This is a genomic window from Bacteroidota bacterium, from assembly GCA_039111535.1.
Classification (GTDB): domain Bacteria; phylum Bacteroidota; class Rhodothermia; order Rhodothermales; family JAHQVL01; genus JBCCIM01.
On record JBCCIM010000011.1, the window covers coordinates 1 to 57,671 of the forward strand.

Sequence of the window (57,671 nt, forward strand, 5' to 3'; positions counted from 1 at the left end):
AATTCGATCTCGTAGCCTTCCGGGGCATCAATGAAAGCAAAGACACTGCCGGAACTGGATTGAGTCGGCCCGTCGCTGAGCGGATATCCCTTCGAGGCAGCGTGTTTTGCGCTGATTCAAGTTTTTCAGGTTTGCAGTCTCACATGGGCGGGCGTGTATTACCTCCCGGCAAGAAAATCGATGCTTACATGGCCCAGGAGCCCCTTGCTTCTGCATTGCAAAACGCCATATCAAGGATTCGCGTTAACTTTTGTTATTGCTCGGTATACAATGAATGCTGGCTATACGAAGAACAATTCAAAGGCCCGGCTGACCGTATCCCGGTAGAAGCTTGTACACCATTTTCAGACGAATTTAAACAATAAGGGGTGATCACATGGCGCGGATTACATCGCTTTTATTTTGCCTGTGGTTTTGCATACCAACTGTTGGTGTCGCGCAGCATGCGGATGTAGCAGCGGGTGAGTTTGCTGCGGGATTCTTTAACCGGTATGAGTATACCGCGATGCGGTACATGCGTCTGGCGGAAGCCTTGCCGGCAGAGGTTTATAGCTGGAGCCCGGGAGAAGGGGCGATGTCAGTCGAAAAGGTATATATGCACATCATTCGCTATAACTACCTGTACCCGGAAATGCTTGGCATCGCTGTGCCGGCTGGAATCGACATGGATCAACTCGAATCGATGACTGGCAAAGATACGGTAGACCAGTATCTGGAGGATTCGCTGGCTTACGTGCGAAAAATGGTGCGTGGGTCGTCTGAGGCGGACTTACAAAAAATGGTCAACCTGTATGGTAACAATACGCAGGCGTACAATGTGTACATACAGCTTCAAACCCACATGAGTGAGCACCTCGGACAGCTGATGGCTTACGCCCGGATGAACGGGATTACGCCGCCCTGGTCGAATTGAAGCAGAGGTGTCGGGTCCTGTCTCTGATTTTGATTTTTGACGCTTAGATTGAGCCTAGGAATAGCAGCTCATGCCGATCTCTGAGTCTTCTCGTGGGCAGATCCTTCGCTTGCTCAGGATACGGCACTGTCCCTGTTTGAATTTAGATTGCCAGTGCCTAGATAAACCGGTAAATCGCAGCTTCTAGCCGGCGGGTATTGTTGGCTTTAGCATGCCACTGGATCATAATTGGACTCTGGTAGGTGCCGCTAACGATGCCTGGTTTCTGCTGGCCCGGTGCTTCAGACACCAGCAGGCTCACTACGCGTTTCATGCGGAGTGCTTTGGCTGCTTTATTAGCCAGCAGGCGCTGGATACCACGGCCAACCATCGATGAACTCATGTTCAGCTTGTCAAGCGTTTTGTTGACAATGTGCACGAGGTCATATTTGGCATAATTGAGCATTTTGATCGGCACAGTCTTCGGGTCGCGCAGCATATTCCAGCTCTTCTGCGCCATAAAACGCATCGGATTGCCTAGAATGTCGGCTACGTCGTACTGCATCAGCAGCGTTTCAAACTCGTTGACCGTCAGTGCTACGTGGTCTTCTTCTGGCGCAAGCACAATTTCGATACGGCCCCGTTCGATGCCGTACTTTTGCACGGTTTCCTGAAGTTGCTCAAAAATGCCAAGCCGAGGGTCACGCAGGTTGACTGAATCAATCCGGTGGCCCGATACGGGTATCGACATCGGGACGATGCTGACCAATTCTTCGCTGTTGTATCCGTAAATAGTGGTTTTACGGGTGCGCGCCCGGCCATCACATACCCCGTCCAGGTCGATAAAATAGACCGGCGTGTTGGGCTTGTTCAGGTAAGTGACGCAGTTCTCCAATCCTGAACTGATGTAGGTGAGGTGGGAGTCACCATTCAGGGGTTCAACCAGTTTCTGTTCTTCCGTCAATTCACTGCGGAGCAGCATGTTGTCATGCCGGTAGTTTGCACGCGGGGGGAAGAGCTCCTGGAAAGGAGAGAGGAAGTTTTTTACTGAGTCTGAGTTGTGATCCAGCTTGTCACACAAACTTTGCTCAAGGTAACCAGCTGTGGTATGGTAAGAGCAATACACCGCCTTGTTGTATTCCGCAAAGAAATTATCATGTTGGGTTTCGATGTGTTTGGTAACATCGATGATATCAAAGCGGGATTTTGGGGTCAGCTCAAGTCGTATCTCTGCCATGAAGGTATAAAAAGTTATCTCCAGCCGCTTGTAAGTACTTTTATACTACACGGACCTCGCCAGAAACAACCAGTTGTTTTGTAAGTGTCTGTTAATCAAGTACTTAACATCGTTTAAATCTGATGTAAATACCCTTTGTGGGGATAATGCAGCTGTATGATACCGCATTATTGGAAGCGATTCCAGTCTTTTGATATTTGAGGACCATGATGTTAATCCTTAATCATCAATGACGGCAGATTTGCTGCCATCGTGAAAGCGTAGTGTTACGACGCTTTCGGGTGTGAGTTGCTTTGCAGAACGGACGAGGGTGGCATCTTGTTCTACGAGCGCGTAACCTTTTTTCAAGGGCAGGCGAGGATCCAGTAGAGACAGCTGCCTTTCTGCCTGGTGCACCTGCTCACGCTTATGTTTCAGATACTGCACGCCGCTCCGCTCCAGGCGGAGTAACATGTCCTGTGTTCGCTGTTTTAGCTGTAAAAGCTGGTCTACAGGCCGGTTAAAAGCATGCCGTTGGGTCAAATGCTGAATGTGCAGTTTGTGTTGTTCAATATGCTGCAAGAGCCGCTGCGCACTTCTGTACAGACTACCTTCGATAAACGCTTTGATTTCCTGTTGGTTGGGGACGGCAATTTCTGCTGCCATGGAAGGGGTTGCTGCCCGAAAATCTGCGACAAAATCAGCAATGGTGAAGTCTGTTTCATGGCCCACAGCGCTAATCACCGGGATTTCAGATGCGTAAATTGCACGTGCAACCGATTCTTCGTTAAAGGACCATAGGTCTTCCAGTGACCCACCACCGCGGCCGACGATGAGTAAATCTGCACGCAAAGGGTCATCTGCTGGTATGCCATTAAACGCCTCGAGTGCTTCGCAAATCGATTTGGCGGAGCCGGCACCCTGAACCTGCACCGGGCACACCAGCGCCTCTGTTAAAGGAAATCGCCGGCCCAATATCGAAAGCACATCCTGGATTGCAGCGCCCGAGCCAGAGGTGATAATACCAATCCGGGTTGGGATATAGGGTTTGGGTTTCTTGTGGGATTCGTCAAACAGGCCTTCAGCGGCGAGTTTGTTTTTCAGCGCTTCAAAGGCCTGCTGTAACGTGCCTTCGCCGGCGTGTTTTAGCGACTGCGCAACAATCTGGAAGTCACCGCGCTTTTCGTAAAAGGATGCCTTCCCAAAGAGCTTGACGTGCATGCCGTCTTGCGGCGTAAAGTAAAGCGCGCGCGCCGTGTTTCGCCACATGACGCAACGTAACTGCGCTTCTGCATCTTTCAACGTAAAATAACAGTGCCCTGAACTATACTGTTTGAAGTTTGAAATTTCGCCTTCAATCCAGACACGGTTAAATTCAGATTCGATAAACTGCCGCGCCCGGCGTGCAAAATCGCCAACAGTAAGCAGGGGAGAAGCAGTGTTGCCAGAGGGCTCCATACAGAAACCGGTGATTCGATGATTGGTACATGAGAAGCGCTTGAGAGCGCAATATACACCAACGCGGGAAAACTTACGGACACAAGGCTGATAAATTGAAACATGGAAGATAAATTGAAACGGGTCATGTTTGTATGTATGGGCAACATCTGCAGGAGCCCGCTTGCTGAAGGGGTTTTTAGGCACCAGGCGCGGGAGGCCGGCGTGCTGGATAATTTCGAAATTGCTTCTTCCGGCACCGGTGGCTGGCATGCCGGACAGGCCCCTGATAGCCGGATGAACGAAGTGGCCATCCGAAATGGCGTATCCATGGAGGGCCAATACGCGCAACAGTTTACGTATGGTGATCTCGACTATTACGACATCATTCTGGCGATGGACAAAGACAACCTTCAGCACATCAAACAAATGGATGGCGGGGATAAACACGCTGCCAAAATCTACCTTTTCCGTGCTTTTGATCCCGAGCCCGGCGATCAACAGGTGCCGGATCCATATTACGGCGGCCCCCGCGGGTTTGATCAGGTTTTTGAGATGGTAGATCGCACGGCACGCGTGCTGCTGGATCGGCTGCGCGATGAATGAGGTGCTTGCGCAGAAACTGGCCCCGTACCTGGGATACATCACATCGATTGTGCCGGTGGGCGGCGGCTGTATTGCAAATGCGTCCCGCATTGAAACGGCACTTGGCCCCTATTTTCTTAAATGGGGGAATGGGGAGGTCGTCCTGACGTTCGAACCCGAAGCAGCCGGCCTGGCTGTTTTAGCCGCTGCGGATACTGCGCTGCGCATCCCACAAGTTGTTGCATCCTCTGGTACCAACCCCGGTTTTCTGTTGATGGAGTGGATAGTGCAGGGTGCAAAGTCACCCGGGTTTGATGTTTCTTTTGGTGAGGCGCTTGCTGCGCTGCATCGGCAATCAGCATCATCGTACGGGTTTACAATAGACAATTTTATCGGCCGCACCCCGCAACAGAATACATGGCATACCGAATGGCCGGCTTTTTTTCAGGCATGCCGGTTGGCCCCGCAGGTTGCGCTGGCTCGCAAGAACCGGCTTTGGCAGCCGGCATGGGACGGTCCACTTGAGTCTCTCTACAAAAAACTCCCCAACCTGCTGCCCAAAGCGCCGCCGGCTTCGCTGCTCCATGGCGATTTATGGGGTGGTAACTACATGGTTTCAGACGCGGGAGCACCGGTCCTCTTTGACCCAGCCTGCTACTACGGCGACCGTGAGACCGACCTTGCCATGACCACTTTGTTTGGCGGATTCAGCAACACCTTTTATGATGCTTATGCCGCCGCCTGGCCGATGGAGGCTGGATTTATGGAGCGCCGGCCTGTGTACAACCTCTACCATCAAATCAACCACCTGAATCTTTTTGGAGGTGGATATGCAGGCGGCATTTCCGCTGTGCTTCGCAGCTATGCATGAGTTGAGGGCAAGTTGTACCTTGAAGTCCCACCTGTTTGTTTATCTGCCTAAAATCCCACGCCCATGATCTATAAACATCCCCACACCGCAGTGGGTACCGGCTGCTTTTTGCTGTATGTCTTGCTCTTGCTGCCCGGCTGTACCACACCCGAAGATCGTACCGGACTCCAGTTTGAAGTGACGCTGGCTGACGAAGCCTTTGCGGATATCGCGGCATTAGGACTTGAAACACCTATTAACGGCCGGCTCTTTGTCGTCATTTCTCGCGACGACGAAAGCGAACCTCGCCGGCAGGTTGGGGTGAGTGGTGTGCCGTTTTGGGGTGTTGATGTGGAGAACCTGACGGCCGGCGACAAAGTTATCGTCAAACCCGGAGCCAACGGATTTCGTGGTTTTCCACTGGATGACTTCGCCAAACTCCCTGCTGACACCTACAACGTACAGGCCCTGCTCAGCGTGTACACCACCTTTTCGCGGGCTGATGGCCACACCGTGTCACTGCACCTGAACTCTGGTGCCGGCCAGAATCAATGGCGCGCACCTGGCAATGCGCACAGCACCGTTGCGCAGCACGCACTGGATCCTGCAAAACGATCAACAGTGCAGTTGACGGTTGATGCGGTGATTCAGCCCGAGCGGCCGCTGGCGGCAGGTGAGGTGTTGCAGCAGGGCAATCCGGAAGAAAGCGAGCACGTAAAATTTGTCAAAATTAAAAGCGAGAAGCTCTCCGCATTTTGGGGGCACCCGATGTATATCGGGGCAAATGTGCTGTTGCCGGCAGATTACAACAGCATTCCGAACAAACAGTATCCCGTCCTCTACATGCAGGGCCATTTCCCAGGTGGCCGGGCGCCTTTCAGCTTTGTCAAAGGATCAGCTGGCCGTGGCCGAAGCGCTGGTTTTGCTGACTACTGGATGTCTGATGCAGCACCAGACCTGATTGTGGTGTCGATTCGGGATGCAAATCCCTATTACGACACCTCATACTCTGTGAACTCTGCCAACCTGGGGCCTTACGGCGATGCTATTATGGAAGAACTGATTCCAGCGTTGGAATCCAGGTTCAGGATGATTCCGGATGGAGATGCACGCTTGCTGGCAGGCGGCTCTACGGGGGGATGGGAGGCACTGGCGATGCAAATTTACTACCCGGATGATTTTGGCGGCGCGTGGGGCTGGTGCCCGGATGCGGTGGATTTCAATTACCACCAGATCGTCAACATCTATGAAGATGACAACGCCTACTACACAGATAGCGAGTGGCACCGCGTCGAGCGTCCGAACGCGCGCAGCTTTGATGGTAATATTCGTTCAACTGTCAGGCAAGAGAACCACATGGAGTTGGCGACTGGCTCAAACAGCCGGTCCGGCGGCCAATGGGCTGTTTGGGAAGCCGTGTACGGACCCGTAGGAGATAATGGGTACCCGCGCCCAATCTGGGATGCTGAGACTGGCAAAATCGACAAAGAAACGGCGCAATACTGGAAAGAAAATTATGACCTTCACGAACAATTGCGGTCGCGTTGGGAAACGCTGGGGCCAAAGCTAACCGGTAAGCTTCATATTGCAACGGGTGACATGGATTCCTATTACCTCGACAATGCTGTATATCTGATGGAGGAATTTCTGAACGAAGCTTCAAATCCGCGTGCGCAGGCACGGGTTACCTATGGCCGGCGCAAACCACACTGCTGGATTGGCGAGAGCCCCGTACGGCCCGGCGAAAACTTGAATTATATCGAGTTTGTACAGGATGTAGAAGACTATTTACGGCGAAGATAGCATCGGAAATATTGACTAAAATGCCGAGGTGGTTTGATGGCATCCTGTATTTTTTGTGAGATTGTTGCCGGTCGTGCGCCTTCCTGGAAAGTGCTTGAGACGGCTGATGCGTATGCATTTCTGGATATCAATCCTGTGAATCCTTACCACACACTGGTTATTCCGCGCCAGCATTATGTTAACGTGATGGACGTAGCACCAGCTGCGTGGCAGGGTGTCATGCAAGCGGTGAAAAAGGTTGTTGATTTATATACAGAGAAGCTGGGCATGGAACACGCCCAAATTGTCCACAGCGCCGGCGCTGCGGGGCAACAAGATGTATTTCATCTGCATGCGCACGTAGTGCCCCGGCATGCGGGTGACGGACAAAATATCAAATGGAAAACCCATCCTGAAATGCGGTCGCAATATGATCAAATGATCGCACGGCTGCAGTAAACAAGAATTGGGACCAGTAGCTGATCCCAATTCCGTTCCTTGCACAAACCGCAGTAAAGTTGGCCGGTCGCACATTGATAATGCCAGTTGCTTTACCGCGGATTTCAGGTCACTGCAAGAGCATCGACCGGACCTCGGTCTTGCCTGCCGCCTCCAATCTGTAAAAGTAGAGGCCTTTTGCCCTGTCTTCAGCATGCCAGGCAACCTCGTGGGTCCCGGCAGCCTGTTGGCTGTCCACCAGGGTTTTGATTTCGCGTCCGAGCACGTCGTACACACTCAGTTTTACGTGTGCCGGCGTATCCATCGTGTAGCGAATGTGGGTGCTATTCTGGAAAGGGTTGGGGTAGTTCTGCAGCAAGGCACCCGTCTCCAGGCTTGCGTCTTCCTCTATGTTTGTCGCGGTTGATAGCAGCACAAGTCGAATTTTGGCGGTTGCACCCAGGCCTTGGGCAACGTATAGCGTGTCGCCGCTCGGAGAGGCTGCGAGGCCATTCGGACTTGTGAAGGTTGCGTTGCTGGCTGGTCCGTCATTGAGGCCGGCTGTGCCGGTGCCGGCAACTACGCTTGAGGTACCCGTTGAATCAAAAGCAATGACACTCGACTGACCAACGTAGGTCCCATATAACTTGTCTTTGGCCCACACAAGATGGCCGATAGCAAACGGTTGTGCAGCCGCTACTTCACCGAATAAAGACGCCGTACCATCCGGGGTGATTTTGGTGACGCGACCATCGAAGAGGTTGGCTGTATATATGTTGCCGGCCGGATCGATGGCGATCCCAACGGGTGCCCGCAAAGTGCCGCCCATGGCAAAGGTGCTAACGGTACCATCGGGAGCGATTTTGGATACGCTGTTTCCCGTACCATTGCCTGTTCCGTAGTGAGAAACGTAGAGGTTGCCGTCAGCATCAGACACAATGCCGCTTGGGCCATCCAGCACTGAGGCAAAGGTGCTAACCATCCCGTCCTGGTTTACCTGGCTTACTGATGCACTGTTGAAATTGGTCACATAGAGGTTGCCATCTGTAGACCGTGTCATGTGGATCGGGCCGCTGAAGCCGTTTGCTGCGTTTGATACGTCGCCATTCCCCTCAATCTTGAAAACGGAAAAGCCACGAAAGGTGCCGGCGGCATACAGGGTGCCGGTGTTGTCAACATACAAACCGTCGATGTCGCGCTGTGCGGAGAGCTCAAGCGAACTCACCTGTTGAGCTTGAACTGTGTGGGTAAAAAGAAAAACAGTAAACAGTAGCAGTAGAAATCTTATGCACATCATCCTGATAACGTTTAAGGTGGAAGCACGCGTGGTGCCAGAAACGCTATCAACCTACCAGGAGCCGCTGTCCGAAGACGGGGTTATGGTATAAGGTGGAGGATCCTGGTATAACCTGCTTTGGACTGGTTATGAATTGCTGATGTGGGTCGACAGGGGGAAGGAAGACCGTTGTGATTTCGATGTGGGCAGCTCTCATCAACTGCTTTGGATGTGTGTCAAATGCTAAGGCAAGGAAAGACTTGCTGTATTGTTTAGAAAGAATTTCATGGGTGATGAAGGGTGCGTTTTTGCAACGAAATACGTCATTTGTGAAACACCCGTTGGGTCTTCAAGACCCGACGGGTGTTTTAGATTGCCATAACCTCGGGCATTTGCTGACTTCAATTTTTACGATAGAACCGTCCCTGAATTGACTCAACATCGCACCCTTACAAACCAAGCTGAAGCGAATCGCGCAACTTGTTTTTGTAGGTGCGACTCATGGCGAGTTCGGTCCCGTTTTGTAAAATAACGGTATAGTCGCCATGAGAGGCCGGATAAAAAGCTTCCACGCGATCCAGGTTGATGATGGTTGATCGGTGGATCCGCGGGAATTGCTCCGGGTTCAGGCTGGCTTCAACTTTGCCAATGTTGTCGCGGATGAGGTGCTGTGATTTGCCAGCGTGCAGCATCACATAGTTGCCTTCTGCAGCAATCCAATCGACAGCTTCTACTTTTATCAATTGGACCGCATCCTGTCGCTTTACGGTGAAATGCTTGAGGAAAGACTGTTTGGGCTGATGTAGCGTAGTAAGCAACTGAGAGAGCTGTTGCTGCATCATCTGTACGTCCAGTTGGGCCATGCTGTTTTTTACACGCACCAAGGTGTCGAGGAAACGCGGGTGGTCGTATGGTTTCAGGAGATAATCGATGGCATGCAGCTTAAAGGCATCAACCGCATATTGGTCGTACGCCGTAGAAAAAACAACGAGTGGCCGGCGGTTGGCTGGCAGTTGCTCTACCACGTCAAAGCCGCTGAGTTGAGGCATCTGGATGTCAAGAAACATAACATCAACCTCTTCGGCTTGTAGCGTAGCCAGGGCTTCATGGCCATTGGCACAGGTTGTCACAACGGTGATGTCTTCGTCATCAGAGAGCCAGGAGACCAGTTTCCTGCGCGCCGGCGGCTCATCATCAACAACGATTACGCGAATTGCTTGGCTCATGGTCGGTTAAACGGCCTGATATGCAGTAGCTTTACGGTCGGCTTTAGCGTCTGTGGTTTCCTGGAATGCAAGCGGCAGGTTGATGCGGGCGCACACGCCGCCTGAAGATACATTTTCGAGTTTGAAGGAGGCATCGTCGCCGTAGTATAGCGCAAGGCGATCCATTGTGTTTTTCAACCCGATGCCCGTTGCAGGTGTGTTGCCATTTTGATGGACAGGTGGACCTGAATTAAAAACTTCCAACACAAGCCACTCCGCTTCCTGCCGGGCAGATAAGACAATGCGTCCGGGCTCTAGTTGCTGTGCAACGCCGTGGCGTACTGCATTTTCTACAATCGGCTGTAAAATCAGGTAAGGGACACGGGCGTCGTTGACTGCCGGCGCTACATCTATTTCAATCTGCAGGCGGTCTTCAAACCGGTGGTGTTCGATCTGCAGGTATTGCTCTGAAAACGCAATTTCTTCGGACAGGGTAACAAACGTTCGTTCCGCGTGCTCAAGTGTATTGCGTAAAAAATCGCCCAGTTTTGAGAGCATGCTGTCAGCAGCAGCTTTGTCTGTTTGCAGGGTTGCAGATATAGTGTTTAGCGAGTTATAAAGAAAATGGGGATGTAACTGCATTTGGAGGGCTTCCCGCCGAGCCCGCACAAGCTGGTTTTGCAGTGCATGGGTATGGTCTTTCTCCTTCCTGAGTCGCTCGTAATAGGTCTGTACTTGCGAGAGCACGACGAGCATAACATAGATAATGCTGCCTAGCGGCAGGGCGATGCTGTAAATCGCGCGTATTCTCATCTGGATTTCAGTAGCCAGGCTTTCATTCAACTGAAACCCTAGGGACTCACTGATTACAAAATGGATGCTGAAAAGGCCAATGTATAGGGCAAAGTTGATCGATGTAGCCAGTAGTGCAAGAGGGAGATGGATGGCCCATTTCCATGAAAAGGGTGAAACCGAAAAAGAGAAGCGACTTGAAAACCAGAAAATGACCGGAGCTGTTAGCACCCACACATTCCAGAACAGAATCTCTGGAATCAGAATACGCGTAACACTCACGATATCAAGCGTCCGGCCGGTGGTGTAAATCCAAACCAGCGACGTAAGCACCGCCATCAGCGTAAAACACGCGATGAGCAGTGCCCAGTATCGAGATGTTTTTTGTAGATTCATAGCGCGTTCAGTGAGCAGTATTTGCCGGCCCAGGTTTATTGGTGATTTCTGCACCAGGACTGAAACCCAACAGCCTGTACGATACGTATTTCTGTAGCACGAAGCCAACTCCATCCGCCGACCATTGCCCCGCTGCAGCGCTTCGCGAGATGCTTTTATTTCATCCCTAAATTTGCACTATTCCGGATAAACGATTGAAAATACTTTGCAGGCTTGTCGTGTTGCTTTTGCTCCTGGTTGTTGGAAATGGTTGTGCGCGTACGCAGGATGCAACGCTAATAGGACAGCCACCTGACGCACTTACGGGTACTTTTGTTGATGATTATGGCGTAACGTACACGATCAGTCCAACGGTGTGGCAGCAGCATCCTGATAACAAGTATCGTGTAGTAGCATGGCATCCTGAAGCCGGCTACCTGGTAGCGCAGAACGACGAGCAGAATGTGAGCGACGCCGGCTTGTGGACACGGATCGACTGGATTCCGCTTGAAGGCATGCCGCCTTATACGTGGGCCTATTGTTTGAGCGCATACAACGCACCTACCCGCGACGCTGCAGCACAAACGCAACTTGCCAACAAAGATACACCGCGGACGGGCTGCAATGGTTTTCCGTTTTCCAGAATGAAGCAGGCACCCGAAAATGAGTAAACCAACATACGTTCGGGTTGCGCACTGGATAGCCACTTGCCTCCTTTACTTGATCACAGTGTCTGATGTCGCAGCGCATCCGTGGGGTGGACTTGTTGTGGATCGTGAAGGAAACATTTATTTCACCTTTGTCTGCCCTTTTTCGAGTGATGACCACTACGCCTGTGTATGGAAAATGCGCGGGGAGGAGGTTGCGCCATCGCTTACGTCTACACGTTCGCCAAGCGATCTGATACTCGCCCGAAGTCCATCGCGTGAACTCTTTGCCGGCGAGCGATACGGATCGTCAAATGCGTTTGTATCAAGCCTCTGGCAACTGGGGACTGCAGATTGGGAGCTTGTTGTAGGGCCTTCAAGGGATGATGCCACCTTCCATGTGCAGGCTTTTACCATTGATGATGCCGGCAATGTGATTTATGCGGTAGAGAACCAGTTGTACAAGCGTACCGCTGGAGGCAATGTCAGCGCATTATCCGTGCAAGCTTCTTTTGGCCGTATCGATGTGCTGGCCTATGGAGACGACGGTCTCTTGTATGTAATGGACCGCAGCACGCTCTACGTGGTGGACATAGCGTCTGGCGCAACGGAAGTTAGAGCAGCCAAACTGAAAGCGGACAATCCCTCCAACCTTCCATTTTCTGGTGCCAACATCTTGTTTGATATGGCCGTTGATGCAACGGGTAACGTGTATCTGGCCTATTTTGGTAACAGGGAAGTGCTCAAAGTTGATCGCTCGGGTGTTGTCACCCAATTCCTTGAATCGGAGGGGCCGTGGTCGCCCCATGGGATAGACCTGTACCAGGGGGAAGTCTACGTGCTGGAATCAACCGTTGGCGGCCAGCCGTGGTGGAAATTCTGGGCAAAGACGCCTCTGTGGCCCCGTGTGCGCAAGGTGCTGCCCGCTGGAGATGTGGTTACTTTGTTTACCTACAACGGAGGATAAACCACGTTGCCTGGCTGCTGAAAACGATGTGTGTAGCAAACATGAGAATTAACAGGACAACATTGCGGTTTTGCCTGATAAAATACGCAGGTTGAGATATCAGATTTTCTAACCATAAACTGAATGCGGATGTCTATCTCTAAGCGTCACGATCCATATCCTGTAAATGCGCCTTACCACGGTATCTATGCCCACGGTGTAGAATCGCCGGCCGGCAGCAGAATTCTGCACGTGTCCGGACAGGTAGGTGTATCTCCAGAAGGCCATTTGCCTGAAGATTTTGAAGGGCAATGCCGGCAGGCCATCGAGAACCTGGCTTCCGTATTGGAAGCTGCAAACATGGAACTGACGGACATCGTGAAAATGTCGTTTTTTCTGGTTCGCCGGGAGGATATGGACGGGCTGGTGGCTGTTAGAAAAGATATGCTTGATGGTGTGCGTCCGGCAATTACAACGGTATTTGTTGCCGGACTGGTGTCGCCTGATTGGCTGGTTGAAGTGGAAGCTGTGGCGTGTGCGGCATGAGGGATTGGTGTCTTCATAAATGTTTATGATTGACTAATCCAAAATTCGCCAGACTGGGATAAAAGTAGCGGGATTCCTTGTTGCTGCCGATAGAGGGAGGCGATATATTTAAGCAGGTCCTTAGTCATGTAAGGGGCCTGGTTGGATATCGCAATTTTTTGCACATACCCCAGATGTCGTCATGGAAATCGTCCCAATCTTTTCAAGCCTCTATTTTTTGGTTGCCATAGCTTTCTGGATTGGCGTTTTATATGCGGCTTATACGCTGTTTCAGTACATCAAACAGTTGGTTGTCAGCCAGGAAGCTATAGAACGCAAGCTGGTACGCATCGTAGAGCTCCTGGAAGAGCAACGCGCCGGCTAGTTGGCGCGCCTTGTTGGTTGCATGTTTAGCCAGCTGTTATTTTATTGGTTGATAACACACTTCTGTATCTTCTTTCGCTGCCCTTCAATAGATATCCTGTTGTCATGAATCGTTTTGCGATCCCTGTTCTGTTTTTCTGCTCGCTGCTTTGCTTTGCTGTGTCACCAAATGCCAGCGCGGATGACCTCTTTGCTTTTGGTGATAACCTCGATAAACTGGCCGTTGGGTTGACACCGGAAGAGGTTGTTGCATTGTTGGGGGAGCCAAGTACACTCAACCATACCGATTCAGGTTTGAGCTTCGTTTACCTTTCGGGTGACTACGCAGGAGTGGACATAGGTTTCAAGAAACGCGCCACGGGTCCAGGGTTATCTAACATTGTATTTACCGATGCATTTGCCCGTAAAACCGCATCTGGTATTGGTTTGGGGATGCATCGCGTACAGGTGCAGGCCCGCATTGGTGCGCCTGCGTTTGAGGTCGATATCAAAACGAAGTTCTGGGAGAGCTACGTTGAACGCGGCTTTGTTGTGCACGTGGAGTACGACCTGGATGGTATGGTTACCAATCTGATCAAGGTTGATCGGGCGTCTGTTGATGTGCCGGCGCTCAAGCTGGCACAGGGACCAATGCTTCAGGTTGAAGTTACCTCTTCAGATGAAAACGAGGTGTTAACCTTTGAGGGAACGTACTTTGAGAATAGCGCGATGGCCAGTGAACAAGATTTCATCGAAAGCCGTCAAACACCCTACCGTTTCGAAATTGCGCCCCAGGATGTTGTCTTACTTTTTCACCAACTCACTGGCGATGCTGAGCTCTCCGTGAAAGTGCTGAATCTTGCTGCTGATGGTCAAATGATCAATGGCGGGAGAAGCATCGGCGCCGTGGCACTGATGATTTTTGATAGCGAAGCAAATGTCTTACGCGTAACCGGGTTTTAACAAATGACAAAATTCTTAGTAGTATTCCTTCTCTTTTTTGGAGCCGCAGATGTGCAAACTGCGCCTGCAGATGATGAACTGCAAGAGATCATCGTCGAACTGGATTTGACACTGGATTACTTTTTTGAATTGCTCGATGGCCAGGACCTGGAGACGTACATCGCCGGCGTCCGCCACGCAGCACGCGCGCGGTTGCTGCTTGAACAGTATCTGGGGGAATACATCGACAACTATGCGTACAATGAACCCGATCGACAAACATACAGGCTGCGGTTGATGGCGAGTCGTGCACAAGCGTTGTCCGATGAAGCGGGGCGGGAGCTTTGGCGAAATCCAAGACACACGGAATCTTTGCTACGGCTGTCAGAACTCGAAGTCATGGTCAAAAGCCTCAAATCAACACACAACACCAAATCGCGCAACGTTCGTTAGCCTACAAGAGCCACAAACTCGTTGGTGTTCGATAGGTCATCCAGGAGCACATCAGGGTTGTGGATGTGTAGATCTTCTGCGTTGTAGTGCCCGGTGCTTACGGCAATAGACATCACATTGATTGAGCGGCCACACAGGATGTCGTGCTTGGTATCGCCAATAATAACCACGTTTTTGCCTTCATATTGATGGCCGGTATGGTCAAGTGCTCGTTGTACAGCGATAGGCGGAAGCTGGTACCGGTCCGCATGGTCGCTAGCAAACGCGCCAAAAGGGAAATAACTTTCCAGGCCAATACCTTTTAACTTGAGGTATGCCGTTTTTTCGAGGTTGCCAGTGAGGATAGCAAGTTGCACGTTGGGCTGCGCGTGTAACTGCTCGATTAAGGCGTGAACGCCCGGGAGAGAGATAAATTGGTCGGGGGAGAATGCTTCGGTAAACGCTTCAACGTAAGACTCCAGCGCCTCAGCAATCCAGGACTCCCAATCGTCTGCTTCAAATCCGTTGGTTACAAATACATCTTTGATGATCTGTGGATCGGTCCGCCCTGAGAAGTCAACGCCTTCGATGGACACATCCGTTTTGTTTGTCATTTTGCGGACGGCAGCCTGCATGGCTTTGCGGCCTGCGCCTTTAGATACGAGGAGGGTGCCATCAATATCAAACAGAAGTAATTTCATTAGCCGAGGTGCCGTTATTCCATGATGAAAGGTGAGTTTTCCAGCTCTTCGTGTCGGATTTCGTCCACGGGTTCTTTTTTGCCTTCGCCGGCGTAAAGCTTGTTGGGGCAATTAACCACCAGCGCATCTGTTTCGCCAACATTCCAGTAAGCATGGACAACGCCTGGCGGGACAATCGCGATGGTTGGATTTTTTTCGCCCACTTCTACCACCTGTCGATTACCGTACGTAGGTGAGTTTTCGCGCGCATCCCACAGGTAAAGCTTGAACGTCCCACTGAAAAACAGAAACAGGTCTGTTTGTGCCTCGTGTTCGTGGGGGCCACGCGAAATGCCTGCTTTGGTTAGGGACAGGTAGCCCATGGTGGGGTGAAGGTTGGCCGGCAATTCATCACGACGAAAGAACTCGCCAAGCCAACCGCGCTCATCGCTGTACTGCTTCAACGGCTCAACGGTACAAGACGCAATCGCGTCGTCATTCCAATTCATATAACTTGTTGTTTTCTACCGGTGCTCGTACTGTTTTGCGTAGTATTCGCGATAAGACTGGTTGGCTACAGCTTCCAACCATTCCCGGTTATTCAGGTACCAATCAACTGTATCCCGCAGACCTTCTGCCAGGGTAAAGGAGGGTGACCAGTTTAATTCTTTGTTGAGCCGACCAAAGTCCATCGCGTACCAAAAATCGTGCCCGGCCCGGTCTTTTACAAACGTAATCAACGCTTTCGACGTACCTTCATCCTGCCCAACGGCCTGATCCAACTGATCAAGCAGCAGGTGCACGAGCTCCAGGTTGGTACATTCGTTGTCACCGCCGATGTTGAACGTCCGCCCATTGGGGCCAAAATGCAAGATTAGATCGATCGCCTTGCAATGATCTACCACGTGCAGCCAGTCCCGGACGTTGTCACCTTTGCCGTAAATCGGAATGGGCTTTTTATTTAGCGCATTCATGATGACGAGCGGGATGAGTTTTTCCGGGAATTGGTACGGTCCGTAATTGTTTGAGCAGTTGGAGATTACGATTGGTAAGCCGTATGTATGTCCGTATGCGCGTACAAAATGATCGCTCGAAGCCTTCGACGCCGAGTATGGTGAGCGGGGATCGTATGGCGTTGTCTCAGTAAAAAACCCTTCATCGCCAAGCGATCCGAAGACCTCATCCGTGGAAACATGAAAGAACCTGCGATCTTCATCACCCTGCCAATGTTTGCGGGCGGCATCAAGCAGGTTGACGGTGCCGAGGACATTGGTTTTAACAAACGTTAACGGGTCGAGGATGGACCGGTCGACGTGTGATTCTGCTGCAAAGTTGACGACGGTGGTAAAGTTGTGGGCGTCAAAAAGGCTGCGGACCAATTCGGGGTCAGCAATGTCACCCTCTACAAAATTGTAGTTGTCGTGTGCTTCAAGCGAAGCAAGGTTGTGCAGGTTGCCGGCATACGTGAGCGCATCCAGATTCCAGAAAGAGATTTCGGGATATTTGGGCACAACGTGCAGCAAGAAATTGGAGCCAATAAAGCCGGCGCCACCGGTAACAAGAACGCGTTTAGGGAAGTGCTGTTGATTATCTGGTCGAGACATGTCGTAAGGGGATATGAGGTTGCCGGTTATAGACGGGTTTCGGCTCCGAGTTCCGCGCTGCTTGCATTCCGTTTTGCGGCTTGATTGATTGGAATCAAGTTTTTTGCTATGCTGATTAAATAAGACAATTTTAGCCCGAATACTGCTAAATTATCAGGGTATCCATGATGCCAAGATATCTGCTCTCAAAGAGAATACGCGGCTTGTCAGCGCCCGCCTACATGGTGATTTGCTGCTTTTTGGTCGGTTGCTCACAAGAGCCTGCCGCAGAGCAAGCTGAGTTATTGTTTGTGCATGAAGTCTATCCTCTGATTCAGGAGAAGTGCACGGCTTGTCATGGCGGTGACCCCGACGACATTGAAGGTGACTTTGATGTGCGTTCACGCGAGGGTATGTTGTCTGGTGGAGCTTCTGGTAAGCCGGCATTGATCCCGGGCAACCCGGCCAATAGTCTCCTCTATGAAGCGGTGACCTGGGCAAACGCTGATCTTGAAATGCCGCCGAAAGAAAATGATCGACTTTCTGAGGCGCAAGTCGATTTAATCCATCGTTGGATTGCAAGTGGTGCCCCCTGGCCCAATACAATCGCGATGGACTCGCTCCGGCATCTACCGTGGGATTACTCGGATGGCATTAAAGTAGCTACAAGCGGTGGTTTGTCTCCAGCATGGACCCACCGGCGTTATCAGCCGGAGGACCTGTGGGCCTTTGCCCCTGTGAAGGATGTTGAAGTACCCTGGAAGGCAATCAAACAGCGCGAAAAAGGTAATCCTGTAGATGCATTTGTCGCGCGTTCACTCTCAGCCCATAAAGTGAAGCCGGCGCAACGAGCAGATCGCCTCACGTTGATCCGCCGTGCTACCTTCAATTTAACCGGATTACCGCCTACGCCAGCAGAAGTAGAGGCTTTTCTTCAAGATACACAGCCTAATGCGTTTGACAGGCTTGTTGAACGTTTGCTCGATAGCCCACGCTATGGTGAACACTGGGGACGCCATTGGCTTGACGTCGTCCGCTACGCCGATTCAAATGGATTTGCAAATGACTACGAGCGGCCCAATGCCTGGCGATACCGGGATTATGTAATCCGTGCATTTAACGAAGACAAACCTTACAACCAGTTTGTGCTGGAGCAACTGGCCGGGGATGAAATAGACCCGTCAAACCCTGAATTCCTCATTGCCACTGGCTTTCTTCGGATGGGCCCCTGGGAGCATACAGGGATGAGCGTGGAAGCTGAGACACGACAATTTTTCCTGGATGATGTGACAAACAGCGTCGGGGAGACCTTTCTTTCTTTACCGCTCAGATGTGCCAGCTGCCACGATCACAAGTTTGACCCGATTCCTACACGCGACTATTACCGGGTGCAGGCTGTCTTTGCACCTGTACAATTTGCTGAAAGAAAGACGCCCTATCTTCCGCAAGAAAACATTGAAGGATTTGAGGAGGGCCTTTTTACGCATAAAAATAGGGTGTCTGATGCCCAAATAGCACTGCAGCGATTGGTAGATAAAGAGGTAGCTGCTGCTAAGAGATGGTTTGCAGCGCGTGGTTTGCCTTATGCAACATCGAAGCGGTGGGATAAGGTAGCTGAAGCCAAACTGCCGCCTCGTAATATAGGCTTGTCGGATGAAGAGTTGGGGTACAAGAAACTGTTGCAAAAACGCTTGCAGGTATTAAGTCGGGAAGGCGATCGTTACGAGCCGTTGTCGTTTTCTGTTTTTAACGGTACGCCTATCACAAATCGAAACAGCAGCAAGCGCATGCTTATGCCGACAGATCCTGGCAGTGAAGTACAACCTGTGTACATTCTTGCTGGAGGATCGGTTCATGCGCCAACAGACAGTGTTGCACCAGGCGTATTGAGTGCCGTTGGCATTCAAGAACAGATTCCGGCTCCTCTGGATGTTGCCGTGGCGCAAGACAGTGTTGTATCCGTAGATAACACGCTGATTCACGAGCATCGCGATGGCCGGCGGCTGGCTTTTGCAGAATGGCTGGTCGATGCAAAGCATCCAATTACGGCGCGTTCCATCGTAAACAGAATCTGGCAATACCACTTCGGCAACGGACTGGCCGGTAACGCAAACAATTTTGGCGTAATGGGTAAGAAACCCACCCATCCCGATTTGCTTGATTGGTTGGCTACGTACTTTGTAGAAAATGGCTGGTCGATTAAAGCCATGCATCAACTGATCATGTCTTCGGAGACGTATCAGCGAGCAAGCGAGCATCGTAGAATCGATAATCTGAGGTCTGAAGATCCGGATAACAAACTCCTCGCATACTTCAATCCCCGAAGGTTGACTGCGGAAGAATTAAGGGACGCGATGTTGTTTGTGTCTGGAGAGTTGAATACCACAATGGGTGGGTTGCCTGTAAAGCCGGAAATCAATATCGAAGTCGCGTTGCAACCCCGTCATATTATGGGATCTGTGGCGCCTGCTTATCAGCCTTCTCGCACGCCGGCTCAGCGTAACCGGCGGACAATCTATGCTTACCGATACCGTGGCTTACCAGACCCCTTGTTAGAAGTTTTTAATAAGCCGTCTGCGGACATTTCTTGTGAGCAGCGTACGGAATCAAGCGTGACACCTCAGGTTTTTACATTAATGAACAGCCAAAACACCCAGGATCGCGCATTGGCTATGGCGATGCGTCTGAGGCGCGAAACAGGGGTCCGGTCGGCCCAGGTGCAGCGCTCGATTCAGCTCACCTGGGGCAGAGCTGCAACGGATGCTGAAATCGAGGTTTCGACTACGTACGTCGATAAAATGATTGTCTATCATAGAGCGAATGTGCCGGCGAAATCATCCTATCCGAAAGAAGTGGAAAGGAATATGTTTGAGGAAATGACCGGCAAGCCGTTTAAATATACCGAGCGTTTAGACGTGTATGAGAACTACGTCGCAGACGTAAAGTCATGGGAAGTAGATGAAGAAATACGGGCTTTGGCTGACCTGGCCAAAGTACTGTTCAATGCCAACGAATTTGTCTACATCTATTAGGGCTGAGCTGTGAAAAAACATTTGCATCGACTCGATAATTTACACGCGGCGCGGAAACTGAACCGGCGTGATTTTCTGTATGGTCTTGGTTCAAGTATTGGCGCTGTTGCCTTTTCCAGTATGCTTGACCCTGCGGGCGCAACCGGTACCCTGCCCAGTCCACCTATGGTGCCGGCGAAAGCTAAAGCCTGCATTTTTCTGATGATGGAAGGGGGCCCTAGTCACATTGACACCTTTGATCCTAAACCCAAATTGAAAGATTTGCACATGAAGGCATTCGAACGCCAGGGAGACCAGTTCTCTGCAATGTCTTCTGGCGATCGCTATTACGTACAGAGTCCATTTGGGTCGCGGCGCGTAGGTGAATCAGGAGCTGATTTGTGTGATGCCTATGTACACCTTGCTGATGTAGCTGACGAGATTTGTTTTTACCGTGGATGCCAGGGGGAATCTGTGAATCACCCAACGGCAATGTATCATTTGAACACCGGAAATCCATTTGGTGGTGAACCAGCAATGGGGGCATGGGTGACGTATGGGTTGGGGTCGCTAAACAACAATTTACCCTCTTTTATCGTGTTGCCAGAGCTTGCTTATCCTCAGGGCGGGGCGGCTAACTGGTCAAATGGATTTCTTGGTGCCGGGTATCAAGGCACGCCGTTAAGATCTGCCGGCTCCCCTATACTGGATATCAACCCGCCGCCTGGTGTGAGTCGGTATCATCAACGGGAAAGCCTGGATTTATTGGCAACCTTCAACGAGGCACATCAGGCAGAACATCCTCAACATGAAGAATTGTCAGCGCGGATGGAAAATTATGAGTTGGCCTTTCGCATGCAAATGGAAGTCCCTGAATTGATCGACATTGAACGCGAGGACGAGAAGACGAAGGCGTTATATGGCATTGGAGAAAGCGCGACGGATGCTTTTGGACGGAAATGTTTGTTGGCGCGCCGGCTTGTAGAGCAAGGTGTGCGCTTTGTACAGATTTATTCTGGCGGTTGGGATTCTCACGACTTCCTTGCCCGCGCTCATGGCGCATTGATCAAAAGTACAGACAAACCAATTGCAGCACTGATCAAAGATTTGAAGCGGCGAGGCATGCTGGAAGAAACGCTCATTGTATGGTGTGGCGAATTTGGCAGGACACCGGACAATGGCGTTCGGAATGGTACCATTGCCTATGGGCGGGATCATAACCCCGATGCCATGGCTGTTTGGATGGCCGGCGGTGGGGTAAAGGCTGGACACACATTTGGGGCTACAGACGAGACGGGCCTGCAAGCTGTCGACGTTGTGCATCCCTTGAAAGATTTACACGTTACCCTGCTTCATTTGCTTGGCTTGGATGACAACAAGCTAACCTATTTTCATGGCGGGAGATACAAACAGCTTTCCCAAACTGGGGGGCAAGTGATCAGAGAATTACTTGGTTAGTGGTTGCTGGTTGATATCTAACGCAAAGCCTGTCTCTGGAGAAGAGTCTTTTGTTGGAATGTCTTACCAGAATATCTTGCATTCGGCATTCGGCATTCGGCATTCGAAACTCAGCCGTCGCGTTTGTCGTTGACTGATTCTGCTGTATTCTCGCCCTCCTAACCCGGCAACCGACGCTCATCTTGGAAGAACCCAAACGCCTGTTTCTACTCGACGCCATGGCCCTGGCGTACCGTTCCCATTTTATCTTCATTAGCCGGCCGCTGATCAACTCAAAAGGACAGAATACGTCTGCCACGTACGGGTTCACCTCTGCGTTGCTAAAGCTGATTGAAGACAACAACATTGAACACATCGCAGTTGTATTCGATGTGATGGGCGCCGGCGGCACGTTTCGCGATGAAATGTACCCGGAGTATAAAGCCCATCGCGACCCGCCACCGGAAGATTTACTGGCGAACCTGCCCATTATCAAAGATATGGTGCAGGCGCTGGATATCCCGGTCATTGAGCGCGAAGGGGTTGAAGCCGATGACGTGATTGGTACCTTGGCCCGGCAGGCGGAAGCTGATGGGGCAGAAGTGGTTATCGTCTCTCCGGATAAAGATTTCCAACAATTGATCACCGACCGGATTACCATGCTGCGGCCGGCGTACCGCGGGGAAGAGTTTGATCCGATCACCATTACGAAGTTCAAGGAAAAGTACGACCTGGACCCCATCCAGTTTATCGATATCCTTGCGCTCATGGGCGACAAAGCGGACAATGTGCCCGGTGTACACGGGATTGGAGAGAAAGGCGCCATGAAGCTCATTCAAACTTATGGTACCGTTGAAAATCTGCTGGAGCACGTCGACGAAGTGAAGGGCAAGCGTGCAAAAGAAGGCCTGACAAACCAGCGCAAAGAAGCCCTCCTCAGCAAGGCCCTCGTTACGATCAAAACTGATGTTGAAGTAGATCTTGATTGGCACGCGCTTAAACAGAGCCGGCCGGATACCGCACGCATCGATATGCTTGCCACGGAACTGGAATTTGGCAACCTGCGCGATCGGTTGTTGCGTAAAGCTGCCCAGTTAACCGGTGAAGCGCCGGCGGCAGTAGAAGCCCCCGCGGCAGAACCCGCATCACCGAAAGCTGATGCATCAGGTGCGCTTTCCTTCGATTTTGGCGACTATGCACCGCTTAAACAAATCGAAACAGCGGGGGCCGACTATACCATTGTCAGGAATGCTTCCATGCTGGAAGAACTGGCAAACACCATGAAAGACGCGGTAACTATTGCGTTTGACACGGAGACCACGTCTGTTAACCAGATGATGGCTTCGCTGGTTGGGTTGTCTTTTTCCTGGGAAGCTGGCCAGGGTGTTTACATTCCAACACCGCTGCCTGATGGCACCAGCACCGAAAGCGTACTCGAGAAACTTGGTCCGCACCTCGTTGATGACCGGTTGAAAGTTGGGCATAACCTAAAGTATGACATCACCGTGCTTGCACGCCATGGGGTTCGCGTGAAAGGGCCTTTGTTTGATACCATGGTCGCCCACTACCTGATTGCGCCCGACGATCAGCACAGCCTGGACGGCGTAGCGCGCAAGTACCTGAACTATAAAATGGTCCCGATTTCAGACCTGATTGGGACGGGCAAAGATCAGCTTTCTATGCGCGATGTGCCCATCGACAAAGCCGGCCCCTACGCGGCGGAAGATGCAGATATCTCGTATCAATTGTACCGCTTGTTCGAAGAAGAACTGGCAAAAGAAGGACTCGACAAAATTGCGCAGGAGATTGAGTTTCCGTTGATTGATGTACTTGTTGATGTTGAAATGACTGGCGTGCGCGTTGATGCGGACACACTGGCTGCGCAGTCGGAAAAAATTACAGCCGACCTGGATCGGTATGAGAAAGAGATTTACGAGGCGGCCGGCGAAGAATTTAAAATAGGTTCAACCCAACAACTCGGGCGCATCCTGTTTGAAAAGCTGGAGTTGCCTGTGATCGCAAAAACGCCCAAAGGCAAACCCTCAACGCGTGAGAATGTGTTGTCGGAGCTTGCGATTGAGCATCCATTGCCGGCGTTGATCCTCGATTGGCGGCAGCTAGCCAAGCTCAAAAGCACGTATGTAGACAGCCTTGGCGAACTGATCCATCCGGAGACTGGGCGCATCCATACAAACTTTAGCCAGACGGTTGCCGCTACTGGCCGGCTTTCTTCAAACTCACCGAATCTGCAAAACATTCCGATCCGTACCCCGCAAGGCCGCGAAGTACGCCGGGCGTTTGTGCCGACACCCGGTAACCTGCTGATGGCTGCTGATTATGTGCAGATCGAACTACGGATTCTCGCCCACATGAGTGGCGACAAAAACCTCATCAAAGCTTTTGAAGAGAAGCAGGATGTACACACCACTACGGCTGCGCTGGTATTCAAGGTGCCGATTGAAGAAGTGACGCGCGACCAGCGGCGGAAAGCTAAAGAAGTGAATTACGGCATTCCTTATGGCATCTCGAGCTTTGGATTGGCCCAGCGGCTTCGTTGTCCGTTTAATGAAGCGAAGGAGTTGATTGAGCAGTATCAGAAAACCTATCCTTCGGTATCCCAATTTTTGGCCCGGCAAGTAGAGGACGCCCGTGAAAAGGGATATGCGGAGACATTGCTTGGCCGCCGGCGCTATGTGCCGGCCATCAATGCCCGTAACCGCAATGAACGCTCTGCAGCAGAGCGCATTTCTGTGAACATGCCTATTCAAGGCACACAGGCAGACATGATCAAAATTGCGATGGTTCGAATCCAGCGCCGGCTGCAAACAGAAGGCCTTGAGAGCAAAATGATTTTGCAGGTACACGATGAGCTTGTTTTCTCAGTACCAGAGGCAGAAGTTGATCGTTTAAAGCCCCTGGTGTTGGAGGAAATGATCCAGGCGCTTCCGCTTGATGTGCCCATTGAGGTAGACTTGAACGTCGCAGACAACTGGCTAGATGCGCACTAAGCATTTGTAGGTGCCTGTATGATGCTGGTTATATTTATCAAACCCTGTGTATAACAGGGAAATCAGGCACTAAAGGAGTACGTTGCGTTGGAACGGGATCGAAAGGCAGAACACATTGCACTGGCGCTGGAGCAGAAGCAGGCGTCCGGCCGCAATTATTTTGATGATTACGTCATCGATCATTGTGCATTGCCCGAGATCGATATGGATGCCGTCAACCTGTCCACTGCGTTTCTCGGCAAACAGCTCAAATCGCCTTTATTGATTTCTTGTATGACGGGTGGCACCGATTCTGCGCGCAAAATCAACGAAAATCTCGCCATCGCTGCCGAGCAGATGGGTATTGCATTGGGCGTGGGCTCTCAAAGGAAGGCGCTGGAATCTCCTGAGCAAGCTTATACCTTTGAGATCCGTTCACTTGCGCCAACCGTTCCCATTCTGGCAAACCTTGGTGCAGTACAATTGAACTACGGGTTTGGACTTGAAGCGTGTGAGGAAGCTGTTGCGATGGTAAACGCAGACGCCCTCGTGTTTCACCTTAATCCACTTCAGGAAGCGATTCAACCTGAAGGGCAGCGCAATTTTACGGGTTTGCTGGATAAAATGGGGGAGATAGCTGGAAAGTTGTCGGTCCCGGTGATTGTAAAAGAAGTTGGAAGCGGCATTTCGGGTGCGCTGGCAGCAAAGTTGGTGGCTGCCGGGATCAAAATTATTGACACTGCCGGCGTGGGGGGGACGAGTTGGGCCCGTATCGAAGCGGCTCGGGCAAAGGCACCTGACCTTGACGCGCAATTTGTTCACTGGGGTATTCCAACGCCTGATTCGATCCGGCAATGCAAAGCCACACCCGGGGCATCCGTTATTGCAAGTGGTGGTGTGCGTACAGGCCTTGATGTTGCGAAGGCGATTGTAATGGGCGCAGACCTTGCCGGCATGGCCTCACCCTTTCTTGCACCCGCTATGGATTCAGTTGAAGCTGTGGTAGACACCATCCAGCGCACCAACAAGGCGCTTCGGATTGCCATGTTCTGCGCCGGCGCGGATACCATTTCAGCTTTGCAACACGTAGGGATCAGAAAGGCTGGATGAAGGGCAGTATCTAACCTGCATATGCCATCGTGGGATTATGCGTTTTTGAGGTGTTTTGCTGCTTGCCGCCATTCTCAAGCTTGCAGATGAAGGGAAATTTCAGTTATCAGATCAGTTTAGCACGTTTTTCCCCAAGGTGCCGGCAGACAAAGCCATCATCACGGTGGCGCACCTCCTGACAGGGCAATCGGGGCTCCCCAATTTTCACCACCGGGCGGATGTGGATGAAAATTTTGACTTAAGCTGGATCGACCGTGAAGAAGCCTTGCGACGCCTTTTTGAGCAACCTCTGCTGTTTGAGCCCGGGGCTTCACGCACGCACTCGCATGCTGCTTTTGTGTTGCTCGCGGCGGTTGTAGAAAAGGTCACCGGGCAATCGTACGCCGCGTACCTGGATACTACCTTTTTCACTCCGCTTGGGATGCAGCATACAGGGTTTTATGGTGACGACAGTGGCATTGCAGCGTCCGCTATGGCGGTTGGGTATGGCAGTAGCCGTGTTGGTATAAAAAATACGCCGCACCACTGGGGCTCCACATCCTGGTTGATTATGGATAGTGGGGGAATGGTGTCTACCATAGACGATTTGCATACCTGGATCGAGGCCACCCATGCCGGCTCGTTTTTTTCTGAAGAGGCGATGGCTTATTACGGCAAAACCCTGAAAGGCGGTGGTATCAGCGACCGAGGATTTCTGGTACTCCTGTACCATGATGCAGGCGATACGCTCATCTATATGACCAATACGCATGAAGAAGAAGGCGATCGATCTATGGTGCTCGGAGATGCGTTAATGGCTTTGGTGGAGGATGCTCAGGAATAATGATAAGGGGGGAATTCCCATCTAACTGCATAAGCGTATTGGATTATGTCTCTTTTTGTCAATCGATCCAACCCTATCGACTGACGCGGATGAGCGTATCCTGATTATGTGCGCGCAAAAGCGCATGCATTACACTGTCTGAGACGCCCTGTGGAAACCGCGTCAACAAGTTAATTTGGCCACCTGCAAGGCCGGTAATTCTAGATCGAACGGTTTCAGGCTGGTACTTTTTTCGGAAGATGAGCTTCTTCCCGCTGAAGGAGTAAGACAGCAGCGCGTTGTAATCAATAAGCGCAATCTTGTCGCGCACCAAAACGAGGACACCATCTTCCTGTAAAGCGAGAAGTTCGTGGGTAAGCCGCTGGTTTCTGATTTTGCCTAAAGCTTTACTCTTGATCCCCATTTTTAACTTCAATTCAGCACTTGGTCCGCGCGCGCTGAGATAGGGTGATTCAGGCGTGCCAATTGTGCAAGCTGTACACAGGAGCATGAGCCCCAGAAAGCCATATCTCGGAAATGTTACCTGCATCAATCGCCGTCGGGTGTGCCGTCAAAAGAAGAAAATGCACTCGCTACCGCAATTACTTTAAGTGTGGCTGCAACTGCTACACCAATCAATGTGAAACTGAGTGCAGTCATTGTAGCGCTCTCAGTCTTACTGACAGTTGAAGTGGTGTAGGATATAGTATTCAGTTGATTGCGAGGGTAACCGGCTACAGGCAAACTGCCCTTTTCTAGGTTGAGGCCGTAAAGCTGGCCATTGCCTATCAACGAGTCTGGAGAAAGGTAGGCGCCTTCTGGAAAAAGCAATACCTTTCCATCTTTTGTATGGGCACGCAGTCCATGTTGTATTTCCCTGGTACTGGTGTCTTCAAGCTGCGCAATTTCCGCATTGTACACGCGACATCCACTCGAAAACAGCAGCATGCTGAACAGCATCAGGAAGGTGATTGGTCGCTTTAAGGCATCGTGCATGCGTTGTCGAAATGCTGAGGTGTGAACTTTATTTATCTTGCATAGCCCCTCATCATGTAGAATGATCCAGCCAGTCAATGAATGTGTTCGATGATGATCATTTTTGAGGATTCTCCCCACAATGTGCATGTTTTTTTGACGCGAGCCAGGCCGGCAAACAAGTAGAACAACTTCCTGCCTGGTATCCGGAAATGACGTATGTGTCCTCGTTTTTTGTAGCCAAAGCGCTGTTGTTGGGTCCAATTGAAGCGTTATCTTATTTACCTAAGTATTGGCTTATCTCCCTTTTGACCCACATGTAAGCTGTTTACATCTGTTGGCCGCCCATTTGCCATATTTGTCTGGAGGGATTCCCGTGTATCCATCTCGTTTCTTGTCGCTACCACGCACCGTGGTGCAGTACCTCAGCATGCTTTTTTTGCTGCTGGCGCCAATCAAAATTCTGTCAGCACAATCCACAAATGTACCAGCAGATTCTCTCTTGTTATGGACTTTTGATGGTTGTGATACCGCACAAGATCCATCAACCATGACACCCGATTTACTTGCTGACGGAGGGTGTCTGGCTGTCTCTGGAACGCATCCGTACAACGGGTTAGATGAATTTTCCTGTGACGAAAGAAATGGCGGTCAGGTTGTGTGTTTCCCCGGGCGAACAGACCCGTTTCCACGCGATGAAGTGTTCTTCGAGGGAGACGAAGAAACGATTGCTTTTTCCGTAACCATGACGCCAGCAGCGGGCAAGACGGGCTATTTATCTGCGCTGGAATTGGACATAACCAGCAACTACAACGACATCGGTTCTACCTCTGAGGGATGGGCCATCCGGGTCCTGGTAGGAGAGCAGGAGATTTACCGCGCAATTGATTTGAGCGTGGAACGCGATTTTTGGGAATTGAATGCCGTCGATTTTTCAAGCCTCGAAGCCTTTCAGTTTACAGAGACCACAACCTTCCGGTTTGAAATTCTCGGCTACGGCTTCATCGAAAACAACAACCTGCATTTCGACAATATGGTTGTCCGAGGGGGATGTATTGATTCGACGATTATTTTTCCTGAGGGTGATCTTGCGCTAAAACATTTGCTGGATAACCGGGGCAAAACGGTGTTTGAATCTGGCGAATTGGTTCGTTTCCTCGTGCGTGCACACAACCAGGGCGAGGCGCCTGTAACAGACGTTACCCTGATTAACTACCTGCCTGCCGGCTGGACGCCTGCACAACGCAGCTATGACTATGGATGGGTTGATACCACCGACTTGAATGGTGACCCGGCGCTCAGCCTGACTTCCGATTATGTGATTCAACCAGGCGCTACAAAAACGCACCCGCTATTCCTTGTTGCACCTACACCTGACTTGTCACTCACCTATACCATCCCCGCTGAAATTGTGCAGGCCTTTGATCTCGAAGAAAGAGAAATCCAGGATTTAGATTCAACGCCGGACATCAATCCTGGCAATGACTTTAGCGTTGACAATGTGATTGACAACGCTAGTGGGGACGAGGATGACTACGATTTTACACGGTTGCTGGTCCTTGTTTCAGAAAACCTGAATCAGGACCTTGCGGCGGATGTGCTGCACACGGGGCAAGAGACGCCGGAAGTTTATGCGCTTCACGAAGGATATCCAAATCCTTTTAATCCAGTTACAACATTGTCGTACCAGGTGCCGGAAGAGGTACATGTACAACTGGCTGTGTACGATCTACAGGGCAGGATGGTAGACTTGCTGGTAGATAAAACCGTGGCTGCCGGCAGGTATGAAGTCACGTTTGAGGCCAATCACCTGGCAAGTGGTGTCTATTTCTACACGATGCAGGCGGGTACACAACAATTTACGCGTACACTCTTGTTGACGAAGTAAAAGAGTGGCGGCTTAGATACTGGTTGGCGATCAAGAAACCATGTTGAGTGGTGTGGTTGCCTGTTGTATTGTGCTGTTGATTGGCAGGGTAAACCAGAACGATGCACCCTGACCCGGTACACTGTCGACACCTACTTCACCGCCATGCAATTCAACAAGTGATTTGACGATGAAAAGGCCAAGGCCGGTGGAGTGTTCGCCGGCAGTTGGTTTGGCGCTCAACCGCTGCATTTTACCAAAAACCTTTTCTCTGTCAGTTGCCGTAAGTCCGGGGCCTTCATCGCGTACCGATATTTTAATCATGCGAGATGCGATGTCGTAGGGCGGGATGACGGTTGTTTTTTCTACCCAGATATTGGTCCCTTCAGGACTGTACTTGATGGCATTTGATAGATAATTGTCAATTACGCGCTGAATTGACACCACGTCTACATCTCCATAAGCTGCTTCTGATGTGTCGAAGTGGAGGGTGATCTGCTTTTCGTTTGCCTGGACGTCGTTCCATCGCAGCACCGTGGTAATGAGATCATTCAGCGACGCAGATTCTTTTGTTAACTCAATCTCTTCGCCTTGCCTGTGCTTGTCGAGCAATTCCTTGACGATGTGCAGCATGCGCTCAGCTTCATCGCGCAGCAAGGGCAGATTCTCCGTTACACTTGCGTGTGCTGCTTGCGCGCCGGCTTTGCTGTCGTAAAGGACCATCTCAGCCAATCCTATGATACCCCCAAGCGGATTCTTCAGGTCGTGTGCCGTGATGCCCAAAATTTCTGTATTCGCCTCCAGGGCCTTGCGTAAGCGATCAGATCGGTTTTCGAGCTTGTTATTGAGTGCTTCAAGTTGCTGGTACGCTTTCTTTACCTTCTTCAGTGTAGTCTGATTGAGGTTGTAGAATGCCATCACGCAGGAGGTCAAGAACAACAACGCGCCAACAAGGATGCCGTAGCGTGTGCCGGAGAGTGGCGTAGGAGGTGTTTGATAAAAAAGGACTGTCAACGCGCAAAGGGTTGCGCCGGTAAGGATAAGGCCTCCGCGTCGCCTGGCCATGATGAACCCAATAGATGGAATAGCGAGCAATATGGGGATATACAGGGAGTTGAGGCCATAACCCTGCAATGCTGCGCGGGTGAGTGTAAATACTGGAATCAGAGTAAAAGCAATGGCAACCCGCTGATGGTGGCCGGTGCGTTTGATGAGCCAAAGGCAAAGGATACAAAAGCAGCTAAACGTAAACGTGATGGCTGCGTATTCGTAGGCTCCCCGGAGGAAATCCAATGCCAGCAAGATGAGGTTGAGAGGAATGGCAATGAGCAGTATTGCTGTAACGAGCCGCGCCTGAAAGCGATTGACTGAAGGGCCATGGACGATCCATGCCGGAAGGAATCGGTCGAGCCAGGGGAGTGCTGCTTTGGGGAAACGGGGCATAGGTATGCAGAAAACGCGTCGATACAGTCATCAAAAGTATCGACGCGTTGCAGGATTAATTTAAGCTTGTCCTGTTTCTGTAGCGCTGTAAGCGTTATACCTTACTTTCCCGGGACCGGGCCGCGAACTTCTTGCGGCATAATGCCCGTGACGCCACATCCGGCCTCAGCAGGGAAACACGTAATAATATTTACCACGTATTGAAGGATCAGGGCTGCATCATAGGCTGAGACCTCGCCATTGCCAGAGACATCGCCGAGGCCCAATGCGTTGGCATCCAATGGAATTTGGCCTACAGCGTGACTAAGTACTTGAGATGCATCCAGCGCGGATACGGTGCCATTAAGCGAGACGTCGCCCCAAATGATGCCGTCGCCTGTCTCTGAGCCACCGTGGAAGAAGGCGCTGGCCGGAATAGGTGCTTTGCTGATATTGGGGCCGGCCCAACTGGCTGTCATGGCATGATCGCCGGACCGTTCAAAATAGGTGACAGTAATCGCATGTTTGCCGGCTTTTAGTCCGATGCTGCCACTCCGTTCTTGCACCGATTGAATGCTGTCGTTGTCTACCACCATTACGTCTCCGATAAAGAGCTGACTGCCATCGTCTGAAGCGGTGTAGAACGTGTAGGTCCCATCGGTTGGCGCATCAACAAAGCCCTGGTAGCGGAATAGAAACTCGTCTTCACGCTGGTTCATGGAGATGTCTACGACGGGGGTTGTGCCGGTTGTGATCGGTGTCAGGGCATTAAAGTCTGGTAAGAAGTTGTGAAAGCCTTCATAGTACTCGTACAACAGGCCAGGCGCGGCACCTAACGGATTTTCGGGTTCGCGCAGGGCAGAGGAGCGGTACGTAGCAGTTACAGACGCGTCAAAGGAAGGGACCGTAAATGTGGTTTGTGGCGAAAATGCATTATCGATGTATTGTGTACTGCCGGTCCACTGGTCAAACACTTCGTCTTCACCGGCTGAATTAGCTGCGATATTTACGATGGTGCCAGTTGGATAAATACCGCCCCCTGTGCCGTTGTTGATAGTGACCGTATACACGCCACCGCCACCGCCGCCATCACCTCCGTCGCCGCCATCACCTCCGTCGCCACCATCACCTCCGTCACCGCCTTCCCGGGCGGATTCTGGAGAGTTACGGTTCTCCGGGTCAGGGGTGCCTTCTTTGTAAATATGGATACGGTCAACCCGCAGGTTGTATGAACGACCAGACAGGTAGAGGGTGTTCTCGCCGGCTGGGATATCGTAGAGTGGCGGTTCAAATACGCCGCCGCTGGGCTCCAGTGTGGTATGATAGGTAAATCCGTCTGCGATATAGGTGCTCGGATGCACCGCTTTTACGAACGTACCATTTTCGTTCATTTTCATCCAGCAGTCATTCCACTGGTCACCTGCTGGTGCACCGAGGTGTGACATGCGGAGCTTCACGTAATACCGGCCGGCTGTGTTTACCTTGAACGGAATTGCGATGGTACCATTGCCCGGGGTTCCGAAGAAGTCTGGGCCGTCCCAGCGCATGTAGCCCGCGCCGGTGAAGTCAGCGTCACTACTCTCAACAACCCAGTCACCGGTCAAGTCGATATTCTCGGCCTCGACAACAACAAGGCCGTTGTTTTCCAACCAGGCGCCGCCTTGTGCAAAGACTTGTTGATTAAACAGGATCTGCTGCGTAAAAAAGAAGAAGGTTACAAAAGCCAGTCTATAAATGAGCCTCAGGCTGAGTACTGGGCGGGCTGCGGGGATGCGGGAGCTAATCATAAGTGCGAGAGGGGTTCCTATTAGAGTAAAATGCTCGTTTAAAGTGCGATACAGGTACTATGGGTCGGGATTTGCGGGGTGCTTTGGCGTATGGCTGTGCGCCATGCGTTTGGAGCTGAAAAGTGCTGTTATACCCGCATTTTGTCGAATAAGTAGTTTCTTTATTGCTTATTTTAGCTCGCTATTCAAGGATAGTGCCAGTGACTTTGGCCTGCGCAAATATGCGCCAAAAGCGCATGCCCCGGTGCGCCGCAATGGATCGCGAGCTACTGATGTTTGGGCACCAGGCGGGCAAGAAAAAAGAGCAGGCCAACCGGGAAACTGGGATCCCTACGTGCGGTTAGAACCTTTGACCCAGCAACAATTCAGCGTGAGCATGAGCACAATACCAGCGGTATACCCAGACACATTTACATTCAATGAGGTTTTGGGGGGGATAGAGCACTACGAGCACAAGAAGAATGGCCTGCAGGTCTTGTTGTTGCAGCAGACAGCTGCACCCGTTGTGACCTTTATGGTTACTTATCATGTAGGAAGCCGGCACGAAGCCACGGGCCTCACGGGGGCAACGCATTTCCTCGAGCATTTAATGTTTAAAGGAACCGAGAAGTACAACAAACAGGCGAAAACTTCGGTTTTTAATGTGTTGCAACGGGTGGGTGCGCAAATGAATGCAACAACCTGGGTTGATCGGACCAACTACTATGCGTTGCTGCCCAGGGAGCACCTCGCGCTCGCAATCGACATTGAAGCAGATCGCATGCGAGGAGCCCGTATTGCGGAAGATGACCTGGAAAGCGAACGGACCGTGATTCTCAATGAGTTTGATCGGGGTGAAAACGAGCCGATCAGAAAACTGTACCAGGATGTGTGGAGTGCTGCTTATGTGGCCCATCCTTACCATCACCCGACGATTGGCTGGCGATCAGATATCGAATTTGCCACATCCAAAGGCCTGCGACACTTTTACGATACCTACTATTGGCCGGATAACGCCACCGTTTCTATTATTGGTGATTTTGAGCGTGATGATGCGTTGAAGCTCGTTGAGCAACACTTTGGCGCCATTTCCCGCGCGCCACATCCGATCCCTGATGTAAAGGTTGCTGAGCCTGCGCAACTGGGAGAGCGCCGTATTTCAGTAAACCGTGCAGGAGAATTGGGGGCTTTGATGCTGGCATACAAAGCGCCGGCCGGCCTCAATAAGGATGCTGATGCGCTCGATGTGCTGTCGATCATCCTTGCTACTGGCAAGAGCAGCCGGTTCTACCGGGCCCTTACTGACACTGGGCTTACCACGAGCACGTTTGCTTCTGCTTCCCGCTTCCGCGACCCGGGACTGTTTACCATTTATGGTTTTCTGGCGCCTGAAGTGGCACACCAGACTGTCGAAGACGCTATAAAAGCCGTTTTGCAAGAATTACAAGACGATGGAGTCACAACACAGGAGCTGAATCGCGCAAAAAATCTCCTTAAAGCGCAAGAAGCCTTTGGGCGTGATGGGTCGTATGCCATTGCCTCACAACTGAATGAAGCCATAGCGGCAGGGGATTGGCGCCTCTATGCCCGCTACCTCTCGCGTATAGAAGCCGTCACAACAGATGACGTCCAGCGCGTGGCCCAATCTTATCTAAAGCAAACCCAGTCTACAGTCGGCTGGTATATACCTTCCTGATCACAGCATCCTCCCTAATTTTCCATTTAAGACCCTGATCCATGCAGACTACGGTAGAGCAAAAAACATTTGAGCAGCGCATCAGAGAAGTGCAGATAGGCCAGTGCCGGTTGTTGATGCTGCGGAGTGAAGTTGAAAATGTAGTTTCCTGGCAGGGCTCGTTTTTTACTTACCCGGATTTTGCTGCCGGCGAAGAGTTAATGCAAAGCCTTGTTGTTTCGTTGCTCGACAAAGGCACCGTCCATCGCGACAAGTTTGCCATTGCTGATGTGCTTGAGAATAAAGGCGCGGAAGTGCGGTTCCAGCAACGGGGTATCCGCGTTGGTTTTTCGGGACAGGCGTTGTGGCAGGATTTTGAGTCGGTTTTTGAGGTGTTTGCTGAACAACTCTTTGCTCCCAAAATGGCAAGCGACGAGTTTGAGAAGTCGCGTATGCGCATTACCGCAGCAATCCAGCGTAATCGAGACCGTACGGGCGTACGGGCCAGCGAATCTTTGCGCGATATGTTTTACGATGACGCCCATCCCAACTATTCATTTCCTGCTGATGACGAAATGCAGGCATTGCAAAACATCAGCGTTGACGACCTGAAATCGTACCATGCAAACCATTTTGGTTCTAACGGTTGCGTGCTGGTGGTTGTAGGCGATATCGACATGGATGTGGTAGAGCAAACGGTAACCCGGCATTTTTCTGACTGGCAGAAACACAGCGTTGCGCCAGCATTTGCAACCGGCGCGCGTGCAGGCACCCCACAAGCAGTGCATGTGCCGATGGCCGACAAGTTTAATCTTGATGTGAAAATGGGGCACCCTATTGCGTTGCGTAGGGGAGATGCAGACTTTACGGCGCTCTATTTGGGGAATTTTATGCTAGGCGGGAATTTCTCGTCGCGCCTGATGGACATCATTCGGGATGAAATGGGACTGACCTATGGCGTGGGATCAAGTTTGCCGGGGGTAAGCAAGTACTACGACGGACACTGGCAAATCAGCATCACACTGAGCCAGGACAAACTGGAGGAAGGTATTGCAGCAACACAAAAGTTGGTTGCGCAATTTGTTGAGGAAGGGGTGTCAGCTGAAGAGGTCGAAGAGAAAAAGACCACCATCACAGGCACATACAAAGTGCAAATGGGCACTACACGTGGGCTGGCGAGCACAATATTGCGGAGCCTGGAACGCGGGTTTGATAAAAAGCGACTCGACAATTTCCCTGACGAAGTGCATGCATTAACGACAGATGATATCAACCGCGTGCTTCGCAAACATTTGAAGCCGGCCAACCTCTGTGTCGTTTCTGCCGGCACCAGGTCAGAAGATGGTGCCTGATTCAAACAGTTGGAGACGCTGCTAGGCGTCAGGCATAACGACAGACAAGACGAAATACAGGATAACGCTCGGGACCACACCTGTCATGAACCCAAGGATGACGTATCCTACGCGGGCAAGGGTAGGGTCGATATCAAAATGGTCCGCGATGCCACCACATACACCGGCGATCATACGGTTGTAAGACGATTTAGTCAGTTTGCTCATGTATCCTAGCTATCTCTAATGATCGTAATGCGTTCTTCTTTGGAAGAAGACGATGTAGCGTCTTCTTTCGGCATGATCATTCCGAGGATAATGTAAGAAAGGAAGAAGGGGCCACCTGATGCGATGGTGCCAACAACAAAGGCAATGCGCACCAGAGTAGGGTCGATGTTGAAATACTCAGCAATCCCAGAAGCAACGCCGCTGACTTTTTTGTCGCGCGATTTGCGCAGTTTGCGTTTGGGACCGTTATAGGCCTTTTTCTCAACTTTAACTTTTGCTTTCTTCGCTTTCAGATCAACCTTTACTTTCCGGGTTGTTTTCTTCTTCGGGCGCCAGGAAAGGGCGCCGAAGCCCAGAAGAATGATCAAAATGCCGGCTACAACAGGCATTGCAGCAGCAATGTCAGCAACACTTGGCAGGCCGAGGCCGAGGCCCATTTCCTGTAGGATGTAGACAATACCAACTAGAATCATGGAAAGGCCAGCCATAGTTGGCAGATTCCATATCCCACTTTCCTTGGATTGCTCATCCTCAAAAAGAATACTTTCCAACTCTTCATCAGAAAGTGATTCCAGGTCCAGGTTCAGGTTGTCATCTTCAAATTCAAATGAAGACAACTCCTCCTCAACTCGTTTTCGTGTGCGTGTTCTCATGTTGCTTGTTTCCGGTAGCTTGAGAAGCGTACGGGGTTTGTGGCGTCAGGTTACAATACAGCAGTTACAGTAAAGCGTATGATGCAGCAGTTGTCGACCGGCCAAAACGGTAAAGGCACCCAGCAGAGTACTACTAAGGGGTGATGCTAAAAAGCGTTCAGGCAGTCAGGCCACGTTGGGCATCTGGGGGAGGCAAGCGCATTACCTCCTTCTCTGTAACAATGATATCGACCGGGATATCATGAGGCAAAGCCGGCACGGCTTCAAGGAGGCCGTAACTGGGCAGGGGGCATATAAATGGGCAATTACACTTGGCCAGGAACGCGTCATAAAAGCCTTTGCCGTAACCCAGGCGATGTCCGTGTAGGTCTACGCCGAGTGCAGGGACGATGACAGCGTCCAATTGCGCCGGGTCAACAGAGGCCCCATATACAGGTTCCTTTATTCCCCAACGATTTGTTTTCAGGTTGGTTTCTGTGTCATAGCTGCGGTGCGCCATCTGTGGCGGGTCCTCAAAAGAAATGACAACGGGCAACACAACCTGTTTCCCTTCTTGCTTCAAGAATTTAATCAAATTTATGGTATCCAATTCCCTTTTTTCGAGGATGGGCCAGAAACAGTGCACTGTGCCGGCATCTTTCAGTTCAGGCAGCACAGCCATTTGTGCCATAATGGCTTCATTTATGCGATTAAAAGTTGCAACTGACAATGCTTTCCGGTGCGCGATCAATTGCTTTCTAATGGGTTTTTTAGGATCCACGGATATATATGTGTGAAAAAACCGCCAGATCTTCATCTTTATATAGAACGAAGTTGGGGGTAGGGCGTTTGAGGATAAATTTTTTTCGGGGTAAATTAGCTATTCTGCCCCAGAAAATACGAATTGAGGAATTGCAGGGGTTTGAACCCTGTTTCGCGAAAGGTTGAACCGTGGGATCCTATGTTTGAGAATCTGACAGACAAGCTTGAAGGTGCGCTTAAGTCCATTAGCGGGCAGGCGCGCATAAACGAACTCAACATCGCTGAGACGATGCGTGAGATTCGGCGCGCATTGCTGGATGCAGATGTCAACTACCAGGTGGCCAAGGAGTTCACTGACAACGTGAAGAACAAGGTGCTGGGCGGCGAAGTGCTCAACGCGGTTTCTCCGGGGCAGCAGCTTGTGAAAATTGTGTACGATGAACTGGTGCATTTCCTCGGGGAAGAGCAGGTTGATGTACAAATGGCGGCCAAGCCGCCTACCATTATTCTTGTTGCCGGGTTGCAAGGTTCAGGTAAAACAACCTTTTGTGGAAAGCTTGCGCTGTACTTCAAGGGTAAAGGCTTGTCACCTATGCTTGCAGCAGCTGATGTATATCGGCCGGCGGCAGTAGACCAGCTCAAAACACTCGCCAACTCCATCGACGTGCCCGTACACGCGGTTGTGGAGAATGGCACGGTAGTACAAGATGCTGTGCGTGTGGCCCGTGAAGCGGTTGCCGAAGCCCGGAAGAACGCTAGGAACGTACTGATTATTGACACCGCCGGTCGAATGCACGTCGATGACGCGATGATGGCCGAGGTGGAGAACATAAAGAAAGCGGTTGACCCGACAGAGATCCTGTTTGTTGTGGATAGCATGACAGGGCAGGACGCGGTCAATACAGCGCTTGAGTTTAATAAACGGCTCAACTACGACGGGGTTATCCTGACAAAGCTGGATGGTGATACGCGTGGTGGAGCTGCGCTATCGATCCGCTCGGTAGTTAACAAGCCTATCAAATTTGCTTCAACTGGTGAAAAGCTCGATGCCCTCACCCCATTTTATCCTGCGCGTATGGCGCAGCGAATTTTGGGGATGGGGGATGTGGTTTCTTTTGTAGAGAAAGCACAAGAGCAGTTTGATCAAAAGCAGGCTGAAAAGCTGCAAAGCAAAATTCGCTCGGAAGACTTCGACCTGGAAGACTTTTATGAGCAGTTGCAGCGCATCAAAAGCATGGGGTCACTCAAAGATCTTTTGGGCATGATTCCAGGTGTCGGCCGGCAGATTCGCGACCTTGATATCGACGATGATGCCTTCAAGCATATTGAAGCTATGATTAGTTCTATGACAGCTGAGGAACGAAAGCGTCCTGAGTTGTTAAATGGCAGTCGACGTCGCCGCATCGCCAAGGGCAGTGGGGTAGAGGTTCGCGATGTAAACCAGCTGATCAAGCAGTTTCGCGAAATGAAGAAAATGATGAAGACGATGTCAAAGCTGATGGGGAAAGGACGATCGGTTGATATGTCCAGCCTCATGGGTGGAAGAATGTAGAGGAGTAAGCAGAAACGTAGCAATAACAATTAGACCAACACACTTAGGTAAAAAGTGGCAGTTAAACTCAGATTACGCCGAATGGGGCGCAAAAAACGTCCAGTTTACGCTGTAGTAGCAGCAGACACACGTAGCCCTCGCGACGGCCGGTACATTGAAGACCTTGGCCGTTATTACGCAGTTGAAGAACCTGCACGGATTGTCCTCCAGGAAGATCGCGTGTTGTATTGGTTGCAGCAGGGTGCACAGCCGTCTGATACGGTAAGAAGCCTGCTGAAAGACCGCGGACTTATGCTTGCGCTGCATTTGCATCGTAAAGGCAAAGACGAAGAAGAAATTAAGGCTCAGGTAGCATCTTTCCTCGAAAACAGGACAGATCGCAAGCCGAAGAAGAGCACCGCGGCTGATCGCCAGCGTGCTTTGTTGGAAGCTGAAGCCGTTGCTGCTAAGAAAGCAGAAGCAGATGATGCTAAAGCGAAAGCTGAAGCAGAAGCACAGGCTAAAGCAGACGCAGAAGCTGCCAAAGCCAAAGCTGAAGAAGCGCGCGAAAAAGAGCAGGAAGCCGCAGCTGAAGTAGCCAAAGAAGCGCAGGCTGAAGCCAATGAAGCGCAGGCTGCCAAAGACGCTGAAGCACCTGCTGCTGAAGAAGCACCTGCTGCAGAAGCCGAAGCTGCACCAGAAGCTGCTGCTGAAGAAGCACCAGCCGAAGAAGCACCTGCTGCTGAAGCTGAAGCCGCACCGGAAGCTGCTGCTGAAGAAGCGCCAGCCGAAGAAGCGCCTGCTGCAGATGACGCTGCTGAGAAAAAAGAAGACGCATAACCCAGCATAACAATCCTGTCCATTTGTAGATATCAGCGATATGGCTGCAGCAGATGAACAGGATTTGTTGATGATAGGGCGCGTGATTCGCAGTCACGGTGTTATTGGTGAAGTAAAAGTGCTGCCCGAGTCAGATGACCCGGAACGCTTGCTTGACCTGTCCGAAGTGTTCATTGGTAAAGATGAAACAGCCGCGTTGCCTTTTGAGGTGACGCAGGCCCGTTTTCAGCAAACAAAGAAGGGCCTCGTGATCCTTATGTCGTTCGCCGGCGTAAAGGGCCGCGACGCAGCGGATGCATTACGGCATCAATTTGTTTTTGCTACAAAAAACGAATTGCCGCCCCTTGAGGACGGCGAGTTCTATCTGCATGAACTCATCGGTAGTCATGTAGAGACGAATGAAGGAGAAGCAGTTGGCACCCTCAAAGAAATTCTTGAGTTGCCGGCTTACAATCTGTACGTCGTACAGCGACCTGGACAGAAGGACGCAATGATTCCTGCTGTGCCAGCGTTCATTGAAACCATTGATGTTGAAGCCCAACGCATTGTCATTCAGCCCATTGAAGGGCTGCTTGATATATAATCACAGGTAGATCCCCGTGCGCATTGACGTTGTAACGGCGTTGCCAGGTATAGTAGAAGGGCCGCTTGCACACAGTATTATTCTGCGTGCACAGAAGGCCGGACTGGTAGAAATTAACGTCTACGACATTCGTGCTTACGCAACAGGGAAACACCGGCAAATAGACGACTACCCGTACGGTGGTGGTGCCGGCATGGTGATGAAGCCTGAGCCGATTTTTGCCTGCATTGAAGAAATTCAGGATGCAGCAATCGAACGCGGCCACCCGGTCGATGAGGTGATTTTCCTCACGCCCGACGGCGAGACCTTCACCCAGCCTATTGCCAACGAATTGTCGCTAAAAAAGCATGTGGTACTGCTCGCGGGCCATTATAAAGGCATCGATCAGCGGGTGCGTGATGTGCTGGTGACGAGAGAGATCTCAGTTGGCGATTATGTGCTCAGTGGGGGGGAACTCCCTGCGCTTGTGCTGGTAGATGCGCTGGTTCGGCTTGTCCCAGGTGTACTGGGGGATGCAGCTTCGGCGCTTTCTGATTCTTTTCAGGATAACCTGTTAGGTGCCCCCGTCTATACGCGGCCTGCTTCATTCAGAGAAATGGAGGTGCCGCGCGTTTTATTGTCGGGAAATCACACCGCCATCAGTACCTGGCGTGAAACGCAGCGCGAAGAAAAAACGCGCATCCGCCGGCCGGATATGCTTGACGATAAAAAAGCTTGACATCAATAGATGCTGGTTCCAGTTTGCCCTAAAGGCAAGCTGTTACGATCACCTTGAAACTTGAAACATATTTTATAAAGAGGTAGCCATGGCCAACGACATTATGGGAATTATTGAAGCAACGCAGCTGCGTGACGATATCCCTGAATTCGATCCTGGCGATACAGTTAACGTACACGTTCGCGTAGTCGAAGGGGAGAAGGAGCGCATCCAGCAGTTCCAGGGTGTCGTAATCGGCGTCCAGGGTGAAGGATCACGCAAAACGTTCACCGTCCGTAAAATCTCAAACGGTGTTGGCGTAGAACGTGTTTTTCCTCTTCACTCGCCAAAGGTTGCTAAAATTGAGCGCGTACGCCGTGGCATCGTTCGCCGCGCCAAGCTCTATTATCTCCGCAACCTCCGTGGTAAAGCCGCCCGTATTAAAGAAAACATGGCCCGCCGGTAACATCCGGCAGGGGTAATCCCATACCAGAATCATGCGTATTGCTGTTTGGGATGAACCGGCCCTTGATTTCTTCGCCAGAGCTGCAGAAGAGCTGGCAGGCCACCATGACCTGACCATTCAGCGCACATCCCGACGTCAGCTTCGGGATTTGCTGATTGGGGGATCGGTTGACATCGCGTTGCTTCCCACCTTGTCCGTATTTCTGGACCGCGAGCTTGTTGATGTATTGCCGGCCGTTGCCATATCGTCCTGGAATTATCCTTTCCTCAAATTGAACCTGCAACAGGGTATGGGGGAGGCTGTTCAGGAAATCTGGATTGATCCCAACCTTGCACAGGAAGCCCTTGTCACCAAAGTTGTCCTGAAGGAGCATTACAATATGTCGCCTTCTTTCAGGCCTTTTGAAGGTGACCTGTTTTCTGCTGCCCAAAGCCGTGATCTCGGCGCAACCCTCTTGCAGACCCCACTGGTAGATGCCTCGTTTAAAGGTACCACCATCGATTTGGGGCAAGACTGGTACGAGCTCACCCATTACCCAATGGTTTGGGGCCTCTTTGCCATGCGCAATGGGGAGGCAACAGGGCAGGCTGTAAATGTCATCCGTGATATTGCCAGCTATACGGAGCTAAAACGCGAGGAATGGCTGGCATCAATGGACGTCCCCGAAATCTTCCATAAATTCTATCTGGAAGGCCTCCGGTATCGTCTGGATGACCTTGCAACCGCAAGCGTAACGTCGTTTCAAGATTATCTGTATTACAACGACGCGGTTGAAGATATGGCACCGCTGCCCTTTTACGAAGTACCCGACGGCGAAACCGATATGGAAGAAGGACCCCTTCTCTAATCGCATACCGGGATCGTCCGAATATCAGTCCTGATTCCATGAGTGATGGCATCAAAATTATAACATCCAACCGCAAGGCGCGCCATGAGTATCACATCAGCGATACCCTGGAAGTGGGCATTGTTCTGTTGGGAACTGAGGTGAAGTCGTTGCGTGAAGGCAAAGCCAACCTCCAAGAGGCTTATTGCACGTTCACTGAAGGCGAACTCATGCTGATGCAGTGCCACATCGCACCGTTTAAACATGGCGGGCACTATAACCATGATCCGCTTCGCCCCCGGAAACTCCTTTTGCACCGCCGCGAGCTGAAAAAGTGGGATGCTACCGCCCACCAGAAAGGCTTTACGATTGTCCCGCTAAAAATGTATTTCAAAACAGGGCGCGTAAAACTGGAAATTGGCCTCGCCAAAGGTAAAAAACTGTACGACAAACGCTCAGATATTGCCGACCGGGAATCTAAACGTAAACTGGATCGCGTGATGAAAGAAGGACTCCAGTAGCCTGCCCTGCGGTCTTGAAATAGAAGTTCAATCCTCAAACAGTATAAGTTACATGTCAGCTTTCTTACCCGTTGAAGAGCAACTGGCGCATATCAAGCGCGGCGTTGAAGAAATTTTGCCGGAGGCTGCGCTTGTCGACAAGCTCAAAAAGTCGTTTGATTCGGGCAAGCCATTAATTGTTAAGCTGGGATGTGATCCAAGCCGGCCCGACCTGCACCTGGGGCACTCTGTTGTGCTCCGCAAGCTGCGCCAGTTCCAGGATCTCGGCCACCAGGCCATCCTGATTGTTGGCGACTTCACGGGGATGATTGGTGATCCTAGCGGCCGGTCTAAAACCCGTCCGCCGCTCACGCTTGAAGATACGCGTGCGAACGGCCAATCTTATTTTGAGCAGGCCACTAAAATTCTCGATCCTGATAACACGCGTATTGTGTACAACTCGGAGTGGCTGGGCGAAATGAGCTTCCGGGATGTAATCCAATTGGCCGGCAAATACACCGTTGCCCGCATGCTCGAGCGGGATGACTTCGAACGCCGCTACAAAAATGGCGAAGCGATTGGTGTCCATGAGTTTTTGTACCCGCTCGCGCAGGCGCAGGACTCCGTCGCCATTGAATCTGACATTGAGCTCGGTGGTACAGACCAGAAATTCAATTTGCTCGTAGGCCGTTCCATTCAGGAGGCAGCAGGCCTCGATCCGCAAGTCTGCATCACGTTACCGATCCTCGAAGGCACGGATGGCGTAGAGAAAATGTCAAAGTCGCTGGATAATTATATCGGCATTTCTGAGGATCCTGAGCAGATGTACGGTAAAACGCTGTCCATCTCTGATGCCCTCATTTATCGGTATTACGAACTGGCGACCAACGTGCCAACCGCTGAGTTGCCGGCACTAAAAACGTATGCTGAGGGCGATCCGCGAAACGCAAAACACGACCTTGCCTACAAAATTGTAGAAATGTATTACGACAAGGCGACCGCAGATAAAGCGCGTGCCCACTTCGAGAATACTGTGATCAATCGTGGCATTCCAGAAGACATCGATGAGTTTGCCCCTTCACTGGCTGATGGCAACAAGCTGCCGCTGTTTAAATTGCTTTCTGAGGCCGGCCTGGCAAAGTCCAATGGCGAAGCCCGCCGTCTGATTCAACAAAACGCTGTATCCATTGACGGCGAAAAAGTGAGTGACGCCTCAACTGAAATCGATGTGCCGGCGCGCGCGCCGTTTATCATCAAAGTAGGCAAGCGGCGCTTTGCACGTATTGTAAGCAAATAAGGATTTACAGCTACCTTCCCTCACCGACTAACCAACGCAGGAGATGACGACAAAAGCAGGATTAGCTACCACGATAAAACTGAGCAACAGTGTAGAGATTCCACGTTTCGGACTGGGCGTGTTCAAAATGGAAGAGGGGAGCGAAGTTAAAGAGGCTATTCGCTGGGCCATTGAAGCTGGATACAAAAGCATTGATACGGCAAAAGTGTATGCCAATGAAGCCGGTGTTGGACAGGCGATCCGCGAATCTGGCGTTGCGCGTGAAGATGTGTTTGTGACCACCAAAGTCTGGAATTCAGACCAGGGATACGACCAGACCATGCGCGCTTACGAGAAAAGCCTCGAAGAACTGGGCCTCTCTTATGTTGATTTGTATCTGGTACATTGGCCAGTGAAAGGCAAATATGTGGATAGCTGGCGCGCGTTAGAGACGTTGTACAACGAAGGCCGTGTGCGGGCAATTGGCGTGAGTAACTTTCTCGTGCACCATTTGAAGGATGTGATGGACGCCGGCACCATTGTGCCTATGGTAAACCAGGTCGAATTCCACCCCCGCTTGCAGCAGCCTGAATTACAATCCTTTTGCAAAGACAACGGTGTACAGTTGGAAGCCTGGAGCCCGATCATGAAAGGCCGTGTGCTCGACATTCCGGAGCTTGTTGCTTTAGGAGAGAAGTATGGCAAAAATGCCGTACAGGTGACGCTGCGTTGGATGTATCAGAAAGACATTGTCTCAATACCCAAGTCGGTGAAGCAGGCGCGTATTGTGTCGAATGCTGATATTTTTGATTTTGAGTTGTCTTCAGAAGACATGCAGCAGGTAGATCTGCTTGACCAGGGCATTCGTGTTGGGCCCGATCCGGATAATTTTGATTTTTAGTGGGGAGTTTGGAGTGTAGCTTTATTGGTGGGTTTCGCCGTGTTTTTGAACCCGTGTATCCATGTCTTCTACAAGTGAAATCAGGTCTTTTTTGTAGGCCATAATCTTGTGCATCATCTCCGGATTGCCTGTAGCCAGGATCTGAAGGGCCAGCAGGCCGGCGTTTTTTGCACCACCAATGGCAACCGTGGCAACGGGCACACCGCCCGGCATCTGGACAATCGACAACAAAGAATCCATTCCTTTCAAATTGCGCGTAGGTACAGGCACACCAATGACAGGCAGCGGTGTGCTTGCTGCAATCATACCGGGCAGATGGGCTGCGCCTCCTGCGCCGGCAATAATGACTTTGAGGCCTCGGGTATGCGCAGCCTCCGCGTACGTTTGCATGGCTTGCGGCGTCCGGTGCGCAGACAAAACCCGCATCTCAAAAGGCACGCCAAATGCAGCCAGTACTTTTGCTGCTTCGTCCATTACGGGCAAGTCTGATTCACTGCCCATGGCAATACCGATTACCGGGTCAGTCTCTGGGGTGCGCATAACAGGTTATTGTGTTTATAGTTGGATTAAAGCAGCAGCTTTCTCAGCCAATTCCCGCACCGTTCTGGCATCTTTACCTGTGGCGGTAACATGCCCCATTTTTCGTTTCGGGCGGACACTGGTTTTGCCATAAATATGTATAGCCATGCCTGGCATTGCCAGTGCTTCTGGAAAGCCTGCTGTCGCCGGATCTGCCTCGCGGTGCCCAAGCACATTGATCATCACGGCTACAGGCTGGCGTAGCGCAGGACTGCCCAGTGGCAGGTCCAGTACGGCGCGCACATGGTTTTCAAACTGTGAAGCATAACAGCCTTCAATGGAGTAGTGGCCGGTGTTGTGCGGTCGCGGGGCAAGTTCATTAATGAGGACGGTCCCGTCTGCAAGCTCAAACAGCTCTACCGCGGTAATGCCAACGCCTTGCACTGCTTCAACAGCTTGCAGGCCAATGGCCGTTGCCCGGGCTGCCGTTGCATCTGATATGGATGCAGGGACCACAACCGCGTGACACCGGTGATCTTTCTGTTCTGTGAACGCAACGGGGTAGACCACGTGTTCTCCACCCGGCCGGCGGGCAATCAGCACAGACAGCTCACGCACAAAAGGTACCCACGCTTCGACCATCAGGCCGGTTTCATCAGCAAGCTCGGGCCACGCCGCTTCCAGTTCTTCAGGATTTTTGACTGTTGCATTGCCGTACCCGTCGTACGAGCCAAGATACCGTTTGAGCAAGACGGGGTAACCAAAATCAGCTGCTTCTCGTTTGGCTTCTTCCAGGGTGCTGCAGCAAGAAAAGGCAGGGACGGGCAGGCCTGCTGCCTGCAAGGTCTTTTTCTGGGTGCCTTTGTTTCTGATGAGTTTCAGGGTGTCGGGGTGCGGCCAGAGTCCGGTTTCCTGCGGCAATACATTGAGCAAATGCTCTGCCGGCGCCCATTCACTTTCTACAGTGATAGCCGTGCAGCCGGCAGCGAAGGCTTTTAAAACGCCGGGGTCTTTCCAGTCACCTACAACGTGTTCACCCAGGCCTTGCATGGGGCCGTCGGCTGTTGGGGAGAGGAAACGTACCTTAATGCCCATAGGAATGGCTGCTATAGCCAGCATGCGCCCCAGTTGGCCGCCGCCCATGATGCCAAGGCAAGGAAAAGATTGGTCAACAGGCATCGTCATCAACGTGTACAACAAACACTCATTTAGACTTTCATCCCATTCAGGATTTCCAGTAGATCAGCTTCTGTAGGTACGAGTACCTGGCGGGCTTTTGAGCCTTCAAACGGGCCTACGATACCCACGCGCTCTAACTGGTCGACGATCCGCGCAGAGCGGGTATATCCAATCGAAAGCTTGCGCTGCAGCAGTGATACAGAGCCTTGCTGGGTCTGTACGATAATGCGGGCAGCCTGTGCAAACAATTCGTCGAGTTCACTCTGTCGCTGGCCGTCGAGTTTGAGCTCGGGAGAATCTTCGATTGACGGCAGGAAGTAGGGGCCTGTACCCGCTTGATCGGAGATATACTCGGTTACGCAATCAACTTCATCCACAGAGATGAAAGGACCTTGCAGACGAATGAGGTTACTGCCTTTCATGTAAAGCATGTCGCCATTGCCCACAAGGCCTTGTGCTCCGTTCTGGTCGAGAATGGTACGCGAGTCAATTTTAGAAGCAACCTGGAATGCAATACGCGCAGGGAAGTTGGCTTTGATAAGTCCGGTGATAACATCCACTGAAGGACGCTGGGTAGCAAGAATCAGGTGGATGCCAACAGCACGGGCCATCTGTGCAAGTCGTGCAATCGGACCTTCAATTTCTTTGCCCGCGGTTAGCATAAGGTCAGCAAGCTCATCCACCACCACAACGAGGTAGGGGAGGTGACGATGGCCGGCCTCGGTTGGCAAATCGCCATTTCTGAATTTCAGGTTGTAGTCGTGCAGGCTTCGCACCATGGCTTTCTGCAGCAGTGTATACCTGAACTCCATTTCCCGCTCACAACTCTTCAATACGCCAAGTGCCTGAGAAACATCCGTAACGATCGGGGCCTCAGCTTCTTCAGGGATGGCGAGGTAGTGATCAACAATCCGCCCGTATTGCTGCAATTCGATCTTCTTCGGATCGATCATTACAAACTTCAGGTTGGAAGGATGGCAGGCGTAAACAAGGCCTGTAATCAGGGTATTCAAACATACCGACTTACCTGCACCTGTAGCCCCTGCAATGAGGAGGTGGGGCATACTGGTGATATCCTGAATAAATACGTGCCCTTCAATGGTTTTACCCATAGGGAAGGGGAGCCGCATTTTGTTGTCGCGGAAACGCTTGGTAGCAATGAGATCTCGTAAACGAACGAGTTCTCTTTGTCGGTTAGGAATTTCAATACCTACGGCTGTTTTGCCTGGGATAGGCGCAACCATGCGAATGCCGCGCGCAGCCATGGCCATGGCAAGGTCGTCTTCCAGCGCTTTGATGCGGCTGATTTTGATACCTGGCGCCGGCGTCAACTCATACATCGTAATGGTTGGGCCTACAATCGCATTGATATCCGTGATCTGGATATTGTACGTTGCCAGTTTGTCGAGCAGAATTTGTTTGTTCTCTTCCAGCTCTGCGTAGTCGATCGTCATCTGATCTTCCGACGTAGCAAGGAGCTCGACAGACGGGTAGCGGAATCTGACTTCGCGCAGCGGCACGTTGGCGGCAGAGTTGGTTACCTTCTCAGCCCGCTCTTCCTGTACCTGTTCCTGCACTTTCATCGATACTTGTCCAGGCGCTTCTTCTTGTTGAATGACCTGTTTGATCGCGCTTGGGTTCAGGCTGCTTCGCTGCGCCGGCGGCACTTGTGTACCTTCGGATGTGCCACCAGCGGCCTTGGTTTTGTTTTGGGCGATGTAGTCGTTTAGCGATGCTGCATAGTTATCTGGCAGCTGTTCGGTAAACATGTCTGAGGACTTGGGGCCTGATGCTACAGGGGCAGCTGGCTGCGCCGGCGCGGCAGGCGGTGGACCCGATTTGACAGAGCCAACCGTGGAAGTTGCTGTGTTTAGCGCCTGTTGGGCGACATTGGCAATCCGGGTGGCCGCAGATTTTGCAGCGCTTGGTTTGGCGCTTTTCTTGGCGTCACCCTGTTGTGGTGGCAACTCCTCAAGATATTCTCCGGTCCGTTGGCGCGCCCTTTCTTCGTCGAGCAGTTTGCGGCGCTCTTTCCTGTTACCAAATACTTCGCGGCCAATAATGGTGCCCCAATCAGTAAACAGATCGCGTACGTTCAACGCAGCGTCTTCGAGCCGGTCCATCGATTTCTGGAAATCGCGGTCGATAACCAGCAGGGCGGTAATCAGGATAAGGACACTGATAATGAAGAAGCTCCCGATTTCACCCAGGGCACGAATGGCGAAGTCAGCCATGGCCAGGCCGGCATTGCCACTCAGAATTGTGGTATTGAGGTCGAACGATGTCCCAAACCATCCAAAGAAGCAGGCCAGTTCAAACGAGCCAACCAGGCCAAAGGTGGTGTACATGGGGAGGTAGAGCGAATGGCGATTCCTGAGAAACAGGTAGCCCCATGCCATCATCAGCAAAGGCCAGATCAAAATAGACAGGCCCAGGAAATTGGGGATCAGGTAGTACGCTATGGTGGCCCCAACAAGCCCCAGCGCGTTTTCTGCGCGGTTGTTTTCAAGGGCAAAGGCTTCCCCGAAGGTATAGCTTTGCACCAGGGTATCGTCAATCGGCTTGTAGCTGAAGAGGGCAAGCATAACACAAAATGCTATGGCCATCATAAAGAGGCCCAGCAGTTCGCTTTTGCGCTCATAGCTGATAACCGGGGCGTTGGCTCCCCGCGTGGATGATACTTTTGCTAGTCTTTTGGCCATTCCCTAAATCAGGATTTATGGAAAGGGGGCTTTGTAACGATCGCTTCGCGGGTCTTTCCACGCGAGCTAATACCGATGATGCTGCCGGGTGTAGTATACTGCTTGTCGTTGGGTACATACCCCATACCGATGCCTTTGCTCAGGATGGGAGATTGAGTACCGCTGGTAACAACACCAATTTCTTCTTTTGCTGCATTTACGATGGCATTGCCGTGACGCGGAATTCCGCGCTCGGCCATGACAAAGCCAACCAGCTTGCGATCTGGTACGTCCGCCTTGATTTTTTCAAGTGCCGTTTTTCCTACAAAATCGCCTTTGCCGAGTTTCGTAATCCAGCCCAGGCCGGCTTCGTAGGTGGAAGTTTCTTCTGTGATATCGTTGCCATACAGGCAGAAGCCCGATTCGAGACGGAGGGTATCACGCGCGCCGAGGCCTACAGGTTTGAGTCCGTGCGATGTGCCGGCTTCCAGGAGCGCCTGCCATATGGTGACCGCGTCTTCAGCGTTACAATAGATTTCGAGCCCTTTTTCGCCGGTGTATCCTGTGTAGGAAAGGATAACATTGTTGAGTCCGAGAAATTTACCGGCAGCCGGCTCGATAAAGTGGTAGAATTTCAGGTCAGCAATCGAGGTGTCGAGCAGCGTTTGGACAATGTCGAATGCTTTGGGACCCTGGATTGCCAGGAGGGCCATATCGTCGGACACATTGGTGAGCGTCGTGCCTTCAAGGACGTGTTGGCTTACCCAATCCCAATCTTTCTGAATATTGGATGCGTTGACAACAAGCATGTACGACGATTCGCTGCGGCGGTACACAAGCAAGTCGTCAACGATGCCCCCATGAGGCATACACATTGCTGTGTACATGGCTTTGCCGTCGTATAGCTTTTCAGCGTCGTTGCTTACAATGCGCTGGATAGACGCAAGGGCAGTAGGACCTTCCACAAGAAACTCGCCCATGTGACTGACATCAAACAGGCCTGCTGCCTGCCGGACCGCCATGTGCTCATCTATGATGCCACTGTATTGTACGGGCATATCAAAGCCGCCGAAGGGCATCATGCGTGCCCCCAGCTGGATGTGTTGCGCGTGCAATGGGGTGGTCTTGATCGTTTGGGGGTCCATACAAGGTCTTATGCTAAATCTGGGTTACGCGTGGCAGGCGACTGCGGGACAGGGTTTAGCGCAGTGCGCGTTAACCATCCACAGCCGCCAGTAAATTATTGCTAAAACTGTTATTTCTTACGGATAATACACCCGGCAAATCCCAGAATCAATCGGTTCTTACGGATAATCTAACGTTTTGTATTCAAAGAGGATAAAGAGAATGCAAATCCGTATGAAATATACTAAATAATAACGTTAAATCCGTTATTGACCAATTCGTCTCACGGAATATTCTTGCGGACTGCGTGCGTTTCCCGGAGTAGCATTTTAAACGTACTGAATCGTACTGAAAATTGCACCTGTTCTGCGCGCAGTTTCTGAATGTTGCAGTGACGTTACAGGGCAAAACCGTTGTTTTACATCTGAAATGCGGTATATCCAGCATTTTCAAGCGCTGAAATGGCTTGTGCTGAGGTTCTACGGTCTGTGAAGCCAATTCTGAAAACGCCTTCGAGGCCTTCCCTGATTTTAAGGAGTTCGAGGTCTTTGATGTCAATTTCAGCTTCATGCAGTACTCCGATCAGCCTGTAGAGAAAACCGGGTTTATCTTCGGCATAGACGTATACGTCTGCAAGCGGATGTAGAAATCCCTTGGAATGTTTGGGGATCAGGTCGCGGCCAATGCGGGCCTGTTGAAAGTTTTGCTGCAGGTCTTCGAGGTCATTGCCAAATACGCGGTTGCGCATTTTCTGGAGGTCGGTAGCAAAGCCGGCAAGCATATCGAGAATGGGGCCTTCGTTGGCAACCAGGATATCCCGCCACATTTCGAAAGACGATGAGGCAATGCGCGTCATGTCGCGGAAGCCGCCGGCTGCAAGTTGCAAAAACGCGTCGTCGCTTTCATGATGTCGGGAGACGTAATTCATGAGGGTGACAGCGAGCAACTGGGGGAGATGGGAAACTGCTGCTGCAATTTTGTCGTGTCGTGCGGCGGGCAAAACAAAGATGCGTGCACCAATCGAACTGAAAATATCGACGAGCTCAGCGTGTGTGCCGGCAAAATCGGTTTCAGACATGCCTTCTGGCGGGCAAAATACGTAAGTGGCATTCTCAAACAGAAAGGGGTCTGCGTGGTGTACACCGCTCTTTTCAGAGCCAGCCATGGGATGCCCGCCAATGAAGGTCACTGTGTCGGGCAACACCTCATGGGCATGGGAGACAACGGGTTTCTTTACCGAGCCCACATCGGTGACAATTGCGCCGGCTTTAAGAAATGGTGCAATTTCGGTGGTAAGATGCAGGATACGCGCAATTGGGACAGCCAGAATGACGAGGTCTGCGTCAGCTACCGCTGCTTCCAGGGACGCGGCGGGAATATCAATCGCTTGCCGCTTGAGGGCTTTGTCGAGTACTTCAGGAAGATCAAAACCGGTGATTTCGAGGTCGTTTCTGTGTTTGTTGAGCGCCAATCCAAGCGATCCACCAATCAATCCAACGCCTACTATGGCTATTTTTTGAATCATGCCCGTTTTTTTGAACCAAGCCCGTTGTAACTTGGCAGGTATATCGAATTTAAAAGAGATTTGTGTGGCGGCAGAAGTTACTAAAAAGTATACTATGCCACGGCTGGATCTGGTTTTTTCACCAGCTATTTGTACACCGAGTTTATTTAGCGGCCCACACAACAGGTAAAAAAAGACTTTATGCTGTTTCCGATCAGTGATGATGACAAAGACCTGAAGGGCTTTGCGCCGGTCACAATTGGGCTCATTGTGCTCAATCTTGCTGTGTTTTTCTTGTTACAGCAAGCCGGCGAGAATCCGGTTTTTACGTATGGCTGGAGCGTTATTCCCTATGAAATTGCCAATGGCATCGACCTGGTGGCGCCCGAGTCGATCATCATTAATGGAGAGCGCCAGGCCATTCCCCAGGCACCGGGCCCATCACCCATATACCTGACGATTTTGTCGGCCATGTTTATGCACGGCGGCTATATGCACCTTTTTGGTAACCTGCTGTATCTCTGGATATTTGGTGATAATGTAGAAGTGCGCTTTGGCGCGATACCTTTTCTCGGCTTTTACCTCTTCAGCGGTGTAGTTGCGACCTTTGCACAGATCTATCTGGATCCTTCTGGTGTGATACCCAACCTCGGCGCTTCGGGGGCCATTTCAGGTGTGTTGGGGGCTTACATGGTGCTTTTTCCGCGTAATCGCGTGCACGCCATTTTTCTGTGGACGATGGTGTCGATTCCGGCAATCATTGCCATTGGGGCGTGGATTGTCATGCAGTTTGTTAGTGGGTGGGGTTCACTCGTTGCGCCCGGGGAAGTAGCCGGCGGCGTTGCGTATGCTGCACATATTGGCGGTTTCTTTGCCGGCGTTGCTATTGCATTGTTTATGCGATTCATGATCAAGGAAGAGCCCAAAGATCCGTTCAGTAAACATCCACGGTATCAGAAATCACGGCGAATCTGGTAAGCGAGGCGCCTCATCCTTTACATGAGCAATCCAATGAAGAGACTGGCAGGGAAGGTTGCGCTTGTTACTGGCGGTGCAAAAGGCATTGGTGCTGCAACAGCCAAACGGTTGCTTGCAGAAGGGGCCTGCGTTGCGATACTGGACGTTGATTCCGCTGGCGAAACCCTGTTGGAAAGCGCAGATGCGCGGTTCTTGTTGTGTGATGTGACAAAGCCGGCTGCCGTTGAGGCTGCTGTGTCAGAAATTATAGAGGCGTTTGGCGAGCTAGATATCCTGGTTAACAATGCCGGCATTCAGCACTATGGCACCGTGCTCACCACCACGCTTGAGGAATGGGACCGCGTGATGAACGTGAACCTCAAAAGCGCGTTTGTGTGTGCCCGCAGCGTCATTCCTTCGATGCAACGTAAGGGGCGGGGGATAGTGGTGAACGTGGCGAGTGTACAGAGCCTTCATTCTCAGCAAAATGTCGCGCCCTACACCACAAGTAAAACAGCGATGCTTGGTTTGACGCGGAGCATTGCCGTCGACTTTGCGCCGGCGATCCGGTCGGTAGCTGTTTGTCCGGGTACTGTGGATACGCCGATGGTGCAATGGACGGCGGAGCAATCCGGCGATGCAGCAGCGCTGTATGAGGAGGTGGCAGCCATGCATTTGTCTAACCGCATTGCAAAGCCCGAAGAAATTGCCGGCCTGATTGCCTACTTGTGTACGGATGAGGCCGCGTTTATCACGGGGCAGGCAATTCGTATTGATGGGGGGCTGGGTGTATTGCTTGGGGGGACGGTGAAAGAATAGCGAGAAAAAGATTAGCGATGTGCGGTCGTTACATCGCCATGCATTTAGTGGACTTTCCTTGCACGTATTGTCGTGAAGCTGGCATCGAACACTTGCGAATAATCGGAAAATAAAAAAGGCCGGGTGAACACACCCGGCCTTTTTTCAAACATACATCATGTAGTTTGTTATTCTTTGCCACCTTCAGCGGCTTCTGCTGGCGGTTTTTCTGCCGGCGGATCTTCAGATCCTTTGGCAGGCGCCTTTTTGCTAGCTGCTTTTTTGGATTTTGTTGCCTTTTTGGGCGGGGCAGCCTTGACCGTTTCGATGTGCAATTCCTGCGTTTCATCTTTGCCATCGTGGGTGATATTAATGGTATCACCGCTAGCCAGGTTGTTACCAAGGATGGCTTCTGCCATTGGATCCTCGATGTACTTCTGGATGGCTCGACGCAAGGGACGCGCACCAAATTTCGGATCGTATCCTTTCTCAACGAGGAAGTCTTTGGCAGACTGCGTGAGCTCAACTTCGATGCCGACACCGCGGGCGCGGGCAAAGAGGTCGTTGGCCATCAGGTCGATGATCTGATGGATGTGCTCTTTCTCGAGAGAGTGGAAAACGATAACATCGTCGATACGGTTGAGGAATTCCGGATTGAACACGCGCTTGAGGGCGTCTTCAACGGTACTCTTCATGGCGGCATAGTTGAAGTCGTTGTCTCCCTGGGAGAAACCCATGCCTTTGCCGAGATTTTTGATGTCTCGTGCACCGATGTTGGATGTCATGATGATGATGGTATTCCGGAAGTCAACCCGCCGGCCCAAACCATCTGTAAGAATACCGTCGTCGAGCACTTGCAGCAGGATGTTGAATACATCCGGGTGTGCTTTTTCGATTTCGTCGAGCAGTACAACGGAGTAAGGCTTGCGGCGCACTTTTTCAGTGAGCTGGCCGCCTTCTTCGTACCCAACGTATCCCGGAGGCGCACCTACGAGCCGGCTCACGGAGAATTTCTCCATGTACTCACTCATGTCGATGCGAATAAGAGAATCTTGCGAGTCGAAGAGGTACTCTGTAAGTACTTTGGCGAGTTCGGTTTTACCAACCCCGGTAGGGCCGAGGAAAATGAACGAGCCAATTGGACGTTTGGGATCTTTGAGACCAGCCCGCGTACGGCGGATGGCTTTTGAGAGCTTGGTGATCGGCTCATCCTGGCCGATTACACGGCCTTTGAGCTCTTCTTCCATAGCGAGCAGTTTCTCGCTTTCAGGCTCTGCAATTTTGTCCACAGGAATGCCAGTCATCATGGCGACCACTTCTGCAATGCTCTTGGCATTTACATCGTGGACTTCCGTTTCAGCCTTGCGCTCCCATTCTTTTTTGGAGACTTCGAGTTCTTCCTGCAGTTTTTTCTCTGTATCCCGCAGGCGGGCCGCTTCTTCAAACCGCTGGCTTTTTACAACCCGGTTTTTCTCTTCGCGAACCTCCTCGATTTGCTCTTCAATTTTGACAATTTCTTTCGGGACACGGATGTTGGACAGGTGTACCCGGGCGCCGGCTTCGTCCATGACGTCGATCGCTTTGTCCGGCAGAAATCTGTCGGTGATGTAGCGGTCGCTTAACTGGACGGCCAGTTCAATGCCTTCATCGGAGTAGCGAACATTGTGGTGTTCTTCGTACTTCTCCTTGATGTTGTGGAGAATGTCGATGGTCTCTTCGAGGGAAGAGGGGTCGACAATAATTTTCTGAAAACGTCGATCGAGTGCACCGTCTTTCTCGATGTATTGGCGGTACTCGTCGAGGGTTGTTGCACCAACACACTGGATTTCTCCGCGTGCCAGGGCAGGTTTGAACATGTTGGATGCATCGAGGCTGCCTGAAGCACCGCCGGCGCCCACGATGGTGTGGAGCTCGTCGATGAACAGGATCACATCCGGACTTTTTTCGAGCTCATTCATTACCGCTTTCATGCGCTCCTCAAATTGCCCACGGTACTTGGTACCGGCAACGAGTGCTGCTAGGTCAAGGGTAACAATGCGCTTGTCATACAATACCCGGCTAACCTTGCGCTGTACAATGCGCATGGCCAATCCTTCAGCGATGGCAGTTTTACCAACGCCGGGCTCACCAATGAGAACGGGATTGTTCTTTTTACGCCGGCTCAACACTTGTGCTACGCGCTCAATTTCGCGTTCACGTCCAACGATGGGGTCGAGCTTGCTTTCTTCAGCCAACTTGGTGAGATCCCGGCCGAAGTTATCTAATACTGGTGTTTTGCTCTTTTCCATTTTACTACGCTCTTTTCCGTATCCTGAGGACGAGAGGCCTCCCGCACGACTGCTACCCGAAGATGAAGCTTTACCGCTTATAATCGAGTCCAGCTCTGCACGAACGGCATCATAGGTGATCGAAAAGCCTTGTTGTAAGATCTGAGCAGCGATATTTTCGTCATCACGCAGGAGGCTAAGCAGCAGATGTTCGGTACCGATAACATCACTTTTATACAGCTTGGCTTCCAGGTACGTAATTTTTAAAACTTTCTCTGCCTGTTTTGTTAATGGGATGTTGCCGACAGTCAAGGTGCCGCCAGTGCTGCGCACGGTGTCCTCTATAGCCTTTTTCAGCTTAAAGAGATCACAGCCCAGATTCCGGAGAATCTTTACAGCAATGCCTTCACCTTCTCGAATGATACCTAGGAGTAAATGCTCTGTACCTATGTAGTCGTGACCGAGACGAATTGCTTCTTCTCGACTGTATGAGATTACGTCACGTACACGGTTTGAGAAATTCCCTTCCATGCCTTACACGTTCTAAGCGAATGGGTGCCCCGGTTTACGGGCTCGTTAAAAAAAGCAATAAATGCTGTCTGGCTGGAGTACTTTTTAAGAACAGTTCGATCAACAGCGTGGCCCTGAACAAGACCCATACAGGCCTGCAAATTGATTGAAGCAGAACAGTATTAATGTTAACCGAACCTTACGTAGGCTGTTCCTTACCCTGGGGAAAGATAAAGCCTTTTTCCTAGCCAACTTCCAGGAGCAGCAGCAGCCAGCACCAAAGCGGTGCGATCAGGTTTTAAAAACCGCGTCTGATGGGATTATGCAGCGAAACTAGAGCCACATCCACAGGTCGAGGCTGCATTCGGATTTTCAAACGTAAATCCTCTTGCATTTAGTCCGTCCTGGTAATCAATGGTTGTACCATGCAGGTACAGGCCATGACGCTTGTCGATGTACAAAATGATGTCATCAAGCCTGAATTCCAGGTCCTGTTCTCTCATTTTGTCAAAGCCAAGAATGTAGCTCATGCCGGAGCAGCCACCTCCTCGAACGCCAACACGCAGACCGAAGCCATCAGGAATCGACTTAGATTCCATAATTTTCCTGACTTCTTCTGATGCACGTTGACTTAATAATACAGGTGCATTGGAGCGTTCAATCGTTACAGACTCTGGCATTATTTCGCGAGTTGTTTACTAGTTGAAGTAGTACAGCAAAAATCCGCTTTGGGGTAGTTCTAGATCCAACGGGAATTTACAAGTTGCTGTTCCCCAAAAAACACTGTTGTCGAAAGGCCACTCTCGGGCATAGTCCAAAGAACAAGGTTCAAGCCGCTTACCTGAAAACAACGCTGCTAGAACGCTTCATGCCTCTGGTAATCGGCAATATGTGATTTTTCTTGAGTCAACATAGACCATGCCCGATCACGACTTATCGCAATTGGCGTGCGAGGATAACGGGTTGCTTTATCTGTTGCGTCGTTCCGGCCGAGACGTCCAGCAGGTTTACTACAACAATGTATACGCCAACTGGCAGGAGACTTCCGCCATCTGACGCCCCATCCCAGAATCGTATTTCGCGCTGTTGAAACAGGGTTGTTTCTACCAGCGTCCGTACCTGACGGCCGGCCAAATCGAAGACTTTTATGCCGCCTGCCTGGGAAGCTTTTTCTGTCTGAATCGCAATGGTCAACACGTCATTAACCCCATCACCATCGGGTGAAAACAGGGCGGGGTTGATAATCAGTTGCCCGTTTGTTTCTGTCTCCTCTGTGATTTGGCGCAGGGAATTTTCCCGGCCTGGCGTGCCTCCCGAACCCGTTACAGCGCTGCTCCAGTTTGACGGGAGGGCGGTTGCCGCGTCTTGACGCCTGCGCTCCAGTGCCCGCCCCCGGGTCTCTTCGAGGAGTGGATGATGCCACGCCGGATCGTACACGAGGTCATCCACGACGAGGCTGTCACCCACCACCAGACCCACGCGGTCTCCTTCATTTCGAAGCCCGAGTGATGCTGCGTCTACCGGAAGTAAAAGTGGTGAT

Annotated in this window: 53 protein-coding genes and 1 pseudogene (1 of these 54 running past the window's edge); 30 read left to right on the plus strand and 24 right to left on the minus strand. The window is 51.3% G+C overall.

The genetic code is table 11. The features are described from left to right. A pseudogene (locus AAF564_03115) lies at positions 1-95 on the minus strand (VOC family protein). A gap of 281 nt (positions 96-376) precedes the next feature. Here AAF564_03115 and AAF564_03120 point away from each other — a divergent pair. Further along, positions 377-913, plus strand: coding sequence for a DinB family protein (locus AAF564_03120; GenBank protein MEM8484509.1), 537 nt, complete (start codon positions 377-379; stop codon positions 911-913). Between the two features lie 157 nt (positions 914-1,070). On the opposite strand, the gene AAF564_03125 is transcribed toward AAF564_03120, so the two are convergent. Then, positions 1,071-2,129 carry a hypothetical protein gene (locus tag AAF564_03125; protein ID MEM8484510.1) on the minus strand — a complete coding sequence of 353 codons (1,059 nt, stop codon included), beginning with the start codon at positions 2,127-2,129 and terminating at the stop codon, positions 1,071-1,073. 219 nt (positions 2,130-2,348) lie between these two features. Next, the gene (xseA, locus tag AAF564_03130) at positions 2,349-3,566 is read right to left on the minus strand and encodes an exodeoxyribonuclease VII large subunit (protein ID MEM8484511.1); all 1,218 of its coding nucleotides are present in this window, start codon (positions 3,564-3,566) and stop codon (positions 2,349-2,351) included. A 102-nt stretch (positions 3,567-3,668) separates the two neighbouring features. Between xseA and AAF564_03135 the strand changes: the two genes are divergently transcribed. The 4 genes from AAF564_03135 to AAF564_03150 all read left to right on the plus strand — a co-directional run bounded on the left by AAF564_03135 (position 3,669) and on the right by AAF564_03150 (position 7,221). Continuing rightward, a complete protein-coding gene (locus tag AAF564_03135) occupies positions 3,669-4,151 on the plus strand; it encodes a low molecular weight protein-tyrosine-phosphatase (protein ID MEM8484512.1) in 483 nt (160 codons plus the stop codon). Then, positions 4,144-5,001 carry a fructosamine kinase family protein gene (locus AAF564_03140; GenBank protein MEM8484513.1) on the plus strand — a complete coding sequence of 286 codons (858 nt, stop codon included), beginning with the start codon at positions 4,144-4,146 and terminating at the stop codon, positions 4,999-5,001. The genes AAF564_03135 and AAF564_03140 overlap by 8 nt, the downstream gene beginning before the upstream one ends. 63 nt (positions 5,002-5,064) lie before the next feature. Then, a complete protein-coding gene (locus AAF564_03145; GenBank protein ID MEM8484514.1) occupies positions 5,065-6,783 on the plus strand; it encodes an alpha/beta hydrolase-fold protein in 1,719 nt (572 codons plus the stop codon). Between the two features lie 36 nt (positions 6,784-6,819). Further along, entirely contained in the window at positions 6,820-7,221 is a 402-nt protein-coding gene (locus tag AAF564_03150) for an HIT domain-containing protein (protein MEM8484515.1), read from the plus strand. 109 nt (positions 7,222-7,330) lie between these two features. On the opposite strand, the gene AAF564_03155 is transcribed toward AAF564_03150, so the two are convergent. The 3 genes from AAF564_03155 to AAF564_03165 form a co-directional block, all read right to left on the minus strand. Beyond that, complete coding sequence (locus AAF564_03155; protein ID MEM8484516.1) at positions 7,331-8,425, minus strand: T9SS type A sorting domain-containing protein; 1,095 nt, start codon at positions 8,423-8,425, stop codon at positions 7,331-7,333. Between the two features lie 500 nt (positions 8,426-8,925). Beyond that, complete coding sequence (locus AAF564_03160; protein MEM8484517.1) at positions 8,926-9,702, minus strand: LytTR family DNA-binding domain-containing protein; 777 nt, start codon at positions 9,700-9,702, stop codon at positions 8,926-8,928. Between the two features lie 6 nt (positions 9,703-9,708). Beyond that, positions 9,709-10,869, minus strand: coding sequence for a histidine kinase (locus AAF564_03165; GenBank protein MEM8484518.1), 1,161 nt, complete (start codon positions 10,867-10,869; stop codon positions 9,709-9,711). A gap of 194 nt (positions 10,870-11,063) precedes the next feature. On the opposite strand from AAF564_03165, the gene AAF564_03170 reads away from it, so the two are divergent. The 6 genes from AAF564_03170 (at position 11,064) to AAF564_03195 (ending at position 14,724) form a co-directional block, all read left to right on the plus strand. Beyond that, positions 11,064-11,519: a hypothetical protein gene (locus tag AAF564_03170; protein MEM8484519.1), complete on the plus strand. Its 456-nt coding sequence runs from the start codon at positions 11,064-11,066 to the stop codon at positions 11,517-11,519. Then, positions 11,512-12,462 (plus strand): hypothetical protein, encoded by a 951-nt coding sequence (locus tag AAF564_03175; protein ID MEM8484520.1) that lies wholly within the window; start codon positions 11,512-11,514, stop codon positions 12,460-12,462. Before AAF564_03170 ends, AAF564_03175 begins: the two co-directional genes overlap by 8 nt. A gap of 129 nt (positions 12,463-12,591) precedes the next feature. Continuing rightward, positions 12,592-12,987 (plus strand): RidA family protein, encoded by a 396-nt coding sequence (locus tag AAF564_03180; protein ID MEM8484521.1) that lies wholly within the window; start codon positions 12,592-12,594, stop codon positions 12,985-12,987. Positions 12,988-13,168: 181 nt separating this feature from the next. Then, positions 13,169-13,351, plus strand: a complete 183-nt coding sequence (locus tag AAF564_03185) for a hypothetical protein (protein ID MEM8484522.1) — start codon at positions 13,169-13,171, stop codon at positions 13,349-13,351. Positions 13,352-13,455: 104 nt separating this feature from the next. Next, a complete protein-coding gene (locus tag AAF564_03190; protein ID MEM8484523.1) occupies positions 13,456-14,292 on the plus strand; it encodes a hypothetical protein in 837 nt (278 codons plus the stop codon). Between the two features lie 3 nt (positions 14,293-14,295). Then, a complete protein-coding gene (locus tag AAF564_03195; protein MEM8484524.1) occupies positions 14,296-14,724 on the plus strand; it encodes a hypothetical protein in 429 nt (142 codons plus the stop codon). Here the strand turns inward: AAF564_03195 and AAF564_03200 are convergent. Genes AAF564_03200 through rfbB form a run of 3 tightly spaced genes read right to left on the minus strand, consistent with a single transcriptional unit; the run spans position 14,721 to position 16,987 of the window. Further along, positions 14,721-15,404: an HAD family hydrolase gene (locus tag AAF564_03200; GenBank protein MEM8484525.1), complete on the minus strand. Its 684-nt coding sequence runs from the start codon at positions 15,402-15,404 to the stop codon at positions 14,721-14,723. The genes AAF564_03195 and AAF564_03200 overlap by 4 nt on opposite strands. 14 nt (positions 15,405-15,418) lie before the next feature. Further along, positions 15,419-15,892 (minus strand): dTDP-4-dehydrorhamnose 3,5-epimerase family protein, encoded by a 474-nt coding sequence (locus AAF564_03205; protein MEM8484526.1) that lies wholly within the window; start codon positions 15,890-15,892, stop codon positions 15,419-15,421. A gap of 15 nt (positions 15,893-15,907) precedes the next feature. Continuing rightward, positions 15,908-16,987, minus strand: coding sequence for a dTDP-glucose 4,6-dehydratase (gene rfbB, locus AAF564_03210; protein ID MEM8484527.1), 1,080 nt, complete (start codon positions 16,985-16,987; stop codon positions 15,908-15,910). A gap of 164 nt (positions 16,988-17,151) precedes the next feature. Between rfbB and AAF564_03215 the strand changes: the two genes are divergently transcribed. The 5 genes from AAF564_03215 to AAF564_03235 all read left to right on the plus strand — a co-directional run bounded on the left by AAF564_03215 (position 17,152) and on the right by AAF564_03235 (position 26,334). Next, positions 17,152-19,998, plus strand: coding sequence for a PSD1 and planctomycete cytochrome C domain-containing protein (locus tag AAF564_03215; GenBank protein ID MEM8484528.1), 2,847 nt, complete (start codon positions 17,152-17,154; stop codon positions 19,996-19,998). Positions 19,999-20,007: 9 nt separating this feature from the next. Then, positions 20,008-21,435: a DUF1501 domain-containing protein gene (locus AAF564_03220; GenBank protein MEM8484529.1), complete on the plus strand. Its 1,428-nt coding sequence runs from the start codon at positions 20,008-20,010 to the stop codon at positions 21,433-21,435. Between the two features lie 182 nt (positions 21,436-21,617). Further along, entirely contained in the window at positions 21,618-24,422 is a 2,805-nt protein-coding gene (gene polA, locus AAF564_03225) for a DNA polymerase I (GenBank protein ID MEM8484530.1), read from the plus strand. Positions 24,423-24,509: 87 nt separating this feature from the next. Then, positions 24,510-25,511: a type 2 isopentenyl-diphosphate Delta-isomerase gene (fni, locus tag AAF564_03230; protein ID MEM8484531.1), complete on the plus strand. Its 1,002-nt coding sequence runs from the start codon at positions 24,510-24,512 to the stop codon at positions 25,509-25,511. 55 nt (positions 25,512-25,566) lie between these two features. Next, a complete protein-coding gene (locus AAF564_03235; GenBank protein MEM8484532.1) occupies positions 25,567-26,334 on the plus strand; it encodes a serine hydrolase domain-containing protein in 768 nt (255 codons plus the stop codon). Between the two features lie 73 nt (positions 26,335-26,407). Here the strand turns inward: AAF564_03235 and AAF564_03240 are convergent, their stop codons facing one another. After that, positions 26,408-26,863 carry a hypothetical protein gene (locus AAF564_03240; protein MEM8484533.1) on the minus strand — a complete coding sequence of 152 codons (456 nt, stop codon included), beginning with the start codon at positions 26,861-26,863 and terminating at the stop codon, positions 26,408-26,410. Next, positions 26,863-27,309 carry a hypothetical protein gene (locus AAF564_03245; GenBank protein ID MEM8484534.1) on the minus strand — a complete coding sequence of 149 codons (447 nt, stop codon included), beginning with the start codon at positions 27,307-27,309 and terminating at the stop codon, positions 26,863-26,865. The genes AAF564_03240 and AAF564_03245 overlap by 1 nt, the downstream gene beginning before the upstream one ends. A 355-nt stretch (positions 27,310-27,664) precedes the next feature. Between AAF564_03245 and AAF564_03250 the strand changes: the two genes are divergently transcribed. Beyond that, positions 27,665-29,176, plus strand: coding sequence for a T9SS type A sorting domain-containing protein (locus tag AAF564_03250; protein ID MEM8484535.1), 1,512 nt, complete (start codon positions 27,665-27,667; stop codon positions 29,174-29,176). Between the two features lie 30 nt (positions 29,177-29,206). Here the strand turns inward: AAF564_03250 and AAF564_03255 are convergent, their stop codons facing one another. Together AAF564_03255 and AAF564_03260 are read right to left on the minus strand one after the other, a co-directional pair. After that, positions 29,207-30,598, minus strand: coding sequence for a HAMP domain-containing sensor histidine kinase (locus AAF564_03255; GenBank protein MEM8484536.1), 1,392 nt, complete (start codon positions 30,596-30,598; stop codon positions 29,207-29,209). Between the two features lie 101 nt (positions 30,599-30,699). Then, positions 30,700-32,364, minus strand: coding sequence for a PA14 domain-containing protein (locus tag AAF564_03260; GenBank protein ID MEM8484537.1), 1,665 nt, complete (start codon positions 32,362-32,364; stop codon positions 30,700-30,702). 376 nt (positions 32,365-32,740) lie between these two features. Between AAF564_03260 and AAF564_03265 the strand changes: the two genes are divergently transcribed. Together AAF564_03265 and AAF564_03270 are read left to right on the plus strand one after the other, a co-directional pair. Continuing rightward, positions 32,741-34,039, plus strand: coding sequence for a pitrilysin family protein (locus AAF564_03265; GenBank protein MEM8484538.1), 1,299 nt, complete (start codon positions 32,741-32,743; stop codon positions 34,037-34,039). A gap of 41 nt (positions 34,040-34,080) precedes the next feature. Then, complete coding sequence (locus AAF564_03270; protein ID MEM8484539.1) at positions 34,081-35,370, plus strand: pitrilysin family protein; 1,290 nt, start codon at positions 34,081-34,083, stop codon at positions 35,368-35,370. Positions 35,371-35,391: 21 nt separating this feature from the next. Here AAF564_03270 and AAF564_03275 read toward each other — a convergent pair whose 3' ends face one another. The 3 genes from AAF564_03275 to AAF564_03285 all read right to left on the minus strand — a co-directional run bounded on the left by AAF564_03275 (position 35,392) and on the right by AAF564_03285 (position 36,990). After that, on the minus strand, positions 35,392-35,577 hold the full coding sequence (locus tag AAF564_03275; protein MEM8484540.1) for a PspC domain-containing protein: 186 nt from the start codon (positions 35,575-35,577) through the stop codon (positions 35,392-35,394). A gap of 5 nt (positions 35,578-35,582) precedes the next feature. Then, positions 35,583-36,230, minus strand: a complete 648-nt coding sequence (locus AAF564_03280; protein ID MEM8484541.1) for a PspC domain-containing protein — start codon at positions 36,228-36,230, stop codon at positions 35,583-35,585. A 157-nt stretch (positions 36,231-36,387) separates the two neighbouring features. Next, positions 36,388-36,990 carry a 5-formyltetrahydrofolate cyclo-ligase gene (locus AAF564_03285; protein MEM8484542.1) on the minus strand — a complete coding sequence of 201 codons (603 nt, stop codon included), beginning with the start codon at positions 36,988-36,990 and terminating at the stop codon, positions 36,388-36,390. Between the two features lie 180 nt (positions 36,991-37,170). Here AAF564_03285 and ffh point away from each other — a divergent pair, with 180 nt between their 5' ends. The 9 genes from ffh to AAF564_03330 all read left to right on the plus strand — a co-directional run bounded on the left by ffh (position 37,171) and on the right by AAF564_03330 (position 44,591). Next, positions 37,171-38,523: a signal recognition particle protein gene (gene ffh, locus AAF564_03290; protein MEM8484543.1), complete on the plus strand. Its 1,353-nt coding sequence runs from the start codon at positions 37,171-37,173 to the stop codon at positions 38,521-38,523. A 54-nt stretch (positions 38,524-38,577) separates the two neighbouring features. Continuing rightward, the gene (gene rpsP, locus AAF564_03295; protein MEM8484544.1) at positions 38,578-39,342 is read left to right on the plus strand and encodes a 30S ribosomal protein S16; all 765 of its coding nucleotides are present in this window, start codon (positions 38,578-38,580) and stop codon (positions 39,340-39,342) included. A gap of 40 nt (positions 39,343-39,382) precedes the next feature. Further along, entirely contained in the window at positions 39,383-39,925 is a 543-nt protein-coding gene (gene rimM / locus AAF564_03300) for a ribosome maturation factor RimM (protein ID MEM8484545.1), read from the plus strand. Between the two features lie 10 nt (positions 39,926-39,935). Continuing rightward, positions 39,936-40,643, plus strand: a complete 708-nt coding sequence (gene trmD / locus AAF564_03305) for a tRNA (guanosine(37)-N1)-methyltransferase TrmD (GenBank protein ID MEM8484546.1) — start codon at positions 39,936-39,938, stop codon at positions 40,641-40,643. A gap of 88 nt (positions 40,644-40,731) precedes the next feature. Continuing rightward, a complete protein-coding gene (rplS, locus tag AAF564_03310) occupies positions 40,732-41,088 on the plus strand; it encodes a 50S ribosomal protein L19 (GenBank protein ID MEM8484547.1) in 357 nt (118 codons plus the stop codon). A gap of 31 nt (positions 41,089-41,119) precedes the next feature. After that, a complete protein-coding gene (locus tag AAF564_03315; GenBank protein MEM8484548.1) occupies positions 41,120-41,935 on the plus strand; it encodes an MqnA/MqnD/SBP family protein in 816 nt (271 codons plus the stop codon). Positions 41,936-41,973: 38 nt separating this feature from the next. Beyond that, positions 41,974-42,435, plus strand: a complete 462-nt coding sequence (gene smpB, locus AAF564_03320) for an SsrA-binding protein SmpB (protein ID MEM8484549.1) — start codon at positions 41,974-41,976, stop codon at positions 42,433-42,435. A 52-nt stretch (positions 42,436-42,487) separates the two neighbouring features. Next, on the plus strand, positions 42,488-43,711 hold the full coding sequence (tyrS, locus tag AAF564_03325; GenBank protein MEM8484550.1) for a tyrosine--tRNA ligase: 1,224 nt from the start codon (positions 42,488-42,490) through the stop codon (positions 43,709-43,711). Between the two features lie 43 nt (positions 43,712-43,754). After that, positions 43,755-44,591: an aldo/keto reductase gene (locus AAF564_03330; GenBank protein ID MEM8484551.1), complete on the plus strand. Its 837-nt coding sequence runs from the start codon at positions 43,755-43,757 to the stop codon at positions 44,589-44,591. A 21-nt stretch (positions 44,592-44,612) separates the two neighbouring features. Here AAF564_03330 and purE read toward each other — a convergent pair whose 3' ends face one another. The 5 genes from purE to AAF564_03355 form a co-directional block, all read right to left on the minus strand. Next, entirely contained in the window at positions 44,613-45,131 is a 519-nt protein-coding gene (gene purE, locus AAF564_03335) for a 5-(carboxyamino)imidazole ribonucleotide mutase (GenBank protein MEM8484552.1), read from the minus strand. A 15-nt stretch (positions 45,132-45,146) separates the two neighbouring features. Further along, positions 45,147-46,289 carry a 5-(carboxyamino)imidazole ribonucleotide synthase gene (locus tag AAF564_03340; protein ID MEM8484553.1) on the minus strand — a complete coding sequence of 381 codons (1,143 nt, stop codon included), beginning with the start codon at positions 46,287-46,289 and terminating at the stop codon, positions 45,147-45,149. A 29-nt stretch (positions 46,290-46,318) separates the two neighbouring features. Then, on the minus strand, positions 46,319-48,991 hold the full coding sequence (locus tag AAF564_03345; GenBank protein ID MEM8484554.1) for a DNA translocase FtsK: 2,673 nt from the start codon (positions 48,989-48,991) through the stop codon (positions 46,319-46,321). An 8-nt stretch (positions 48,992-48,999) separates the two neighbouring features. Beyond that, on the minus strand, positions 49,000-50,100 hold the full coding sequence (gene gcvT, locus AAF564_03350) for a glycine cleavage system aminomethyltransferase GcvT (GenBank protein ID MEM8484555.1): 1,101 nt from the start codon (positions 50,098-50,100) through the stop codon (positions 49,000-49,002). Between the two features lie 413 nt (positions 50,101-50,513). Next, entirely contained in the window at positions 50,514-51,620 is a 1,107-nt protein-coding gene (locus AAF564_03355; GenBank protein ID MEM8484556.1) for a prephenate dehydrogenase, read from the minus strand. Positions 51,621-51,800: 180 nt separating this feature from the next. Between AAF564_03355 and AAF564_03360 the strand changes: the two genes are divergently transcribed. Both AAF564_03360 and AAF564_03365 read left to right on the plus strand, forming a co-directional pair. After that, on the plus strand, positions 51,801-52,577 hold the full coding sequence (locus AAF564_03360) for a rhomboid family intramembrane serine protease (GenBank protein MEM8484557.1): 777 nt from the start codon (positions 51,801-51,803) through the stop codon (positions 52,575-52,577). 33 nt (positions 52,578-52,610) lie between these two features. After that, positions 52,611-53,375, plus strand: a complete 765-nt coding sequence (locus AAF564_03365; GenBank protein MEM8484558.1) for a glucose 1-dehydrogenase — start codon at positions 52,611-52,613, stop codon at positions 53,373-53,375. A 167-nt stretch (positions 53,376-53,542) separates the two neighbouring features. On the opposite strand, the gene AAF564_03370 is transcribed toward AAF564_03365, so the two are convergent. The 3 genes from AAF564_03370 to AAF564_03380 all read right to left on the minus strand — a co-directional run. Continuing rightward, complete coding sequence (locus AAF564_03370) at positions 53,543-56,152, minus strand: ATP-dependent Clp protease ATP-binding subunit (protein MEM8484559.1); 2,610 nt, start codon at positions 56,150-56,152, stop codon at positions 53,543-53,545. Positions 56,153-56,451: 299 nt separating this feature from the next. Further along, a complete protein-coding gene (locus AAF564_03375) occupies positions 56,452-56,811 on the minus strand; it encodes an iron-sulfur cluster assembly accessory protein (protein MEM8484560.1) in 360 nt (119 codons plus the stop codon). A gap of 253 nt (positions 56,812-57,064) precedes the next feature. After that, positions 57,065-57,671, minus strand: partial view of a lamin tail domain-containing protein gene (locus AAF564_03380; GenBank protein ID MEM8484561.1) — the 3' end only. 1,151 nt of this gene lie beyond the right edge of the window; the window shows 607 of its 1,758 coding nt (coding positions 1,152-1,758); the start codon falls outside the window, past its right edge — the gene reads right to left on this strand; it ends in the stop codon at positions 57,065-57,067.

Coding starts and splice junctions, on each gene's coding strand:
- AAF564_03370 (MEM8484559.1), bottom strand. CDS start 56,152: ATGGAAGGGAATTTCTCAAACCGTGTACGTGACGTAATCTCATACAGT.
- AAF564_03265 (MEM8484538.1), top strand. CDS start 32,741: ATGAGCACAATACCAGCGGTATACCCAGACACATTTACATTCAATGAG.
- AAF564_03330 (MEM8484551.1), top strand. CDS start 43,755: ATGACGACAAAAGCAGGATTAGCTACCACGATAAAACTGAGCAACAGT.
- rfbB (MEM8484527.1), bottom strand. CDS start 16,987: ATGTCTCGACCAGATAATCAACAGCACTTCCCTAAACGCGTTCTTGTT.
- AAF564_03195 (MEM8484524.1), top strand. CDS start 14,296: ATGACAAAATTCTTAGTAGTATTCCTTCTCTTTTTTGGAGCCGCAGAT.
- AAF564_03160 (MEM8484517.1), bottom strand. CDS start 9,702: ATGAGCCAAGCAATTCGCGTAATCGTTGTTGATGATGAGCCGCCGGCG.
- AAF564_03135 (MEM8484512.1), top strand. CDS start 3,669: ATGGAAGATAAATTGAAACGGGTCATGTTTGTATGTATGGGCAACATC.
- AAF564_03365 (MEM8484558.1), top strand. CDS start 52,611: ATGAAGAGACTGGCAGGGAAGGTTGCGCTTGTTACTGGCGGTGCAAAA.
- AAF564_03175 (MEM8484520.1), top strand. CDS start 11,512: ATGAGTAAACCAACATACGTTCGGGTTGCGCACTGGATAGCCACTTGC.
- AAF564_03145 (MEM8484514.1), top strand. CDS start 5,065: ATGATCTATAAACATCCCCACACCGCAGTGGGTACCGGCTGCTTTTTG.
- smpB (MEM8484549.1), top strand. CDS start 41,974: ATGAGTGATGGCATCAAAATTATAACATCCAACCGCAAGGCGCGCCAT.
- AAF564_03125 (MEM8484510.1), bottom strand. CDS start 2,129: ATGGCAGAGATACGACTTGAGCTGACCCCAAAATCCCGCTTTGATATC.
- AAF564_03340 (MEM8484553.1), bottom strand. CDS start 46,289: ATGCCTGTTGACCAATCTTTTCCTTGCCTTGGCATCATGGGCGGCGGC.
- AAF564_03190 (MEM8484523.1), top strand. CDS start 13,456: ATGAATCGTTTTGCGATCCCTGTTCTGTTTTTCTGCTCGCTGCTTTGC.
- xseA (MEM8484511.1), bottom strand. CDS start 3,566: ATGGAGCCCTCTGGCAACACTGCTTCTCCCCTGCTTACTGTTGGCGAT.
- purE (MEM8484552.1), bottom strand. CDS start 45,131: ATGCGCACCCCAGAGACTGACCCGGTAATCGGTATTGCCATGGGCAGT.
- AAF564_03375 (MEM8484560.1), bottom strand. CDS start 56,811: ATGCCAGAGTCTGTAACGATTGAACGCTCCAATGCACCTGTATTATTA.
- AAF564_03215 (MEM8484528.1), top strand. CDS start 17,152: ATGATGCCAAGATATCTGCTCTCAAAGAGAATACGCGGCTTGTCAGCG.
- AAF564_03240 (MEM8484533.1), bottom strand. CDS start 26,863: ATGCAGGTAACATTTCCGAGATATGGCTTTCTGGGGCTCATGCTCCTG.
- AAF564_03270 (MEM8484539.1), top strand. CDS start 34,081: ATGCAGACTACGGTAGAGCAAAAAACATTTGAGCAGCGCATCAGAGAA.
- ffh (MEM8484543.1), top strand. CDS start 37,171: ATGTTTGAGAATCTGACAGACAAGCTTGAAGGTGCGCTTAAGTCCATT.
- AAF564_03355 (MEM8484556.1), bottom strand. CDS start 51,620: ATGATTCAAAAAATAGCCATAGTAGGCGTTGGATTGATTGGTGGATCG.
- AAF564_03260 (MEM8484537.1), bottom strand. CDS start 32,364: ATGATTAGCTCCCGCATCCCCGCAGCCCGCCCAGTACTCAGCCTGAGG.
- AAF564_03140 (MEM8484513.1), top strand. CDS start 4,144: ATGAATGAGGTGCTTGCGCAGAAACTGGCCCCGTACCTGGGATACATC.
- AAF564_03275 (MEM8484540.1), bottom strand. CDS start 35,577: ATGAGCAAACTGACTAAATCGTCTTACAACCGTATGATCGCCGGTGTA.
- AAF564_03165 (MEM8484518.1), bottom strand. CDS start 10,869: ATGAATCTACAAAAAACATCTCGATACTGGGCACTGCTCATCGCGTGT.
- AAF564_03315 (MEM8484548.1), top strand. CDS start 41,120: ATGCGTATTGCTGTTTGGGATGAACCGGCCCTTGATTTCTTCGCCAGA.
- AAF564_03245 (MEM8484534.1), bottom strand. CDS start 27,309: ATGCACGATGCCTTAAAGCGACCAATCACCTTCCTGATGCTGTTCAGC.
- AAF564_03255 (MEM8484536.1), bottom strand. CDS start 30,598: ATGCCCCGTTTCCCCAAAGCAGCACTCCCCTGGCTCGACCGATTCCTT.
- rimM (MEM8484545.1), top strand. CDS start 39,383: ATGGCTGCAGCAGATGAACAGGATTTGTTGATGATAGGGCGCGTGATT.
- AAF564_03150 (MEM8484515.1), top strand. CDS start 6,820: ATGGCATCCTGTATTTTTTGTGAGATTGTTGCCGGTCGTGCGCCTTCC.
- tyrS (MEM8484550.1), top strand. CDS start 42,488: ATGTCAGCTTTCTTACCCGTTGAAGAGCAACTGGCGCATATCAAGCGC.
- rplS (MEM8484547.1), top strand. CDS start 40,732: ATGGCCAACGACATTATGGGAATTATTGAAGCAACGCAGCTGCGTGAC.
- AAF564_03120 (MEM8484509.1), top strand. CDS start 377: ATGGCGCGGATTACATCGCTTTTATTTTGCCTGTGGTTTTGCATACCA.
- AAF564_03205 (MEM8484526.1), bottom strand. CDS start 15,892: ATGAATTGGAATGACGACGCGATTGCGTCTTGTACCGTTGAGCCGTTG.
- AAF564_03360 (MEM8484557.1), top strand. CDS start 51,801: ATGCTGTTTCCGATCAGTGATGATGACAAAGACCTGAAGGGCTTTGCG.
- AAF564_03345 (MEM8484554.1), bottom strand. CDS start 48,991: ATGGCCAAAAGACTAGCAAAAGTATCATCCACGCGGGGAGCCAACGCC.
- AAF564_03180 (MEM8484521.1), top strand. CDS start 12,592: ATGTCTATCTCTAAGCGTCACGATCCATATCCTGTAAATGCGCCTTAC.
- AAF564_03280 (MEM8484541.1), bottom strand. CDS start 36,230: ATGAGAACACGCACACGAAAACGAGTTGAGGAGGAGTTGTCTTCATTT.
- AAF564_03200 (MEM8484525.1), bottom strand. CDS start 15,404: ATGAAATTACTTCTGTTTGATATTGATGGCACCCTCCTCGTATCTAAA.
- AAF564_03185 (MEM8484522.1), top strand. CDS start 13,169: ATGGAAATCGTCCCAATCTTTTCAAGCCTCTATTTTTTGGTTGCCATA.